We start from the raw sequence: 57,083 nt of genomic DNA on the forward strand, positions 1-57,083 counted from the left end.
TATTTCGTGGTGGCGCATTTCCATTACGTGTTGTTCGGGACGATCGTGTTCGCCACGTATGCGGGGATTTATTTCTGGTTCCCGAAGATGACGGGGCGCATGTTGGATGAGCGGTTGGGGAAGATTCATTTCTGGTTGACGTTCATCGGGTTCCATGTGACGTTCTTGGTGCAGCACTGGTTGGGTAACGAGGGGATGCCGCGCCGGTATGCCGATTATCTGCCGTCGGATGGGTTCACCACCCTCAACGAGGTGTCGACGGTGGGGGCGTTCATCCTGGGGATCTCGACGTTGCCGTTCTTGTGGAACGTGTTCCGTTCCTACCGGTACGGGGAGGTGGTGACCGTGGACGACCCGTGGGGGTTCTGCAACTCGTTGGAATGGGCGACCAGTTGCCCACCACCACGACACAACTTCACCGAGCTCCCCCGGATCCGGTCGGAACGCCCCGCGTTCGAACTGCACTACCCGCACATGATCGAACGCATCCACGCCGAAGCCCACGTCGGCGGCGGCACCAGCCACGGTGAGCGCACGGAGATGGAGTCGGAGAGCCACGGTGGCGGCGGTCCGCTCGGCGCGGGCGTGCCGGAGGAGTACAAGCGCTGACGCTCCGATGAGCGAACCCACGGCGGCGGCGCCGGACCTCAGGGTGTGAGGGCCAGCGTCGCCGTCTGGTGTAAGCGCTGGTCGTCCGGCTCGACGAGGTGCGCGTGCCAGACCTGTACCGACGCGTCGTCGCCGGAGATGGTCAAGACCATGACCCCGTTGTCGAACCACGGGCCGGCCGCAGCCTGCCATGTCATCGCGGTGTCCGGCACGTGGGCGCGGCGTGAGAGCCTACGCAGCGTGCCGCTGACCCGGCCGCGGACAGCGACCCGATTCACCAGCCGGATCGGCCGTTCCAACGGGTTGCGGAACGGCGACATCGTCAACTGATACAGCGACGTCGCCGGTGCCGGCCGGTCGTCGAGGGAGGCCTCGGCGACATACGAGCAGTGCACGTCCCCGGAGAGCCAGTAGATCCCGGCCGGAGGACGGGGCCTGTCGAGCAACTCGCGTACCAGGTCGACCATGTGCTCGAAGGACCGACCGAAGGCGGCCCAGTGCTCGAGGTCGAGTGCGAGCCGCAACTTCTCCCCGAGCTTGGCCATCAGTCCACCCCATGCCCCCTGTGCAACCGCCTCGTTCCACTGCTCGAGGTGGTGCAGCGCGGGCAGCATCAGGAACGGCAACGACGTCCCGAACACGACGTGCCGGATGTCGCCGTCCAGAGCCTGGTCGCGAACCCACTGCCACTCCCGCTCGTCGACCATCAGTCGATTGGCGGGGTCGAGCTGCCGCGAGCACCGTGAGTCGATCATGATGAGCCGGGTGTCGCCGAGGTCGCGGTGGAAGCTCCACCGCGCCGACGCCGGTTCGTCATCGGCGCGCAGCGCGAAGTCACGCAACAGCTCTTCGCGCTCCGAGCCGGATCCGGCGGTACGCACGGCGGCGTAGAGCGGTTCGGTGGCCAACTCGTCCGGCGAGAGGTTGCCGAGATGTTGATAGACCCAGTACGAGGAGAACGCGCCGATCACACGATCGCGCCACCACGAGGTCGCGGTCACCTCGCGGCGCCAATCGGCCGAGGAATTCCAGTCGTCGCGCAGATCGTGATCGTCGAGGATCATCGCCGACGGGATCGTCGCCATCAGCCAGCGCACCTGTGGTGACCCCCAGGACTCGTGGTAGAGCCAGGTGTACTCCTCGAAGCTGCAGATCTCGTCGAACACATCGTCCGAGTGGGCCTCGACGACGTGCTCTGCCGCGCGGGCTGCGTGCAACTTCTCCAGGACATGGGGTGACGGGTCGTCGGCGTAGACCTGATCGCCGAGCAACAACAGCAACTGCGGCCATTCGTACGAGCGTTGGCCGCGCACCCGGTGCGACAGCCCGACCAGTGCGTCGGCTCCGATCTCCTCCAGCGTCTCCGACTCGTAACCGTCACCGCGACGGCATGATCCGAACGCCATTCGCACCGGGGTCGAGGTGGACAGGGTCGCAATCACCGCGCTGTCGCCTGCCTCCGGCCATACCCGCTGGGTGATCTCGCCGCATCGGAGATCCACCGCGTACGACACCTCGGTGCCAGCGGGCAGGCCTTCGAGGATCAGCATCGCGTAATGGTGGCCGTGGACGTCCCATGTCTGTTCCTCAACGGCGGCGGCGGTGGCGGTGCTGACCACGACCGTCGCCGGCCGCGACGTCTCGAACCACATGGTCGCCCGGTGCTCGTCGACGTACCGCACGATCGGACCGAGGATGAGGGAGGGCGCGACGTCGCTGGGGTCGTTCATCACCAACACTGTTCCAGGCCCGGCTGAGGGTTCGCTGGGCTTCGGGGGTTCCGCAGGTCAGTTCGCGACGAACAAGAACCGACCGTCGCTCCCGGCGTCGTCGAGCACATCGAGGAGCGCACACGCCAGATCGGTGTGGGTGATCGTCGAACCGCTGGGCGCGGCGGTGATCCGATACTCGCCACGAGCTGGTCTGTCGACGAGACGCGGTGGGCGGAGGCAAGTCCATCGCAACGGGCTCGACGAGAGTGTGGCTTCCATCCGGCGCATATCGGTATAGGTCGCTCCGAAGAACAGGCCCAAGCCGCGACCGATCCATCGTTGACCGCGCGACAGCGCTTCCGGCGGTGCCGCCGGGACAGCGGAGATCACCGCGAGACGGAGCGCTGTGTCGGCCTGCATCGCCGACAGGACGTTCCGGATGCCGAGCGAATACACCTGGGTCGGTTGTCGGGCCGTGCCGATGCCGACCGTGACGACCACGGCATCGGCATCGCGGAGAACACCGTCGACCGACCGGGGATCACAGATGTCGAGCGCCTGCGCCTCGACTCCCTCCGGCCAGGGTCGACCGGGTGCGGAACGGGCGGCGGCGGTCACCCGATCACCGCGCCGCCGTGCTTCTGCGACCACTGCACGCCCGGTCGTGCCGGTGGCTCCGATGACGACAATTCTCATGATTGTCACTATAAGTGACAATCACTGATGTTGCTAGTGTCTCCGCCATGGCCACCCCGTATGCGGAGTCGTTGTCGTTTCTGTTGTCGCAGCTCGGCGCCCATGTCGCGCGACGGTTCGCCGACGAGCTGGCCGAGTCCGGTGTGACGGCACGCGGATTCGGGGTGTTGAGCAACGTCGTCGACCTCGGGCCGAGATCGCAACAACAACTCGCCGACGAACTCGGCATACATCGCAACAACATGGTCGGACTGATCGACGAGATGGAACACGACGGACTCGTCCAGCGGGTACGCAACGCGGCTGACCGACGGTCGTTCCTGATCGAGGCGACTCCGTCAGGACGACGGGCGGTGTCCGAGGTCAACACGATCGTGCCGCCGCTCGACGCCGAGATCGCCGACGGACTCGACGAGGACGCGACCGCGGTTCTCACGGCCACACTGCGGGATCTCGCGCGGGCGGCGGGTCTCACCCCCGGCGTTCATCCGCATCTCGGCGGACACCGGTGAGCTCCGTCCCCACCCCCGCGGTGATCGCCCTGTCACCCGGGGATCTGTGCGGGGTCCATCCACACCACCTCCCATGCGTGACCGTCCAGGTCACGGAAGCTGCGCCCGTACATGAACCCGAGGTCCTGCGGTTCACCCCACGGTGATGCGCCGGCCGCGAGGGCGGCGTCGACGAGGTCGTCGACGCCGTCGCGGGTGTCGGCGGACAGTGCGAACAGGGCTTCGCGGGCCACCGTGGTGTCCACGATGTCGCCTTCTGCGACGAACGAACGGAACCGCTCGGTCTGCAGCATCATCACGATCGCCTGGTCGCTGATCACCACCGATGCGGTGTTCTCGTCGGAGAAGGTGTCGTTGATCGCGAAGCCGAGAGTGGTGAAGAACTCGCGGGTTGCGGTGATGTCGGCGACGGGGAGGTTGACGAACAGCATGCGGGACATGGGGTGCTCCGTGGGTCGGTGAGGATGTGTCACGGGTACCGACCGGCGCCGCCCCGAGAACTCATCGCCGTCGTCGCCCGAGCGACGGTCAGCCCTCCACCAACGATCGCCCGATCACCAGCCGCTGGATCTGGTTGGTGCCTTCGAAGATCTGGGTGATCTTGGCCTCCCGCATATAGCGCTCCACCCGGAACTCGCGTGAGTACCCGTACCCCCCGAGCACCTGGACCGCGTCGGTGGTCACCTTCATCGCCGCGTCGGTGGCGATCAGCTTGGCCGTCGAGGCGGCGCGGGAGTAGTCGCGCCCCAGGTCGCGCCTGCGCGCGGCGTCGAGGTAGGTGGCGCGCGCGGAGGTGACCGCCGCGGCCATGTCGGCCAGCAGGAAGCTCAGACCCTGGTGGTCGATGATCTTGCGCCCGAATGCGGTTCGCTCGTTGGCGTAGGCGACGGCGTCGCGCAGCGCGCCCTGCGCCAACCCGACGGCGACCGCGGCTATACCGAGACGGCCGGAATCCAGTGCGCTGAAAGCGATCTTCAGGCCGTCGCCCTCGGCACCGATCAACCGGTCCTCGGGGATGAACGCGCCGTCGTAGTCCGCCGTGGTGGTGGGAATGGCGTGTAAACCCATCTTCTCCTCGGGCTTGCCGAAGGTCAGTCCCTCGGTGTCGCGGGACACCAGGAAGCAACTCACCCCGCGGTTGCCCTCGCCGGTGCGGGCGAACAGGTTGTACACGTCGGCCACCCCACCGTGGGTGATCCAGGCCTTGCTGCCGGTGATGCGATAACCACTCTCGACCTTCTCCGCGCGGCACCGCAACGCCGCAGCATCCGACCCGGCGTGTGGCTCGGACAGGCTGTAGGCGCCGATGAGCTCACCGGACAGCAGCTTCGGCAACCACTCCGCCTGCTGTTCGTCTGTGCCGTAGGTGGCCGTCGGGAAGCACGCCAGTCCGTGCACGCTCACCGCGACCGCGACGGCGGCCCACCGCGCGGCCAACTCCTCGAGTACCTGCAGGTACACCTCGTAGGGCTGACCGCCGCCGCCCTCGGATTCCGGATACGGCAGCCCGAGGAGGCCGGCCTCACCCAGTGTCGCGAAGATGCCCTCCGGGTACGTCTCGGCCTTCTCGTGCGCGTCGGCGATGGGCGCGAGCTTCTTGTCCGCGATGTCGCGGGTCAATGCGATCAGCGCTTCGGCCTCGTCGGTGGGCAACAGGCGGTCGACAGTCGTGGCATCTGCGGTCATCGTCATCCCTCGGGTCGGTGTGTCCGGCACTGTACCGATCACTCGGTCTGTGGTCCTGGCCCACTCCGCATGCGGGCGTTGGCGATGCCTGCACCGACTTCAGGGCTGGGCATGGCGTCATGCGCATGGGACCATCTGTGTCGTGACCACATCGGCGACCCGGGACCACCGGCTGCGTGACCTCGCGCGACTGCGTCGGGTCAGGGATCGGATGGACAGGGAGTTCGCGCACCCTCTCGACGTGGAGGCCCTCGCCCGCGGCGAGCACATGTCGGCAGGCCATCTGAGCAGGCAGTTCCGCGCCGCATACGGTGAGTCGCCCTACAGCTATCTGATGACGCGGCGCATCGAACGGGCGATGGCGCTGCTGCGTGTCGGCGAGCAGAGCGTCACAGAGGTCTGCTTCGCCGTGGGTTGTTCGTCGCTCGGGACGTTCAGCTCCCGGTTCACCGAGTTGGTCGGGATGTCACCGAGTGACTACCGCGCCGCCGAGCAGCGGTCGGACGTCGGGACCACGAGCGGCATCCCGGCATGCGTGGCCAAACAGGTCACCCGACCGGTCAGGAATCGAGAAGCGGCGACGGGTGCGACGGTTCTAGCGTGAGCGTCATGAACATCGACATCCATTCCAGTTTTCTCCCGCACACCGACCGCGACGCCTCGCTCGCGTTCTACCGCGACCTCCTCGGCTTCGAGGTGCGTCAGGAGGTCGGATACAACGGTCTCTTCTGGCTCACCATCGGCCCCGCCGACCAACCCGACACCGGTGTGGTCCTGTACCCGCCGGCCGCGGATCCGGGCATCACCGAGGCCGAACAGCAGACCATCGCCGAGATGATGGCGAAGGGCACCTTCGCGCGGATCCTGTTGGCGACGCCTGATCTCGACGGTGTCTTCGAGACGCTGCAGGCCGGCGCCGCCGAGATCGTGCAGGAACCGACCGAACAGCCCTATGGCGTCCGCGACTTCGCGGTCCGCGATCCCGCGGGCAACCTGATTCGGATCCAGGAACGGAGCTGACCAGATGGCCACAGTCGGGACCTCACGAGCAGGGGGGTCGAAACCACGGGCAGGGTCGAAACCGCGTGCCGGCCGGTCGAAGTCCACAGCTGCGGGCGCGACGACCGACCACGTCGCCGACAGCCACGACCTGATCCGGGTGCGTGGCGCTCGCGAGAACAACCTGCGCGACGTCGACGTGGTCATCCCCAAACGCCGACTGACCGTGTTCACCGGGGTCTCCGGGTCGGGTAAGAGCTCACTGGTCTTCAACACCATCGCCGCCGAATCGCAGCGGATGATCAACGAGACCTATAGTGCGTTCGTGCAGGGGTTCATGCCCACGCTCGCACGACCCGACGTCGACCTCCTCGACGGGCTCACCACGGCGATCATCGTCGACCAGCAACGGATGGGTGCCGATCCGCGTTCGACCGTGGGCACCGCCACCGACGCGAACGCCATGTTGCGCATCCTGTTCAGCAGGCTCGGCACCCCGCACATCGGTTCGCCGCAGGCGTTCTCGTTCAACGTCGCGTCCATCTCCGGTGCGGGCGCTGTGACCATGGACAAGGGCGGGCGGCAGACCAAGGAGAGGCGGACCTTCAGCATCGTGGGCGGCATGTGTCCGCGTTGCGAGGGTCGCGGGTCGGTCAGCGACATCGACCTGACCGCCGTCTACGACGAGACCAAGTCGCTCAACGATGGCGCGATCACCATCCCCGGTTACAGCATGGACGGGTGGTACGGCCGGATCTTCCGCGGTTGCGGTTATTTCGACCCCGACAAGCCGACCGGCACGTTCACCAAGCGCGAACGCAATGATCTGCTGTACCGGGAGCCGACCAAGATCAAGGTCGACGGGATCAACCTCACCTATGAGGGCCTCATCCCCAAGATGCAGAAGTCGTTCCTGGCCAAGGACGTCGACGCGCTGCAACCGCACATCCGGGCTTTCGTGGAGCGGGCGGTCACCTTCGCCACCTGTCCCGACTGTGCGGGTACCCGGCTCAGCGAGGGCGCCCGGTCGTCGACGATCGAGGGCATCAACATCGCCGACGCCTGTGCCATGCAGATCGATGAACTGGCCGACTGGGTACGGGGTCTCGACGAGCCGTCGGTGGCACCGCTGCTCGAGGCCCTCGGTGACAGCCTCGACTCCTTCGTCGAGATCGGTCTGGGCTACCTCAGCCTCGACCGACCGGCGGGCACCCTGTCCGGAGGCGAGGCCCAGCGCACCAAGATGATCCGGCATCTGGGTTCCTCGCTGACCGACGTCACCTACGTGTTCGACGAACCGACCACCGGACTGCACCCACACGACATCGAGAACATGAACGGTCTGCTGCTGCGGCTGCGCGACAAGGGCAACACCGTGCTGGTGGTGGAACACAAGCCGGAGACCATCGCCATTGCCGACCACGTGGTGGACCTCGGACCCGGTGCCGGAACGGACGGCGGCACCGTCTGTTTCGAGGGGACGGTGGACGGCCTGCGGGGTAGCGACACCGTCACCGGTCGACATCTCGACGACCGCGCCACCCTGAAAGACGAGGTGCGCAAGTCCACCGGGACCCTGGAGATCCGCGGGGCCGATGACCACAACCTGCGCGACGTGGACGTCGACCTGCCCCTCGGGGTGCTGCTCGTCGTCACGGGTGTCGCGGGCTCGGGGAAGAGTTCGTTGATCCACGGTTCGCTGGCCGGCGACGACGACGTGGTGATGGTCGACCAGAGCCCGATTCGCGGATCCCGGCGCAGCAACCCGGCCACCTACACCGGTCTCCTCGACCCCATCCGTAAGGCCTTCGCCAAGGAGAACGGCGTGAAACCGGCTTTGTTCAGTGCGAATTCGGAAGGTGCGTGCCCAGCCTGCAACGGCGCCGGCGTCATCTACAGCGACTTGGCGATGATGGCAGGGGTGGCCACCACCTGTGAGGAGTGCGAGGGCAAGCGGTTCCAGGCGTCGGTGCTGGAATGCCACCTGGGCGACAAGGACATCAGTGAGGTGCTGGGGATGTCGGTGGCGCAGGCCCGCGACTTCTTCGCCGACGGGCCTGCGGCGACGCCTGCCGCCGAGAAGATCCTGGACCGACTCGCCGACGTGGGGTTGGGATACCTGACCCTCGGTCAACCGCTGACCACGTTGTCGGGCGGGGAGCGGCAGCGGCTCAAGCTGGCCACCAACATGGCGGGCAAGGGCGGGGTGTACGTCCTCGACGAGCCGACCACCGGATTGCATCTGGCCGACGTGGACCAGCTGCTGGGGCTGCTCGACCGCCTCGTCGACGCGGGCAAGTCGGTGATCGTGATCGAACACCACCAGGCGGTCATGGCCCACGCCGACTGGATCGTCGACCTCGGGCCGGGCGCTGGTCACGACGGTGGGCAGGTGGTCTTCGAGGGGACTCCCGCCGATCTCGTCGCCGACCGGTCCACGCTGACCGGTGAGCATCTCGCCGCCTACGTGAGCTGACGCGGCCCCGCGACGTCGGGGTCAGTCGGCGGCAGAGACCTGGATCAGCGAGGCAGCCACGGCCGCCGCGGCGGCGATCGCGATGACCACCCCGGCCACCGCGAAGGCCACCACATACGACGAGCCGATCACCGGCGCCACGACCAGCGGGCCGAGCACCTGACCGACGCCGTACACCGCGGTGAGCCGGGACGCCGAGCGCCCGACGCCCAAGCCCGCGCCGGCGGCCAGTGTGAGCACGGTGATCCCGATGAAGGTACCGCCGAAGGTCACGGCCGCGACGATCGCACCCGCCGAGGACGAGGTGACCGCGGGTAGGACCGCCCCGATCGCCTGGACGACCAACGCCACCCACAGCGCCCGCCGAGTGCCCAGTCGGGCGCCGATTGCGTGCCACAGCACCGCGCCCGGTGCACACGAGACGCCGACGATGACCCAGACCACGGGACCCAGCGTGGAGTTCCCCTGGCCCGCCACGGCCACCACGAGGAACGTCCCGACGATGATGTAGCCGAGTCCCTCGCAGAAGTAGGAGACGAGAAGTAGTCGCCAGGCGCCGGTGGTGCCCGCGGCACGATGATGCGCCTGCACCCCGGTCGCCTCCGCGGGGATCCGTTGCCACAGCAACGGTCCGATCAAGACCGCGGTCAGCAACGCCGAACCGATCCACAGTTGCTGCCACGACAACAGATGACCGAGTGCCAGCACGTACAGTCCGGACACCGCGATGCCGGTGCCCACACCACTGAAGGCCAGGCCGGGTGAAGCACCGCGGGCCCGGTGTGCGGCCAGGACGCTGGCGCATCCGACGAACAGCACACCGCTGGCGAAGCCGGCGACGCCGCGCAGCAGCGACATCGACACCACGTCCAGTCCGTGGCCCGAACGCCCCGTCAACGCTATCGCCAGTTCGGAGACCACCAGCAGCACCGCCCACACCCGGAATCCGCGCGTCGAGTTCAACGAGGGACGCGCCGCGAGCAACAGCGCGCCGAGCAGGTATCCGACGTAGTTCGCGGTCGCGACCAGTGCGCCGTCCTGGGCGCCCAACGCCCCGTGCATGAGAGGAAGCAACGGTGTGAAGACGAACCGGCCGATGCCCATGGCCGCAGCCAGTCCACCGGCCACCGACCAGGTCATCACGGCCGGACGTTCCCGGGTGGGCGGTTGAGCGACGGTGTTCACGCCTCGACGCTAAACCCCGTCGGCCGCGGCGTTTCCGCCCGCCTCGCCGTTGTTCCGTGGGTCACAGTCGGCGCTGGTCGGTGTACGCGTCAGTGTTCGACGCGTGCCACGAACGCGGCGAGGTTGGTGCGCACCCGGTCGACCTTGGCATCGACGTCGAGGTCCTCGCGGTACTGTCTGCCCAGCGACGGCGACTTCTTGTTCCGCGCGTACAGCGAGCACGCGAGGTCGCTGCAGATGTACGTGCCCACCGAATTGCCTTGTCTCCCCGCGGCCCCGGCTTTGCGGGCGTTCATCAGCGACACCCCGCCGGACGGGTGGGTGGTCAGGCAGATCTTGCACATCTGTGCCTGTCGCGAGCCACCGGACGCGGGTCGTAGCGCCACGCCGACCAACCGGCCGTCGTGACGGGTGACCAGATAACAGCGACTCGGCGACGCCGGATCGCTCCAGCCGATGAAGTCGAGGTGCTCCCAGTCGGGGGTGTCGAGGTCAGGCAGGCCGATCCGTGTGGTCTCGCCCTTGGAGCAGTTGACGAAGCTGTCGCGGATCTCGGATGCGGTCAGGGGGTCCATGGTCATTCTCCGGTGGTGGGGGTCACGGCGGTGTCGTCGTGCCTCGGTTCGGTGGGGCTGGATTCGCGACGACCCCAGCCGTGGAAGGTCATGTGGAGGGCTTCGAGGATGCGATGCCAGCTCGTGTCGGTATCGGGCGACGAATGGTCGAAACCACCGGCGATCTCCAGTTCGACGAATCCGCGCACCGTGCTGCCGATCAGTCGGACCGCGTGGGTCTCGTCGGGTTCGTCGAGGAGGTAGCCACGCAGGATCGAGCGGATCGCCTCGGCGTTGCGTCGACCCGCCGCGAGGTGGTCGTCTGTCGGATCGAGCCGATAGCTCGCCGCGGTGAACCGACCAGGGTGCCTGAGCGCGTAGTCCCGGTAGGCGGACGCGAATGCGACCAACGCCTCGTGCCGCGAGCGGCCCGCGATCGCGGCCGTCGCACCGTCGGCCATCTCGCCGAGGGCGAGTACGGCGATCCGCGTCCGCAGATCGTGCGAGTTGGCGACATGCGAGTACAAGCTGGCCACGCTCACGTCGAAGTGGCGCGCCAGCACGCTGAGCGTCACCTGGCCGAACCCCAGCGTGTCGGCGAGTTCCGCACCCGTGAGCGCCAGACGCGCCGCGGTGAGACCTGCGCGAGGCATGACTGATCCTTCGTCCTCTAGGTTATTACCTAAAGGGTATAGGAAGTGTCAGCTGGGTGTCGACCCGTTCGCCGCGTCCTCGGTGAGGATGTTGGACATGAACGTGAACAGCTCGCGGTCGGTGATGGCCCGCCACTGCGGCGCCAACAGCTTCATGTACTTCTCCACATAGAGCAGTTGCTTGCCCACCAGCACAAGCTCGCGGGGGAGACGGGCGTCGTACGCCTTGGCCAGGGTCGCCAGCTGTCTGCCCAGCTGCGTGTAGGACATGCCGGCCAGATCTTTCCCCGCGAGCGGTGCCGTGAAACGGCGGATGTCCTTTGCGCCCTCTCGCGTGGTACCCGGCTTACGGACGGCACCCAGCGCGAACATCGCCCGGCTCGCCGACTCGTAGTCGTTGCGGACCAACAGATCGCCGACCAGCTGGCGCAGGATGCGGCGGGTGCGCGGATCGAACCGTCCGACGATCCCGAAGTCGAGGAGCACCAGGCGACCCTGGTCGTCCACCAGCACGTTGCCCGCGTGCAGGTCGCCGTGGAACAGCCCGCCGTGAAAAGCGGATTCCAGGAACGACAACAGCAGGGTTCGGACGATGGCCGTGCCGTCGTGGCCTGCGGTGCGGACCGCACGGGCGTCATCGATGCGCACCGCGTCGACGCGTTCCATCGTCAACACCTCGTCGGTGGTGAATTCGTGATGAACCGTCGGGACCCGGACCCGCTCGGCGAAGGGGGTGTCCGCGAGTCCGGCGACGAACTCCTCCATCGCCTGCGCCTCGTTCCGGAAGTCGAGCTCGGCGTTCAGTCCGGTGGCGAAGTCGTCGACGACGTCCTTTGCACTGAGCATGCGGCCGTACGGTGAGAGCTCGACCAGCTCGGCCAGGCGTTCCAGAATCTGTACGTCTGCGGACAGCCGTGCGGCGATACCCGGCCGTTGCACCTTCACCACCACGTGTTCACCGCTGTGCAGGGTCGCGGTGTGCACCTGGGCGATGGATGCCGATGCGATCGGCTGCGAGTCGAACTCGGCGAACACCGCAGCCGGGCGGGCGCCGAAGGCCTCGGTGAGCACGGCGTCGATGACCTCGGGTGGCGCCGGTGCGACCCGATCCAGCAGCGTCTCGAATTCCCGCGACAGCGCTGGGGTGAACACTCCCGGGCTGGACGCGATGAGTTGGCCGAGCTTGACGTAGGTGGGCCCGAGGCGCTCGAACACGTTGCGGATCTCGCGGGCGGCACGCTGTGAAATCGGCAGCGGGGAGCGGAACCCCAGGGCGAACTCGGCGCCACCGCGGGCCAACTGCAAGGCGGTGACCCCGACGCGATACGCCTCGGCGACGGGCGACACAGTCGGCAACCGGGCCCATCGCCCATGGCTGCCGTCGACGAATTCGGTGAGGTCGGCGTCCGTATCGCTCGCCGTGCTGATCGCCGTGGTCGGGGCCTGGTCTTCTGACGCACGCTGGTTCTCTGACAACTGCTGGTTCTCTGACACTGCTCGTCTCCGGTGTGGACTCGGCATCGCGGGCGACCCGTCGGTGAAGCCGTCGATGCCGGTGCCGTTCGGCCGGGCGAGCGCGATGGACCCGGCTGATGTGATGCGACACACACGATCTTGAATGGCGCCTTTGGCGATGCTGCCGACAAGACGCGGGGTCCGTCAACGTACGTCCGCATTGTGTGACGCAATCGTGTGCTGCGATGAGATCTCGCGTCAACCGAACGTGTGTCGTCCCCGCCAACCGTCCGACCGCAGGCTTACCCTGGACCAACGCCTTTCGGCGAGGGAATCAGGGAGCTTGCGGTGAACGGTGGATTCGGCACGCCCGGCGACGGCTGCTGGTCGACGCTCATCTGCGGCGACGCGGACCGCGAGGCCCTGCGGAGTGCGACAGGTGCCGGCTGGGTGCTGGGCTGCCGACTGCAGGGCGGTCACAGCGGGCGGCACCACAGTGACGCCGAGGCGATCGCGAGGTTCGATCGTCATCGTTGGCTGAGCTGGGACGACGCTGGCGCCGCGACCGCATTGGAGGCAAAGGACCCGTGTCCGGGTTCCGGTCCGGACGCTTCGCGATGTGCCCTCTTCGCGGGCCATCCCGGCGCCCACTTCCTGGTCGCGGTCACCGCGTCGACTGGTCTGCGGTCCGCCGATCGCACCAAGCCGTCGGCTCATGGGCCGGCCTCGTCGGAGTTCGCGGCGTTGCCGCGTACACCGCAGGTGCGTACTCCCGGCGGTCCCACCCCTGCACCTCCTGCACCGACCGGTGCCCCCGGCAACGGCACGGGCCCGTACCGGCTGTCGTCACCCCGCACGACCATTGCCGAGACCCTGCCCGACGGTCTCGGGGCGGTGGGGAACCGAACCAACGGGACCCGCTCTCACGGCATGGTCGAGACGGTTGCCGCCGACGGGCCGCATCGGCACGGTCGAGCGGAGGAGTCCGGCGACGAGGTCACCAGCGTCGCCGAGGTCGCCGCGGCGTTGGAGGCCGTGGCCGGAACCGTGAGCTCGTTGGCCGCGGCGCTGCGCCGACTCACCACCTGAGGCCGACTCACCACCTGAGGGCCGCACCCGGTCGACGTCGGGGTTCAGACGACCCGTGCGCCCTTGGCGTTCTTGCCCTTGGTACCGGGATCGTCGTAGTGCAGCAGGAACTGCGGACGCAACCGACTGCCGTCGAGCGCGCTGTGCAGGTGCTTCTCGGCCGTACGTACCCGTGCGATCAGGTCGTCGTAACCCGTGTCGGGGTGCGCGACCACGGTGATCCGCAACAGCTCGCGTTTGCGGTCGTCGAGTGCTTTGGCCTTCGCGGACACGATCTCGGGAGCGGCCTGCAGTTCGGCGGCCACCGCGTCGGCCAGCCGGGAGGGGTTCAGAGTCAGGCTGCCGCTGCTGTCACTTCCCGCCAACTCGATGTCACCGACCTTGCGGGGACGGATGTTCAGCGACAGCAACCACGCACCGAGCAGCAGGCTCACCACGAGGACCCCGACCAACGCCCAGCCCCACCAGTTCTGGTCGCCGGCACGAGCGAACCAGCCCTGGTCGATGCGTTCCAGGTGGTCGTGCACCCACGGGGTATGCGTGGTCCAGGTGATCGCGGCGCCGCCGACGACGATGCAGATCACGGCGACGAGCAACGCGAAGAATCGGTTGACCGTGGCGGGGAGCGCGTTCACGAGGCACCTCCAGGGTTCGGATCGGTGGTCGGCGTGTGGTTCGCGGGCGGTGTGCTGACCCGAGTTCTCACCACCACTCTCAGCGAGCGCCCGGTGTGGGCGAGTGCGTCGTCGACCGCGTCGCGCACCCGGGCCGGTAGACCCGGGTCGTCGTCGGTGGCACCGACGCTGACCTTCGCCTTGTTGCGTTTGACGAGGGTGGACGCCGTCTCGACACCGTCGACACCGCGCGCGGCGGCGCTGGCCCTGCGCGCCAGATCCACCCGTCGGGTCCAGATGGTGTTGGCGTAGACCTGCACGTGGGTGGTGCGACGCGGTTTGACCGCGACCCAGAGAACTCCGAGCCCGACGATCACCAGCGCGACCGCGGGCACCCACATCCAGCTCTGCCAGGTGAGCCGCGAGAACCAACCGAACGCGTTCGCCAGCCACCCCGAGCCGTCGACCCAGCCCGCCTTGACGATGAGGTCGCGCAGGGCGATGGCGGCCAGGGCGAGGAGTGCGACTCCGGACAGCAGTCCGAGGTACACCGAACCCGGATTGGCCGAGGGTGGCTTGATCTTCTTCAGGTGATCGGCGCTCGGGGTCGCGTCGGGGGTCCGCCGATCTACCGAAGTGGTCTCCTGCGCGGGCTCTGCACTCGCCGTCTGTTGTGTCACAACACCCTCCTCTCGGTCGGTCGATCGTCCTCGGTGATCACCGCGGACACGGTGACGTCGACCCGTTGGGCAACCATGCCGGTCAGTCGGTGCAACTCGGCGGCGACCGCGGTGCGGACGCCGTGGGCCACCCTGGTGATCGGCGACGGCCAGGTCACCGCGATCTGCACCCCGATCACCGGCAGCGGATCGGACAGGTCCACGTCGACCTTCGGGTAGTCACCCGCGCCGATGAAGCCGAGGGCGCCGTGATGGGCGACGACCCCGTCGACGGTCAGCGCCGCGCGGCGGGCGATCTGCTCGCCCACCCGGTTCTTGATGGTCAGTGAGCCGGGACCACCCGTCGACGGGTTGGTGTCGGTGGTGTCGCCCGCCGAGGCAGGTCCGGCGAGCGTGCTCGCGCTAGCCACGGTTCCGACTCTTCAGGAGGCCGGCGAGGTCGATGGCCCCGTCGCGTTGCAGGCCGAGGACGAGGCCGACGGCGCCGAGCACGATGGCCAGGATGAACCCGCCGAATCCACCGGTGGTGGCGGCGATGGCGAGCAGCAGCCCGACGAGCAGTCCGATGGTTGCGTTGTTGATGGTCATGGGTACCTCGATGAGAGATCGGATGGATGAGGGTGACGGCCGGTGAACCGGACGGCTCTACAGGTCGACGTAACGCTTCGCCCCGGGGCATCCGCGGGGCAGTTTCGCCCGCAAGGTGCGGACGCGGATCGCCGCCCGCCTGCGCAGCGCACGCGGCCGTGCACCGGGGACGGCTTGTCCGCCGACCGACGCGAGGCGATCGAGTTCGCGTCGCAACGTGGCGGGGTCACCGCCGACATCCGGGTGATTGGCCCGGATGACGGCGCGACGCGCGGCCCGTAGGTCGCGGTCGGCGGGATCGGATGTCGGGGACACGGGTGTCAACCGGCCGGTGCGTCGATGTCCTCGACCACGACGGTCACCGGCTTGCCGAGTGCCTGTTCGGCCGCGGTGCGCACTGCCTCCGCGGTGGTCAACACGCTGCGGTGCAGGTCCACCACGATGTGGACCTCGCCGCCGTCCTCGTCGAACCGGACACCCGCGACGCGGCGCCCGGTCAGGTAGGTCGCGACCTCGCCGAAGCGGCCTCCGGACAACCCGGTGACGCCCGGCACCGACGTGACCGCTGCGACGAGCGCGTCGGCGGTGGCCCCGCGCCCGTCCCCGTCGGGCCCGGACCTGACGTGCGACGTCGTGTCCGGAGGCGAGGCGACCGGGAGGTCCGCGGCGGCGTTCACTGGACGCGAGGCTCGGCCGGTGCGGAGTCGTCGTCGTCCTCGGCGAGGTGTACGTCGTGCACGGTCACGTTGACCTCGGTGACCTCGAGTCCGGTCATGTCGCCGATGGCGTTGATGACGTTCGACCGGATCGCCGCGGCGAGTTGGTGGATGGCGACGCCGTAGTCGGCGACGAGACCGATGTCGACCGCGGCCTGCTTCTCTCCGACCTCGACGGTGACGCCCTGGGTCACGTTGGTCCCGGTACCGGGGATGACGTCGCGGACCTTGCCGACCATCCGGGATGCGCTGCCCCCGAGGTCGTACACACCGTCGATCTCGCGGGTGGCGATGCCGGCGATCTTGGCCACGACGGTGTCGGCGATGGAGGTGCGACCGTGCTCGTTGACCAACTCCGAAGACGAGTCGGCGGTGGTGCTCTTGGTCAGATCCTTGGATGCGCCGGCGGTGGTGGTGCCGGTGCGGCTGGTGGTGGATGAGGTTGTCACTGTGCACTCCTTTGTGATCACTGTTGACGTCCCGGTCGGGCGTGTACCCGATTCCAGTGTTCCCGGGGCGGTGTACTGGTGTAGTCGGAACGGACGGCGGAGTTGCACGCCCGACATGTGGTGATCCGCACCACATCGGTGGCCGGGGAGGTCGAGCAGCGTGACGAACAGGGCGCATCGCGACGACGGGCGGGTGAGTGCGCGCACCGACGAGTCGTTGGCGCGGGCCGCGGCTCTCGGGGATCGTGTCGCCTTCGACGAATTGGTGCGCCGCACCATGCCGTCACTGCTGGGATACACCCGACGCATGGTCGCCGACCGTCAGGCGGCCGAGGACGCCGCGCAGGAAACCCTCATCGCCGCGTGGAAGGGTCTGCCGCGCTTCGGCTTCCGGAGTTCCTTCCGGACCTGGGTGTTCGGCATCGCGCATCGCAAGATCGTCGACCAGCGACGTCGGCACGTGGAGTACACCGGCCACGACGACGCCTTCGACATGCTGGAAGCGGAGGCCCCGGGCCCGGGGGAGGTGGCGGAGGGGGCGTCGATGCTGATGGCTCTGCGGTACGAGCTCGCGCAGCTGCCGCCGGTGACCCGTGCCGTCTGGTGGTTGCGGGAGATGGAAGATCTGTCGCATCCGGAGATAGCGCACATTCTCGACATCTCGCCGGGCTCGGTCCGCGGGCGGCTCCAGCGGGCCCGTCGCGAGCTCGCCGAACGGATGGAGCCATGGCGGCCCGTCGGTGGGTCGGACGGGCGGGGGGCCGGACGAACGGGGTCACACGAGCGGGGACGGGCGGGCGGGCCGGCGACGAGGGGTGGTCGGGCAGAGGCCGCGGACCGTCGGACAGGAGGGCAACCATGACGAGCGAGCGCCAAGGGGCCGATCAGGTCGCCGCCGACGACATCCCCGGCGAGGACTGGATCCGCGAGGCGTCGCGCGAACTGCGACCGTCGGCGCGTGACGCGGACAGAGTGTCGGACCGGGTGATCGCCGCCGCGCGGAGGTTGTCGCAGTCGCGCCGGTTGTTGATCACCGATCGGCCCGGTGTCGAGGTCTCGAGTGTGGTGCTGAACCAGTTGTTGTTCGCGGCGACGCGTGCGCACACCGACCGTGAGTTGGACGACGTTCAGATCGGTGTGGGCCCGCGGGGCGTCGAGTGGATCCGTCTCGGGGTCATCGGTCGGTACTCCGACGACCTCCAGGCGCTCGCCGACCAGATCCGTGCGCAGGTCGTCTCCGTGGTCGAGGCGGCCCTGGGACCCGACACGGCACGCGGACTCGCCGACGCCGTCGACGTCGACTGGACCGATCTCCAGACCTGAGCGCGGAGGACCTGGGACGTCGCGGACCGACACCGTCCTCATCCCACGGCCACCGATCGACTCGATTAGGCTGCAGACCGCGTCTCCGCCAGAGGGATAGTGCAGCCGAGTCGAGAGGTGTTCGATGTCGCGACGGTCACACCGTACGGACAGGTCCGCGCTGACCGTGATGATGCCGGCGCGCAACGCCGCCGCGACGGTGGCGCGAGCGGTCACGTCGACGCTGCGGGCCCTCCCCGACAACGGGACCCTGCTCGTGCTCGACGACGCCAGCACCGACGAGACCCCGGAGATCGTCCGCCGGATCGCCCGCCGCGACGGTCGGGTGGGCCTGCTCGGCGGTGGTGACACGGCGCTGGGGATCCCTGCCGCGTCGAATGCGTTGCTCGACGAGTCGAACACCCCGCTGGTCGCCCGGATGGATTCCGACGACATCACGCTGCCGGGGCGTTTCACCCGACAGCTCAGAGCGATCGAGCACGCCGACTTCACGTTCTGCCACACCATCTTCTACGGACCCGAGCGCTGGCGGTTGGAGCCGGTCCCGGTGTTCGCGGCCAACGCCGAATCGTCCCGTTACGAACTCCTGGTGCACGACCCCTTCTTCCACTCGGCGTTCCTGGGGCGTCGCGAGGTGGTCGACGAGATGGGTGGATACCGCGATGTCCCGTCAGAGGACTGGGACCTGTTCATGCGTCTCGCCGCCGCCGGCGGTTCACTGACCCGCTCGGCCATCCCGGGGATCGTCTACCGCAGACACGCCACGCAGATCACCAGGGTGCCGGAGTGGAAAGCCGCGGTGGTCAACAGCAAGCAGATGGCCGAGGCGCACGACACGCTCTGCCACACCGTGTTCGGCGAATCGACGGGGGCCTTCCGAGCCCTGGCCGGCCAGGGCGCGACGTTGGACGAGGTCCGCAGGGGTGAGGAGGTCATCGGCCGGGTGGAGGCGGAGGCGAGCAAGTTCCCGCTGCAGGAACGACTGTCGCTGCGGATCACCACACACGGGGTCCGGTTGCGACTGCACCGGCGCTACGAGGAACTGCTGGCCGAGGCCGCTTAGTCCGCGTCACCCGGTCCGATGTGCCTCAACGTACGTCGACGACCTTGTCTGAGCGGTCGCCGTCGCCGTACCACGCGATGAAGTCGCGCACCCCGTAGGCGTGCAGGCGCCGGAGCGATGTGTGCACCACCGCCTTGGTCTGCAGACCGATACCCGACGATCCCACGCGCTCGCGGACCCGCCGCTGCAGCACCGAGTCATCGTCCACGTCGTCCATCTTGGTTCGGGGAAAGCCGCCGCTCTCGAGGTACATGTCGGCGTCGATGGCCATGTTGTTGCCGACGACGGCGAAGCTGCGGCGTTCCTCGGGCGGGTTGTTGCGCGTCTTGTACCACTCAAGCGCGTGGCCCACATGCCAGAACAGGCCGATGCCGTTGAACGCAACGCTTGTCAGACCTTCGTCGTGACGGGCGCGGACACGGCCCCCGACGAGACGTTTGCCCTTGTACAGCCCGGACACCAGTTCATCGAGCCAGGTGTCGGTGGGGATGGAGTCGGCGTCCGTCCGGGCGATGATCTTGGCACCGGCATCGATCGCGAATCGGGCGCCGGTGTCGGCGGCGCAACCGCTGCCCTTCTCGGTCTCGGTGATCAGATCGACCGTCAGGTCGGGATGTTCGGCCATGTAGGAGCGGACGATGTCGGCGGTGCCGTCGGTGCTGTTGTTGTCGACCACCACCACCCGGTACCCGCCGAGGAGTTCGCGCTGCACCAGCGAGTCGAACTTCTGTGTGCGCAGGCCCTCGAGGGTGTCGGTGATGAACTTTTCCTCGTTGTAGACCGGGATGATGACAGCGATCGATGGTGTCCTCTGATCAGTCATGCCCCCAGTACAACACGGTGGCGCACACTCGGCGCGATGGCGGACGACGACGAATCGTCGTTCGGGCGACCCGCATTCGGTGATGTGATGTGCGTCAATCCCGGACGCGGAGCTCGTCCTCGTTGACCGGATCCGACGCCACCTGCCCGCGACGACCGAACAGCAGCGGATAGGCCACCCCCGCGATCGCCGCACCGACCAGCGGGGCCAGCCAGAACACCCACAGCTGGGCGGGGGCGCCGTTGCCGTTGAAGAACGCGACCCCGGTCGAGCGGGCCGGGTTCACCGAGGTGTTCGAGATCGGGATGGAGATCAGATGGATCAGCGTGAGACACAGGCCGATGGCCAGTCCGGCGAACCCGTGCGGCGCCCGTTCCTCGGTCGCGCCGAGGATCACGAACAGGAACACCGCGGTCAGCACGATCTCGGCGACGATGACGGCCCACAGACTGTAGCCGCCCGGCGAGTGCGCACCGTAACCGTTGGCAGCCATGTTCCCGGTGGCGTCGAAACCGCTCTTACCCTTGGCGACGATCCAGATGACGAGTCCGCCGATCAATCCGCCGATCACCTGAGCCACCCAGTACGGCAGCAGGTAGCGCCACTCGACGCGCTTCGCGAGCGCGGCTCCCAGGGTGACGGCTGGGTTGAAATGTCCCCCCGAGATGACACCGAAGGCGTACACGCCGGTCAGGACGGTGAGCCCGAAGGCCAGCGCGACGCCGAGGAAGCCGATGTTGACCGCGGGTTTGCCGGCGTCGGAGGCGAAGCCGGCCGCGAACACCGCGGCTCCACAACCTCCCAACACCAGCCAGAAAGTGCCGATGGTCTCGGCGGCGAGTCGATGGAGCATGGTCGGTGGCGTCATGGCTCACGTCCTGGGCAAGTGGTCCGGGATGGGACGAACGCGTATCAGCATTTCAGACGTCGGGGCGCGATGGTGGCGCGTTGCACAGACGTGGTCGCGTAGACATGGATCCGTGATCAGCAAGGTTGACCTGGACGATGACGACCTCCGTGCGCATCCCGACCGCTATCCCGGCACCCCGGTCCCCGCCGACGGCGTGCTCGACGGTGCCGCCTTCGTCCCGATGACCGCAGACGGCGTGTTCGCCGAGTTTCCCGGCCGACATGCCGTGCTCGCGGTCGGGTCCAATGCCTGTGCGGCGGTGATCCGACGCAAGTTGTCGGGCGTGGGCACCCCGGTCGGTTTCGTCCGGTGTGTGGTCGATGGGGTCGCGGCGGGTTTCAGCGCGCATCGCAGCGTTGCCGGATTCGTGCCGGCCGCGCCGTTCGCCGACCCGGCGGTTCGCGCCGAGGTGGTCGTCAACCTCGTCGACGACGAACAACTGGCCTGTCTCGATGCGACCGAGCCCAACTATGTGCGTGATTCGGTGGAGTTGAGTCTGGGGTCGCGGACCACGCGGGTCCACCGGTATCGCTCACGGTGGGGGGTCATCGCCGCACCGGGACAGCGACCGATTCCGCTGTGCGATCAGCCCGCACTGGAAGGACTGCTGAGAGGGCACGTGACGGGCGAGCCGCTGTCGGCGGCGCTGGCGACCGAGGGCTGGGCACGATCGGACGGATTGGGAGGGGCGGATCTCGAGGTCCGAGCACACCCGGCCGAATGACCCCGCCGCAGAAGTGTGACCCCGAAGCCCTGGGGCGTGGGCTCCGGGGTCACGCGAAGTCGTTCGGCGCCGATCAGCTGCCGGATGGGTTCACCGCGAGAAGTCCGGTCAGTTCGGTGGCATGAGGACGGTGTCCACCAGGTAGACCGTGGCGTTCTGCGTCCTGATCCCGCCGCACACGACCGTGGATGCGCCGTTGACCTGCAGATTCTCGCCGACCCTGGTGACCGTGAGGGTGCTGCCCTCGATCGTCGGGTGTGTCCTCGCGACGGCACCGGGCGCCACCTGTCCCTGCACCACGTGGTAGCCCAGCACCTTGTTCAACAGTGCGCTGTCCGACCGCAGCGCTGCCGCCTTCTCCGGTGACAACGCCGCGAAGGCTGCGTCGGTGGGAGCGAACACGGTGTGCTGTCCGATTCCGAGTAGCCCCACGAAGTCGACACCGGGGTTCATCGAACCGGTGATCACGGAGTTCAACGTGGTCAGCATCGGGTTGTGCGATACCGCGGTGGTCACCGGGTCCTCCGCCATCGACTCGAGCGAGGCGGGACCGCTCGGGTTCGCGACCGCATAGTCCGCGCACCCGGCGCCCACCAACGCCGACGACCTGGCCGACGGGCTCGGCGACGGGTAGGTCGTGATCTCCGGGGTTGGTGACCCGCCCGAACACCCGACCGTGATCGCACACGCCACCGGGAGTCCGAACACACCGGTCCACCACCGGCGGGACCGTCCGGAATGCCGACCGTCGATGTCCATGCTGGCGTGTCCTTCTCCTCGACTCCCCCGGCGTGCTCACCTGGGTTTCGTCGGCCGGGACCGACCGGATGGGTGATCGCGGTCGCACCCGCGTGGCCGGGGCATCCGAGTCGCGTTCGGCGTCGAATAGGTGATGCGTCGAGGCGACGGACGACCGGTGGACGGTCCGGCGACCCGACGACGAGAACCGGCACCCGAGCGCGAGTGGACCGGGGTGGATGACGTCGGGGCGAGCGGAGGTGTGCTGATGGCCGGATACGTGACCGTACGCCGGGTGGCCCGTGACGGCACGCCGCCCGGTTTCCACGTGCGGGTACACCGTCACCGAGGAGTGGTTCGGACGACGACGACGCTGGGATACTGTTTCGTCTGTGACGGACCAATCCACGATGGGTGGACTGGAGTTGGCGGACCTGGTCGCGCGCGTGGCGAGGCAGGACCGCGCTGCGTTCGCGGCCCTGTACGACGCCACCAGCGGTCGGGTCTACGGACTGATTTTGCGAGTCCTCCGGGATCCCGGATATGCCGAGGAGACCTTGCAGGAGGTCTACCTGCAGGTATGGCAGAACGCAGTGAATTATCGGCGCGAATCCGGGTCGGTGATCTCGTGGATGATGACGATCGGCCATCGTCGGGCGGTCGACCGGGTGCGTGCCGAGGAGGCAGCCAGTCGCCGGGGCACCGAGTACACGGTGGGCAACGCGATGACGGTCAGCGACGAGGTGGTCGACTCCGTCGTGACCCGCGAGGATCGTCGGGAGGTGATCGAGTGCTTGGGCACTCTCACCGACACGCAGCGCGAGAGCATCGAGATGTCCTATTACCAGGGGCTGACGTATCGCGAGGTCGCCGAACGACTCGAAGCCGCGTTGCCGACGGTCAAGTCCCGGATACGCGACGGTTTGCGTCGACTGCGGAACTGCCTGGAGTCCGCTCATGAACTCTGACGGCGGCTTCCGCCGGGACGCACACCCGGACGAGGCCCACCTGGCCGATCAGGTGGAGCTCTACGCCATCGATGCCCTGGACGCGGGGGAGGCGGCGACCTTCGAGGCCGCGTTGCGCCGGCTGCCCGCGGAACGACGCGCGTACTTCGTCGCCGAGATCGCCGAGACCCGCGAGGTGGTCGCCCGGATGGCCGCCGGTGAGTCGGTGGCGCCCGGTGAACTGACCAGGCGTCGGGTGTTCGCTGTCATCGACGCCTACGAGCAGGAAGCAGTGCCTGCCGCCGACCCGGATGTGTCCCCTTCCGGTGCCGTCCGATCGGTCGCGACATCCGCAGGCGCCCCGACGTCGCTCGACGCGCGGCGCAGGCGCAGCCGGCGGCTGTTGGCCGTCGCGGGTTCGATCGCCGCGGCCGTGGCCCTGGTGTTCGGCGGCGTGGTCATCGGTCGCAGCACGACGGACCAGGGCACGACCCAGGTCGCGCAGAGCGCATCCGAACAGCGGATGCAGCAGATCCTCGCCGAACCCGACGGCACCGTGACGCGGTCGGCCATCACCGGTGCGCAGGGCACGGTGATGGTGGCGTCGTCGCGCAAGCTGAATGCGGCGGCGATCATGCTCGCCTCCGCAGCACCGCCGACCGACCACACCTATCAGCTGTGGTTGCTGCCCGCTCAGGGCAGCCCACGGTCGGCGGGCATGGTCACCGGCGCGGCAGGCGGATCGGCGATGATGGTCGACGATCTCGGTGACGCCCGGCAGGTCGGGATGACCGTGGAACCGCGAGGTGGATCACGTTTGCCGACGACTGAGGTCATCGCCTCCGTGGATCTGTGACCCTGCGGCGCGTGTTATCTTCACTGCCAGTTCGTGACGGTGCCCGAGATTGTTCGCTCACAGGCGATCAGGCCACCTCCTCCCTGCCCACAGGCAGGTGCGCATTCGGCGGGATGTAGCCGTCGGCATCGAGGCCGATGGCGGTTCAGCGCGTACCGCGCGATGACGGATGTCGTCGCGGCGGACACGAGAACAGGTGAGAGATGAGCGTCGGAGTTGTCCGTGAGACGGCTGCCGGGGAACGTCGCGTGGCGTTGGTCCCGAAGGTCGTCGCACAGTTGGTGTCCAAGGGCGTCGAGGTGGTGGTGGAGTCGGGTGCGGGTCTGGCCGCGCTGATTCCCGACGATCTCTACGCCGAGGCGGGCGCGACCATCGGCGATCCGTTGTCCGCCGACGTGGTGGTCCAGGTCAACCCGCCCACGGACGACGAGATCGCGAAGCTGAGGTCCGGGCAGACGCTCATCGGCTTCCTCGCCCCGCGCAACGCCGACAACCAGATCGGCGCGCTGAAATCCGCCGGGGTCCAGGCGTTCGCCGTCGAGGCCATCCCGCGGATCTCCCGCGCACAGGCCATGGACGCACTCAGCTCGCAGGCGAACGTCGCCGGGTACAAGGCCGTCGTCGTCGCCGCCGACCGGGCGACCCGGTTCTTCCCGATGCTGACCACGGCCGCCGGGACGGTGAAGCCCGCGACCGTGTTGGTCCTCGGGGTGGGAGTGGCCGGCCTACAGGCGCTGGCCACCGCCAAACGCCTCGGCGCACGCACCACCGGGTACGACGTGCGGCCGGAGGTCGCCGAGCAGGTCCGCTCGGTCGGTGGTCAGTGGCTCGACCTCGGCATCGACGCGGCGGGCGAGGGCGGTTACGCCCGCGAGCTCACCGACGACGAGCGGGCGCAACAGCAACAGGCGCTGGAGAACGCGATCAAGGGATTCGACGTGGTCATCACCACCGCGCTGGTCCCGGGCCGTCCGGCGCCGCGGTTGGTGACCGCGGCCGCGGTGGAGGGGATGAAACCCGGATCGGTGGTCGTCGACCTGGCCGGTGAGACGGGGGGCAACTGCGAGCTGACCGAACCCGGTCAGGACGTGGTGAAACACGACGTGATGATCTGCAGCCCGCTGAACCTCCCCGCGACGATGCCCGAACACGCGTCGGAGCTGTACTCCAAGAATCTGTATGCCCTGATCGATCTGATGCTCACGGAAGGCGGCCGGATCGAGCCAGACTTCGCCGACGAGGTGCTCGCGGCGGCCTGTGTGACGCGTGAGCACGAGAAAGCCGAGGCCTGATGTACACCGGTCTGCTGGCGAACATCGCCATCCTGATCCTCGCCGGATTCGTGGGGTTCGCGGTCATCTCCAAGGTGCCCAACACCCTGCACACCCCGCTGATGTCGGGCACCAACGCCATCCACGGAATCGTGGTGCTCGGTGCGCTGACCGTGCTCGGCACCCTGCCCGACGACGCCTCCTGGGGTGTTCGGATCATCGCCTTCGTGGCGCTGATCTTCGGCACCCTGAACGTCGTCGGCGGCTTCCTGGTCACCGACCGCATGCTGGGCATGTTCAAGGGCAAGAAGCCCGACGCCAAGGCAACTGACGCGAGCGGAGTCGACAAGTGACCTACCTCGTCGACATCCTCTACATCGCGGCATTCGCACTCTTCATCTACGGACTGTCCGGGCTGACCGGCCCGAAGACCGCGGTCCGCGGCAACTGGATCGCCGCCGTCGGCATGCTCATCGCCGTCATCGCCACCCTGATCCGCGTCCGCGACACCGGCTACGTGAACTGGATCCTGATCGGTGCCGGCCTGCTCATCGGTGTGGTGCTCGGCGTGCCACCGGCCAAACGCACCAAGATGACCGCGATGCCGCAGCTGGTCGCCTTGTTCAACGGGGTCGGCGGTGGCACCGTCGCACTGATCGCCTGGGCAGAGTTCATCGAGACCGACGGGTTCTCCCACTTCACCCACGGTGAGGAGCCGACCATCCCGGTGGTCATCGGGTCGCTGTTCGCGGCGGTCATCGGTTCGGTGTCGTTCTGGGGATCGTTGGTGGCGTTCCTCAAGCTGCAGGAGCTGCTGAACAAGAACGTCGAGAAGGTGTTCGTCAAGAACGCCCGGATCTTCCAGTTGTCGAACGTGGTGCTGCTGGTGCTGGCCGTCGCGTTCGCCGTGTACATCGGCATCCGCGCCACGCCCGGTGAGGGTTCGTCGGTGTGGTGGATCGTCGGGGTGCTCGTCGCGGCCGGCGTGATGGGTCTCTTCGTGGTGTTCCCCATCGGCGGTGCGGACATGCCCGTGGTCATCTCACTGCTGAACGCGCTCACCGGACTGTCGGCCGCGGCCGCCGGTCTGGCGTTGGACAACACCGCGATGATCGTCGCGGGCATGATCGTCGGTGCGTCGGGTTCGATCCTGACCAACCTGATGGCCGTCGCCATGAACCGGTCCATCCCGGCGATCGTGTTCGGCTCCTTCGGCGGTGGTGGCGCCGCCGCGGGTGGCCCGGAGTCCAGCGGTGGCACGGTGAAGGCCACGTCCGCCGCCGATGCCGCGATCCAGATGGCATACGCGAACCGGGTGATCGTGGTCCCCGGTTACGGGCTGGCCGTCGCCCAGGCGCAGCACGCGGTGAAGGACATGGCATCCATCCTGGAGAGCAAGGGTGTCGAGGTGGCCTACGCGATCCACCCGGTGGCCGGCCGGATGCCCGGACACATGAACGTGTTGCTGGCCGAGGCGGACGTCCCGTACGACGCGATGAAGGAGATGGACGACGTCAACGGCGAATTCGCGCGCACCGACGTGACGCTGGTGATCGGCGCGAACGACGTCACCAACCCGGCCGCGCGCAACGACCCGAGTTCACCGATCCACGGCATGCCCATCCTCAACGTGGACCAGTCCAAGTCGACGATCGTGCTCAAGCGGTCCATGTCGTCGGGTTACGCAGGCATCGACAACCCGCTGTTCACCGCAGACACCACCTCGATGTTGTTCGGTGACGCCAAGAAGTCCGTCGGTGAGGTCATCGAGGAGCTCAAGGCGCTGTAGCGACTCCGCTCACGGTGGTCCGACGATGAAACGGAAACCGGTGACGGTGTTGTTTTGCGGCTTCGCGTCGCGTTGCGCGGTCCGGGCGGTCACCGTCACCTGACCGATCAGGATGCGACCGATGATGCTCCGGGTGGCGACGGTCTGCGAGCTGCCTGCGCGCAGTTCCGGGATGATGAAGAAGTCCGACGCGGTCGGCGGTATCGACGTCACGGTGACCGCGGTGTCGGTAGCGGTCGCCGCACCCCGGTTGCTGACGGTGATCGCGAAAGGCAGCGAGGTCGGATAATTCCGAGGGCCCAGTACCGGAAGGGTCACCGACACGTCGGGCAGCGCGGGCGCGGCGTGCGCCGCAGCGGTCGCTGCCGTGCACACCGCTGAGGTCACCAGCGCCGTGACCACAGCCCGGGCCGTCATCGTCATTCGCATGGAGAAGATGTAGCAGGTCCGCGCACCGTCCGCCTCGTCTACGGTCACACCGTCACCCGTCCGTCACCGGCTACCCTGCCCGCATGCCGTTCCACCACCTGCTCGAACGACACGACCACGACGAGGCCGTCGATCTCGGCAAGTCGCTGCGCACGACGCTGAAGCGGTCGCGGTTGGCGGAGCCGTCGACAGTCGACCGGGATGTCGTCGCCCTGATCCGTGCCCAACACGTCGACCGGATACCGGAACTGGTGCCACTGCGCCTCGAGCGGATGGGATCATCCCCGTTCGCGTTCTTCCGCGCGACGGCGGACATCATGACCACCGACCTCGCCTCGACACCGGTGACCGGCGTGGACGTGGTGATCAGCGGTGACGCACACATCGGCAACTTTGGCTTCTACGCGAGTCCTGAGCGGCGGATCCTTTTCGATCTGAACGACTTCGACGAGTCCGGGGTGGGCCCATGGGAATGGGACCTCAAACGGCTCGTGGTCAGCGCCGTGGTCTGCGCTCGGGGTGCCGGCGCCGATCACGACGAGCAGCGGGCGCTCGCCGAGCAGGTCGCCGCGGGGTACCGCACGGCGATCCGCCACGCCGCCGGCGAATCCGTACTGGATCGCTACTACCGCTCGGTGGACGCCGAAGAACTCGCCGACACCGTGCCGGGTTCGGTGGCCGACGTCATTGACAAGGCGTTGACCAAGGCGCGCAAGCGTACGGCCGACCAGATCGTCGAGAAGATCACCGAGGTGGACAACACCGGACGTCGGCGGATCACCCCCGATCCACCGATCGTGGTGCCGCTGACCGACACCGCGGGTCGGGACGCATCCGAGCAGCCAGTGGCGGAGATCTTCGAGCGATATCTGTCATCCGTCCGCACCGACGTCGCCCTGTTGTTGTCGCAGTTCGAGGTGACCGACGTCGCGCGGCGGGTGGTCGGCGTCGGATCGGTGGGCAACGTCGCCTTGATCGTGCTCCTGCAGGGACCATCGGATGAACCGATGGTGCTGCAGCTCAAAGAGGCCGCACCGTCGGTGCTCGAGACCAACGGAGGACTCACCGCGGTGATCCCGGAAACCGAGCAGTTTCCCGCAGACGCCCGAGACGCGGTGCGGGTGGTCGCCGCGGCGCATGTGCTGCAGGCGAACTCGGATCCGTTCCTGGGATGGACCGCGAACGAGAACGGTGCCTTCTACTGGCGGCAGTTCCGCGACATGAAGGGCTCCATCGATGCCGACCATCTGAGTCCGGGTGAGCTGCGACGCTATTCGGTGCTGTGCGCACAACTCCTGGCCCGGGCGCACAGCCAGAGCCCGGCTTTCGGTCAGATCGCCGGTTATCTGGGTCGTAAGCCGAATGCCGACAAGGCCATCGGACGGTGGTCGGTCGATTACGCGGACGTCGTCGACGACGACTTCCGGGTCTTCCAGAGTGCCCGGGCGGATGGGGCGTTCGACGTCGAGTGATCCGTCGGCATCCGGTGCAGCTCAGGGCAGCAGCGGTCCCACGGGGACGTCACCGGCCAGAGTGATGCGGTGCATCTTGCGGTGCGCGTCTCCGTAGTCGCGGTTGGCGTAGTGGACGGTGCTGCGGTTGTCCCACAACACCAGGTCGCCCAGACGCCAGCGGTGCCGGACGATGTGCTCGGGTTTGGTCAGGTGGGCGTAGAGGAGGTCCAGTATGCCGCGGCTCTCGGCTTCCGACACCCCCGCGATGTGCGAGGTGAACCCGGGGTTCACGAACAGCCCCTTGCGTCCCGAGTCCGGGTGCACGCGCACCACGGGATGCTCCACCGGCGGCAGCGAGGTGACCACCTCGCCATCCCACACATTGCCATTGCCCCGGCGCTTCTGGGCGAGGTAGTAGCCAAATTCGCGGTTGCCGTCGTGGACAGCGGTGAGGCCGTCGATCATCCGCTGGACCGCGGGGCTCAGCGACTCGTAGGCGAGCTGGGTGTCGGCCCAGTTGGTGTCACCGCCGTGGGGCGGCAGCACCACCGGACGCAGGATCGATCCCAGCGGGGGGCGCTTCATGAACGTGACGTCCGTGTGCCAGACGTCGGCGAACCCGTTGTCCTGGCTGTCGAGCGCGTAGACCTCGGCAGCCACGTCGCCGCTGTCGTGCACGGGATGCCCGACGGTGAGGTTGCCCAGCCGGCGACCGAACTCGATGTGCGCGGCGTCGTCGAGCCGCTGGTCACGCAGGACGAGCACCTTGTGCTCCACCAGGGCGTCGCGGACCGCGGTGATCTGCTCGTCGTCGGCGGTGGTGATGTCCAGGCCGAGGATCTCGGCACCGAAACTGGGGCCGAACTTGTCCAGCGTCAGTTCCGGGGTGATGGCGATGGTCACGGGGGGACTCCTCGAGATGATGCGCGCAGACGGGCGCGAGAAAGTGGCGTCGACACTTCGCGAACAGTTCACGCGCGTACGTCCGTGGAAAACGCGTGATCAGGGAATTCGGCGTGCCGAGGGCAGGAAAGCGACGGGTTCGACGATCAGCGACACGACATCGCGCACCAGCGACCGAAGTCGAGGGCGAGTCGTCGCACGAGCGGAACGGTCGGTTGCACGTGTCCAGATTTACCCGTCGCGGGTGAAAGTCGGCCACCGTCAGCGGGGGTACCGCTCACCGTGATTTGAATTGCCTGCCCGCGGGAGGTGCCGGGAACATCGACCTACCTCCAGGCGTGGTCACGCCGCCGGCGCGGCCACCTCTGGAGTTTCGGCGTGGCCGGGTGCTCCGATTGCGCTGCGCACATTCACCAGGACCGCCGCGGCGATTCCGGCGCCGAACAGGACGAGGGCGGCGACCAGGAATCCCAGGCTCTGGCCGTGCACCATCGCTCGTGTGACCAGTCGGGTGACGTCGTGCCGAGACGTGACGTCGGATCGATGGGCGGTGAGAAAATGGGCGGTGGCGTTGGCGGCGATGGTGTTCAGCAGGGCGGTACCGATCGCGCCGCCGACCTGCTGGGAGGTGTTGACCATCGCGGAGGCGATACCGGCGTCGCGGGGCTCGACGCCGTGGGTGGCGAGATTGACCGAAGCCATGAACATCGTGCCCATACCCAGCCCGAGTAACAGCAGCGCCGGGAAGACCACCGACCAGTAACGGGTGGTATCGGCCGAGATCTGAGTGAGCAACAACATGCCGCAGCCTCCGACGACGGCACCGGGGACCATGAGGAAACGCGGTGGGACGCGGGTGATCAATCGGACCGCGATCTGCGTCGACCCGATCAACATCCCGCCGACCATCGGCAGGAAGGCGACCCCGGCGCTGATCGGGGAGTAGTGGTGAGCCTGCTGCAGGTAGAGGGTGAGGAAGAGGAACGAGCCGAACATCGCGATGACCGACAATCCGACGGTCAGGTATGCCCCACCGCGGGCGCGATCGGCGACCACACGCAGCGGCAGCAGCGGGTTGGCCGTACGGCTCTGACGGAGGACGAATGCACCGAGGAGAACCACGGCGGCAACCAAGGACACGACGGTCCAGGTGTTGGACCAGCTGGTCTCCGAGGCGTGGCTGAATCCGTAGACGACGAGGGCCAAGCCCACGCTGGCCAGCACCGCGCCACCGACATCCATTCTCGTGGTGTGGAGCTCTGTGCGTGGGGGCTCCTTGATCTCGACGATGGCACCGAACAGGGCGATCGCGGCGAATACCACGTTGATGTACATGGTCCAGCGCCAATCCAGGGTCTGGGTCAGCAACCCGCCCAGCAGCAGGCCCACCGCAGCCCCGCCGCCCGCAATCGCCCCGAAGATACCGAAGGCCCGAGCCCGTTCCTTCGGGGCGGTGAACATGACGGTCAGCAACGACAGCGCCGACGGGGCGAGCAACGCGGCGAACACGCCCTGCAGCGCACGAGACCCGAACAGCATGGCCTCGTTGGCAGCGGCACCCCCCAGCGCGGACGCGGCGGCGAAACCGATCAGCCCCGTGATGAATGCTCTGCGACGGCCCCAGGCGTCGGCGACGCGTCCCCCGAGCAACAGCAATCCGCCGAAGGCCAGAGAGTAGGCGGTGATGACCCACTGCTGAGACGAGGTGCTGATCCCCAACTCTGCCTTGGCGTCAGGTAAAGCGATGTTGACCACGGTGGCGTCCAGTACCACCATCAACTGCGCAATGCAGATGAACGTCAGCGCTTTCCACCGCCGGGGGTCGACGCCGACGTCGTGCGAGGTCTCACTGTTCGTCACGGTTCCACCGTAGCCGGTGTCGCGCCGACCTCATGGTGACGAGACGGGGCGCCATCGACGATTGATCGGGTCACCGCGACGTGCATGTTGACGCGGCACCAATCGCTTTCTAATGTAACTGAGACACCGTGTCCAGCACAGTCGGGAGGATTCGTCAGAGTGGACCGCACCAACCGGGTTTTTCGACGTCGTCGTCACACTGCCCGAGTCGATCTCTCCTCGTCGCTGGTGGCCATCACGGGCGCCGCACAAGGCATCGGTCGGGCAACCGCGGAGGAGTTCTTCCGTCACGGGGCCCAAGTCCTGATCGGTGACATCGACGACGCGTTGGCGACGCGGACGGCCAAGGAGATCGATCCGACGGGATCGGATGTCACGGCGATGCGTCTGGACGTCACCCGGGCCGACTCGCTGCGAGAATTCATCGACGCGGCGGAGGCGATGGGTGGTTTCGACGTACTCGTCAACAACGCGGGGATCATGCCCACCGGGATGTTCCGCAACGAGTCACCGACGATGACCGAACGGATGCTTGCCATCAACCTCGATGCGGTCATCCGCGGCAGCAGGCAGTCGGTGGATCTGTTCCTGCAGCGCGGAGCCGGGCATGTGGTCAACGTGGCCTCGCTGGCGGGTACGTTCGCGATCCCCGCGTTGGCGACGTATGGAGCGACCAAGTCCGCGGTCATCAGCTTCACCGATGCGCTCTCGTTGGAGCTCGCGGGAACCGGTGTGGAAGCGACGGCCATTCTGCCGGGCATGATAAACACGGAGCTGTCGGCAGGCGCGAATTACAAGCGGTGGTTGGCGCCCGCGATCGTCGCGGAACCCGAGGATGTGGCTGTGGCCATCGTCAGGGTCGTCACCACCGCGCACGGGGGACTGGTGTCGGTACCGCGACAGGCGGGGGCGACGATCAAAGTGTTGCAGAACATCCCGCGGCGTCCGCGTATCGCCATCGAACGGTTCGCGGGGCTCGACACCGCGTTCGCACACGCTGACCATTCCGCGCGAGAGCGATACCACCGCCGGATCTCCGACCACGGATGAGCGCGACGCGACAACCGCGCACGGGTGAGGCCGCTGTCTCGGCCGTCGGCCGTGGTGGCCGATCGGACGCGACCAGAACGCCGGTGATCACGCAGTCGAAGGTGACGTTGGCATCAGTGGTCTCACGCGTACTCGCGGTCGGCAATCCGACGGGAGACCGCCCCACCGTCCTTCTCGTGCACGGCTTCACCGATTCCGCCGACACCTGGCGAGAGGTGCTGCGCCGACTCGGATCTCACGGTATCTACGCGGTCGCGCTCGACATGCCGCAGTTCGGACACGTCATCCGAACCCCGCCGGGACAGCTGTCGAAGCTCCACGACGCGTTCTTGTCTGCCGCGATCTCGCACTATGACACCGGTTGCGGCGCGGTGCTGGTCGGCAACTCACTGGGTGGGTGGGCGTCGATCCGGGCCGCGGCAGACCCCGAACTACCGGTGTGCGCGGTTGTCGCCGTGAGTCCGGCGGGGCTGCGCACGCGTGGACTGGTCGGGGGGCTGGCCCACAGGGCGATACCGACCCATCTCGTGTCCCGACTACCGTGGCTGATCCCGTCTTCGTCGCTGTCGCAGTGGTTGTGGGCACACATCGTGGGTGCGCTCTACAACGTCGCCGTGCGACCGGGACCATTGCCTCCCGGCACCTTGCGCCGGTACCGCGAACACGTCCAGCGCGGGGATCCTCGGTTGTGGCTGACCATCGGTGTCGAACTCATCGATGAGGTGACCGCACCCAGCGCTTTACCCATCGCAGAACTGCGCAGACCACTACATCTGATCTGGGGCACCCGCGATCGTCTCGTCACCGCCTCCGGTGCGGTGACGGCGGCGCGTAGCAACCCGACGATGGTGACGACGGAGCTGCTGCGTGGGATCGGGCACTGCGCTCAACTCCAACGCCCCGACGTCGTCGTCGCTGCGATCCGCAACCAGCTGACCGTTCTCGCCGACCGCCACGTCACGTGAGTGCGGCGGCCAACCCAACCAGGGCGATGAGCACGAAGCCGAGGACACATGCACCCAGCAGGCTGAAACGTTCCCAGCCGCTGGGACCGAACTGATTGCCGTTGGTCAGAGCGGGAACATACGAGTCCGCGATGGGTTGCCACGCAAGGCCGTACGGCGTCGGCGTCCCGATCGAATACTGCTGACCCCAGGCGACCGTGAAGACGAACATCAGATGGAAATACCGGTAGTTGCACAGCAGCAGGCGACCATCGCCGAACGCGATCTGCTTGTTGCGTCTGCCCCAGCCCCAGATCAGCATGGTGATGAATCCTTCTGACTCGCCCTCGAACGGCCGCGGCTACGACCACCACAGATGGTGCAGTCCGCGCAGTCCGCGATCAATGGGTAGAAGTACCCGTTTCCCTCGACGAGGGGTTGAGCCCACGTACTCAGCGCTTGCGGCGTCCGCGTACCTCGACCGCGCGGAAGTGCGTGATCACCCGCCAACGGTGGTCGATGACGTGCAGGGCGAGCCCGGCCGGCTGGGACTCGTTGATGATGCCGTCGTTCTCGAAGGGAAGGTTGAGCGTCGACGCGACACCCGGTGCGATGCAGACCCGCCTGCGGTAGTACCGGGTCACTGCGCCGGTGTGGGCGTGGCCGCACAGAAACGTGATGATGTTGGAGTGCTTGACGATGAGCGCGCCGAGCCGCTCCACGCCCTGCATCCGGATGCTGTCCATGAACGGCATGTCGAGGGTGACCGGTGGGTGGTGGACCGCAACGATCACCGGGACGTCCCCGGCGGCGGTGATCTCGGCGTCCATCCACTCGATGGTCTCGTCGGCGAGGTAGCCCTCGGGGCGACCGGGGATGGAACTGTCGCAGCTGAGGATGAGCGCTCCGCCCACCGTCTGGGCGAAGTTGATGGGTCCGGCAGTGGGGTGCACGCCCAGTAGATCGCGGGAGAAGTTCTCTCGATTGTCGTGGTTGCCGGGGGCGATCAGCATGGGGATCGGCGTCTGGAGAACCGCAGCGGCCTCCATGTACTGACTCGGCGTGCCGGCGTCGGCGATGTCACCGGTCACCACCAGTGCATCTATCCCGTCGGCCCGATCGTTGAGGTAGTCCATCACGGCCTGTGCGCGGGCGCGGTGGTCCTTGCTGCCGTCGAAATGCAGGTCGCTGATATGGGCGACGACGAGCACGGGCTGCTCCTGTGTGGTGCGGCGGTGGGGCTGGTCGCGGTACCAGTCGTGCGAGGTGGGGTGGCTACCGCGCGGTGTCGTGTTCCGAATCTAGTCGGACATGGCCCGATGCGTGTGCGCGGAGGGTCTCGTCACAGGTCGCCGGGCAGTTTGTCGCGACGGATCCCGCGCCACACGGGATGGCGCAGGTGTCCCGATCCCGTCCAGTCCATGTAGCGCACGTCGCCCACCAGCTTGGGCAGCACCCAGACCGCGTCCTGTTCGATGGGCCGGTCGAGCTTGTCCACGAAGGGTGACGATCGGCGCCGGAGCGGTTCGAGTTCGTCGGCCAGTGCCCGCAACTGTCGTTCGGTGAACCCGGTACCGACCCGGCCCACGTACCGCAATCCGGTCGATTCCGGCAACCCGACGAGAAGTGACCCGATACCGTTGGTGCGGTTGCCCTTTCCGGGCCGCCAACCGCCGACTATCACCTCGATGTCGCGCCAATTCTTGTGTTTGAGCCACGACGCCGACCGACGGCCCTGCTGGTAGACGGAGTCGCGGCGTTTGGCGACCGCACCCTCGTAACCCTTCTCCCGACTGACTTCCGCTGCTCTGCCACCGGGGCCGGGGAGCAGCGGAGGGACCTGCACCGCGTTGTCACCGGTGAACAGCGGTGCGAGTTCGTCCAGCACCTGGCGGCGGCCCGACCACGGGGTGCGCAACAGCGATCTGCCGTTGAGAAAGAGCACGTCGAACAGCATGAGTTTGATCGTGCACTGTTCGCCGGTGGCGTTGCGGGCCGCGAGCAGCGAGAAGTTGGTGTGGCCCGAGGAATCCAGAGCCACGACCTCACCGTCGAGCACCACGTCGAGCAATCCGAGGTCGTCGACGATGCCGCCGAGTTCGGGGAACTCCGTGGTCATGTCGATGCCGGAGCGGGTGATCAACCGCAGCTTCCCATCGAGATATTCGACGATGAGCCGGTAGCCGTCCCACTTGCCCTCGAAGGCCCAGGCCTCGTCCGAGAGGTTCTCGATCGACTCCTCGGTGGCCAGCATGGGGCGTGGGTCGCGTAGCGAGTCGGGGGTGATGGGCCGCGGCTCGTCCGACATCAGATGGGCGAGCCAGTTCTTGTCCCCGGTCCTGATCAGCGCGTATCGACCCTGGATCCGGTCACCGCGTAGCCGCACGATGACCTCGTCCGGGCGCCATTTCTCCGTCTCGTAGGTGCCGCGGTCCCAGATCTCGACGTGACCGCCACCGTATTCACCCGCGGGGATGTCCCCGGCGAAGTCGGCGTAATCCATCGGGTGGTCCTCGGTCTGCACCGCCAACCGGTTCTGGCCGCTGTCGGCGGGAAGGTTCTTCGGCACCGCCCAGGAGACGAGCACGCCGTCGCGTTCGAGGCGGAAGTCGTAGTGCAGTCGGCGAGCGTGGTGTTCCTGGATGACGAAGATCGGCCCGCGCTCGCGATCCGCACCCGCCGACTCGTTGTCGCCGAACGGCTCGGGTGTGCGGGCCTCGTCGCGTTTGCGCCGGTATTCGCTGAGATCGACCACCGGGCGGTCCGATTCGGTGACCGGCTCGTCGTCCGTCTCCGACCGGCCGGAACGGACGGGCGCCCGGTCGAGATCCGCGAGGAGATCGCCGTCGACCTCGACACGTTCCAACACCTCCGTGAACAGCAGCTGGCGGATATCGCTGCGCGCGAGCTCTTCCCAGGACCGCGGCGCGGCGGCCCACGGCTGCTCGCGACCGCGCAACGAGTAGGGGGCCAGCGTGGTCTTGGACGCGCTGTTCTGGCTCCAGTCGATGAAGACCTTGCCGGTACGCACCGCCCGGTTCATCACCGCGGTCACCGTCTCGGGATGTCGCGCGGCGAGCGACATGGCGATCTGTTTCGCCACCGATCGCGCGCCGTCGGCGGAGACCGGCCGATCGAGGCCGGCGTATACGTGAATACCTTTGCTGCCGCTGGTCACCGGATAGGACCGCAGACCCACCCCGTCGAGTAGATCGCGCACCATCACCGCGATCTCCGCACACCGGGACAGGTCAACTCCCGGCCCGGGGTCGAGGTCGAGGACGATGCGGTCGGCGAGGCGGGGGACATCGGGACCGTCGACGTCGGCGGGGACGGCCCACTGGGGCACGTGCAGTTCGAGCGCACCCTGCTGGCCGAACCAGATCAGGTCGGCACGCTCACCGGCCAGAGGGTACGAGACGTTCCCGTCACGACCGGTGCTGCGGTGCGCTATCTCCACCCGATCTATCCACTCCGGCGTCCCTGCGGGCAGATTCTTCTCGAAGAACGGCTCGGAGTCGACACCGTCGGGCCAGCGCTTGCGGGTGACCGGCCGCCGGTGCACGTGCGGCAACAGCACCTCGGCGATCCGGTTGTAATAGTCGATGACCTCGGCTTTCCGGGTCCCGGTCGCGGGGTAGAGCACCTTGTCGAGGTTGGTGACCGCGATGCGATGACCGTCGACGTCAAGGGTGTTCCTGGTGGCACACACGCACCTGCTCCTCCCGCTCTGATCATGCCGCTCTGATCATGCTCGGACACCCCGGCCGCGGCCGACGCCGACGCACCCCACCGACTGTGTTTGTCGCAGGGGGCTGCGTCAAGCGCCTGTTACCTGCAAAATGAGGTGATGCGGTCGATCTGGAAAGGTGATCTGAGCTTTGGCCTGGTCAACGTACCGGTCAAGGTCTACTCGGCGACGGAGAGTCACGACCGCCGGTCGCATCAGGTCGACTCCAAGGACGGCACCCGGATCCGGTACCGCAAGGTTCGGGAGGGCACCGACGAGGAGGTCGAGTTCGCCGACATCGCCAACGCCTACGAGTCGGAGACCGGGCAGACCGTGGTGTTGTCCAAGGATGACCTCGCCGGGCTGCCGGTGCAGCGCAGCCCCGAGATCTCCATCACCGAGTTCGTGCCCGTCGACGAGGTCGACCCCATCTTCTTCGACAAGCCCTATTACCTGGAACCGGCGTCCAAGTCGCCCAAGGCCTATGTGCTGTTGCGTCAGGCACTGCAGGACACCGACCGACTGGCCATCGCGACCTTCACCTTGCGTAACCGGACCAGACTCGCCGCACTGCGGGTGGTGGGAAACGTGATGACGTTGCAGACGCTGCTGTGGCCGGACGAGGTACGCAAGCCCGATTTCGGATTCCTGGACGACGACATCCCCATCCGGCCGCAGGAACTGAAGATGGCGTCGTCGCTCATCGATTCCATGGCAGCGGATTTCGATCCGGGGCAGTACGAGGACACCTATCAGGAGGAGTTGGCCAAACTGATCGAGGCCAAGGCCGACGGTTCGGAGGCGTTCCCGACCGACGAGACCGACAGCGGTGACAGCGACGACGATTCCGACGTCGCCGATCTGCTGGCCGCATTGCGCGCTTCGGTGAAGGACCGCGGGGGTGACGCCGAGGACTCCGACGACGGGGACTCCAACGGGGGGGAGTCCTCGTCCACGACCGAGAAGCCACCCGCCAAGAAGACCGCGACGAAAAAGGCGGCCGCGAAGAAGGCGCCGACCAAGAAGGCCGCCGCGAAGTCGTCGACGACGAAGACAGCGGCCAAGAAGACAGCGGCGAAGAAGACGCCGGCCAAGAAGGCCGCCGACCGCAAAGCGGGCTGACGCTCAGCTACGCCTGTCCACTCCGTCCTTCATCCCGCTCCGTCCTTCATCCCGCTCCGTCCTTCATCCCGGTCCATCACTGACCGCCGCCAACAGCGGGGTCACCACATCACTGATGGGCGTGGGTATTCCGTGCTCCCGGCCGCGGCGCGCGATGACGTCGTTGCGGATCCGCCACTCGAGGGGGCGCCCGGCCTCGCGGTCGGCGAGGATCGACGTCCCCATGTCGGTCGGATAGGCGCGAAAGCTGTCGACGATCTCCTGCGGCACCGTGTCACCCAGCGTCGCCCCCTCCGCGCGAGCCACTGCCAAACACTCGTGCAGGTAGGACAGGGACAGCGCAGCGATGTCGTCGCGGCGGAACACACCCGCGCGGCGCCCACTGAGCGCCATCAGCCCGGCGACCGCGTTCTGCAGCAGTTTCCGCCACGCCACCGATGTGAAGTCGGCGTCGAGTTCGACGGCGCACCGCGATCCGCGCAGCGCCTCCGCGACGATCTGCGACGCCGACGAGTCGGGCAGCGTCAACCGAGCGGCGCCGCGCAGCCACACCGATCCGTCCGGTTGTGTCTGCGCCGGAAACCAGACCACCGACGGCACCACCGGGCAACCGGCCACCAAGGGCGTCACCATCGCCACCTGCTCCACACCGTTCTGCAGAACGCAGACGACGGTCTCCGGGTGACACAGGGTCGACAGCCACCCCGCCGCCGCATCGATCTGGGTCGATTTCACCGCGAGGAAGACGATGTCGGCGGGGTGGGTCACCGCCGCGGGATCGGTGTCCACCGGACCGGGAACGATCACGTGCTCGCCATCGGCGCGCAGTTCCAGCCGAGCCCGCGCGGTACGCCCGTACAGGCGTGGAGCGGCGCCGGATTCGTACAACGCGGCCGCGACCGTGGTGCCGATCGCGCCGGGCCCGACCACTGCAACAGAATTCACGTCCACTGATGTTGCCACGGTGGGACCGGTCACGTAGGCGAGCCCGGACATGACCGGCCCCGCCGTATCCCTGCGATGTCCGGTGCCATGGCTCGACCGCGGATACGATCCGCATCAGTGGATCGGTCGATCAACTTCGACGGAGAGGCGCGCCCCGTGGTGAGACTGAGTGTGCAGGAGCGTCGTCACGCGGCCGTGGTCAGTGCGTTGCGGGTGATCGCCGCCGACGGGGTCGAGGCGGCGACCACCCGTCGTATAGCCGACGAGGCAGGTGTGGCGCAGTCCAGTCTCTTCTACGCGTTCGACTCGCGTGACGACCTGCTCGAGGCCGTCGTCGAATACGGGATCGCCCAGGAGTTGGCCGCGATGGGCCGATGGCTCCACGACCTCGCCGAGATAGACAAGACGACCGACGTCGACGCGTCGGTTCTCATCCGAACGGCTCTGGGCGCCTACGTCGAGAGCCTCGTCGCCGACCCCGACCGTGAGCACGCATTGGTCGCCCTCGCGCTCTACGCGCGTCGCACACCCGGACTGGAGCTCCTGTCGGCACGGCTGTACGCCGGTTACGACGACGTGGTGATCCGCCTGCTCGACGAGTTGACCCGGATCACCGGTCGGAGGTGGTCGGTGCCCGGTGAGCGGTTGGCACCGATCACGGTCGCCCTCACCGACGGCATCACGCTGGCGCATCTGAACACCCGCGACAGCGCCCGTGTCGAGGCGATCCTGGACGGTGCCGTGGACCTGCTGACCGGTTATCTGGCAGGCACCGATGAACAGCACTGACCACGTGGGAATGTCGCGACGTCGGTGGATCTCGATCTACACACTGATCTGGACCGTCGTCTGGGCCACCCAGCTGATCCCAGTTCAGTTGCTCGTGCCGTTGCAACTGAACACCTCCGACGCCGCCGACCGGTGGGTCGCGGGTGTGGTGCACACCGGGCTGGTTCTCCTGGTCGGCGGCATCAGCACCCTGCTCGTGGGGCCGGCAGCGGGGTGGATCTCCGATCGACTGCCGGGTGGGCATCGGCGCCGCCCGGTCGCGTTCGCCGGAACGTTGTTCACGGCGGTCGGGCTGCTGGGGCTGGCCTTCGTGAGCTCACCGATCCCGGTCGCTATCGCCTGGGTGGTCGCCTCCGCCGGATTCGGCACCCTCAGCGGTGCTCTCCTCGCGCTGATCGCCGACCAGCTGACACGCGGCGAACGCGGAGCCGCATCCGCCGCGGTCTCGGTGGCGCAGGCGGTGGGGCTCATCGTCGGTATGGGCGTGATCGTGACCCTCGATCTCGGGGTGCGCGGGGGGTACCTGGTGCTCGCAGTCGCCTCCGTCGTCGTCGTGGGGACCTGTGCGGCAGTACTTCCCGATCCCGCACCACCCGTCGTCGCAGGGTCCGGCACAGGCGTGCGCGGGGACATGTCGTCGCTGCGCGACGCGCCGTTCCTGTGGTTCCTCGGCAGCAGACTCACCATCAACCTGGGCAATGCGCTGGCCGTCTCCCTGCTGCTGTTCTTCCTGATGCATGGTCTACGGGTCGCGGATGCAGAGCGCACGCTGCTGCTGTTGACCGTGGTCTACGTGGTGGCCGCGATCGTCACGTCGGCGGTCACCGGGATCGCGACCGATCGCGGCAGCAGGCGCGTCCCCTACGTCGTCACCTCGGCAGTCGTACAGGCACTGGCGGCGGTGCTGATCGTCACAGGCCCCACGGTTCCGGTCACCGTCGTGGGTGGGGTGCTCGCGGGCGTCGGTTACGGCATGTACTCCACGGCGGGTCTCGCGCTGGGCACCGATCTGCTGCCCTTTCCCGATGCGCACGGGCGTGACCTGGCGATCGTCAACGCGGTACAGACCGCACCGCAGTTGGGTGGCCCGATGGTCGGCGCGCTGTTGGTCAGTGCGACCGGCGATTTCACCGCACTGTTCGTGGCGTCCGCGGCGCTCTCGACACTGGGGGCGGCCCTCACGCTGCCGCTACGCCGGGGCGAAACCCGTCGCCGACACGGTCAGTCGCCCAGCACCCTCCGCAGATAGCGGTTGCTGAACACGCGATGCGGATCCATCCGGTCGCGGACGGCGAGGAACTCGTCGAAGCGGGGGTAGACGCGTCGCAGGTACGCGGCGTCACGGGTGTGCATCTTGCCCCAGTGCGGTCGCCCGCCGTGGCCGACCATGATCGCCTCGACATCGGCGAAGTACGCCGCGGCCGCCCTGGTGTCATCCCGGTGATACCGGTGCACGGCAACGTAACCACTGACGCGGCCGGCGGCGGTGGACACCATCAGGTCATCGGCGGCGGCCGCGCGTACCTCGACCGGAAAGCTCACCCGATGACGACGTGCGTCGATCATGCGACGCACTTCGCTCATCGCGGCGGGGATCTCGTCGAGCGGGATCGCGTACTCCATCTCTCGGAACCGGACCCGTCGCGGCGACGTGAACACCTCCGCCGACGACGCGGTGACCGTGCGATCGGACAAGGCAGCTCCCGCCAGCTTGCCGATGCCGGGAACGAGTCCCGGTGCCCGGGCACCGAGTTCGCACAGCGCGCCGAACAACCCGTTGCTCAACACCTCGTCGTCGAAGACGCGGCGAATCCGACCGGGCCCGGAGAACGGGGTGTCGGCGGGGACACGGACATTGGTCTTGGTCAACGCGGTACCGGTGTGCGGGAACCAGTAGAACTCGTGATGGTCGGTGCTGGTGACACGCTCGGAAAACGCCTCGACGGCGTCATCGATACCGACGGATCTCTGCTCGGCGCGCAGACCGAATGCGGGGACACATTCGATGGTGAGGTCGACGACGATCCCCAGTGCGCCGAGGCCGATCGCGATGGCATTCATGTCGGGGTCACCGCGTCGTACCGTGTGCACGAGGCCGGTGCCGTCGACGAGTGTGGCGCCGACGATCTGTGTCGCGATCCCGCCGAATCGGAGCCCGGTGCCATGGGTGCCGGTGCCGGTGGCGCCGGCGATGGTCTGTCGGTCGATGTCGCCGAGATTGGTCATGGCCAGACCGTGTGGGGCGAGTAGACCGGGGATCTCGTGCAGCCGGGTACCACCACGCAGGGTCACCAGGTGCCCGTCGACACCGACCAGACCTCGCAGATCAGACAGCTCCACCTGCACGTCCTCCGGCGTCGCGATACCCGAGAAGCTGTGGCCCGACCCCACGGGCCGCAGGCGGCGGCCAGTCGTTGCAGCCTCGCCGACGAGCTCGACGACCTCCTCCGTGCTACCAGGACGGGACACCGACGACGGCGTGGCGGCCTCGGTGCGACCCCAGTTGCGCCATGTCCGACGGTCGTTCACAGGAAACACCGTCCCTCGCCGCGGTACGTGGGCACGGTGTCGCCGACCCGACCGTCTCCGTCCGCGTCGCGCTCGATCACGGCCACAGTGTCCGCACGTTCGCACACCTCTCCGGATTTGGTGTGCCGGAACCAGACCCGGTCACCGATGCGCAGCGACGACGTCGCGCTGCCTCGTAACGGGGTCTGTACCTCGCCCGCGGCCTCGGTGTCGACGTAGTCCAGACCGGCCGGCCACACCGGCTGTGGCAGGCGATCGCGTGCGGGCGGACCCGACGCGATCCAGCCGCCGCCGGCGCAGGTCACCAACCCCGGGCCGGGAATGCGGGTGACGTCGAGTCCGAACGACAACGCCGGCGCCGGACGGAAACGGGCGTAACCGTCGAACAGGTGACCCCCGAACAGGCCACTGCCGACGGCGATGTCGGTGACCGCCCGGTCCCGCGACGTCGCCTCCACCGACCCTGTGCCACCAGCGTTGACGATCTGCAGTTCGGCGAGTTCACCGAGCGCGGCGACGACGGCGCCGCGCCGGCGGCGCAGTTCGATCATCGACGCGGCTTGCATCGAGCGCACCGCGGCGTTCATCATCCGGCGGCCGGGAACGGCGTTTGTCACCCCGGCCACCTGCGCCTCGTACGACATCACACCCACGAGGTCGAAACCCGGTCGGGCGACGATCTGCCTGGCGAGTGCGACGGCGTCCACGCGCCGGTGGACCGGCGACCGCCGCACCCCGAGGTGCACGCGACCGAACAACCGCAGGGACGCGTCGAGGTCGACGGCCACGCGCACCACCGGTCGACGGCCGGGTGGCGCCACCGCGTCGATCACATCGAGATGGTCCACGGAATCGACCAGCAGGGTGACCCGTTGGGTGGCGACCTCGTCGGCGAGCAGGCGGGCGATGGCTGATCGCCGCACGCTGGGATAACCCATGAGCACGTCGCGAACGCCGGACGCGGTCGCCAACCACTGCGCCTCGGCCAGGTCGTAGGCGAGGACACCGCCGAACCCGTCCAGACCCAGGACACGGTCGATGACCGACCGCACCCGGACCGACTTCGACGCGATGCGCAACGGGACCCCGCTGGAGCGGCGGCGTAGGTCGGCGATGTTGTGGTCGAGTGCCGCGAGATCGAGGGCCAGGACGGGGGCGTCGAGCCCGCTGCGGGTGACCGCCCGGTCGAGGCCTGTCCAGTACCGGTCCGGATCGTCACGCCAGAGATCCGGAGCCGAGGTCCGGTCCGTCATCGGCACCCCCTGCGCGGTTGCTGTCGCTTGAGTTGATCGAACGATCAAGTTCAGGCTATCCGAGACCCATGATCGGCGGGTGGGAACCGCACGACCCCCGGTGGGAACGGACAGACCTGGCACTCTGGAGACAATGCACTCCCAGCCGACCCGACCCGACAGTCGTGAGCGGGGCGCTCCGCCGCCTGCCGCGGGCACCGCCACGCCTCGACCACGAGGTCGGGTGGGCGCACTGGAGATCGCGGAGGCCGCGGCGCTGGCCGACGTCGCCGCAGCCATCTGCGTGCTGAGCAGGGTGCTGCCCATCGCCGGTGCCGCGATCCTGGTCTCGACCATGCCGTTCGCGCTGCTCGCGCACCGTCGGCGGTTCCGGGTCAGCCTCACGGGTGCGGTCACCGGCGTGGTGGTGGCCTTCCTCTTCGGGGGTTACACGCCGGCCAACATGGTGGCCGGAGCCTCGGTGATGGGCATCGTCACCGGTGTCGCGCTGCGCAGGCACTGGTCGCCGATCACCTTGTTCGGTGTCTCGCTGGTGGGGGTGGGAGTTCCCGCCGCGGCCGGGTTCGTCGGTGTCGCGGCGGTGTTCTCCGACTACCGCGAATTCCTCTTCGAGCAGTTCCGCAACGGCTGGGGCGGGGCGTCGCGCATCCTGCGCAACGGCGGATTCGGCGAGGTGTCGCGGACCGGTGACGACCTCCTGCGTACCGCACTGGATCGCTGGTGGATCACCATCACGGTCCTGATGCTGGTCGGCGCGGTCCTCGGCTGTCTCCTCGTGTACTACGCCGTCCGCCGACCGGTGATGTCGCTGGCCCGACGACTCGGTGACCCGTCACAGGCGGCAGCGCTCCCCGACGACGGACGGGCCGTCGACCCGGTGCCGGTGCGGTTGCGTGACGTCGCGGTCCGCTACCCGGGTGCCACTGTCCCGGCGCTGACGGCGCTCGACCTCGACGTGGGTGATCGGCCGGAACTGCTCGCGGTGGCGGGTGAGAACGGTGCGGGCAAGTCGACGTTGGCGTCGGTCATCGCGGGTTATCCACCCACCGCGGGTACCGTCGTGCGCCCCGGTGCGGTCGGTCTGGGTCGCCCGCACGGCACCGCGCTGATCGGCCAGCGACCGGAGACCGGGGTACTGGGCATGCGGCCGGGCGACGATCTGGCCTGGGGTGACGCGACCGTCGACGACGCGCGGATCGAGCAGCTGCTCGCCACGGTCGGTCTGGTCGGCCTGGCCGACGCGGAGACCGCTCGGCTGTCCGGGGGGCAGCTGCAACGACTCGCGGTCGCCGCCGCGTTGGTTCGTGACCCGCGGCTGATCATCAGTGACGAGAGCACCGCGATGCTCGACGGCGCCGGCCGTGAGGACGTCCTTGCCCTCTACCGTCGGCTCATCGGCGACTCCACGCACCCGCGGACCGTCGTCCATGTCACCCACCACCCCGAGGAGATCGCGCACGCGGACCGGGTGGTGACCCTGACCGCACCCACCCTGGGTTTCCGTGACGACGACGCGCCCGCCCGGATCAGCGCCCCACCGATCCCGCGGTTCACCGGTGGTCGCGTCGAGGTCGACGACATCTCCTTCGCCCACGACGCCGGGACACCCTGGCACAGGCCGGTGTTCTCCGGCTTCTCGATGCGTATCGCGCCGGGGGAGACCGTGCTGGTCGTCGGGCCCAACGGAGCGGGCAAGTCCACGTTGGCGCGCATTCTGGCGGGAGTGGAGAGCCCGACGTCGGGCCGTGTGACCCTCGACGGTGCGCCGGTCCGCAACTACACCCGTGGCGCGCTGCTCGGTCACCAGTACGCCCGGTTGTCGCTCGTCCGGGCGCGGGTCCGCGACGACATCGCCGACGCCTCCGGTTCGCTGCGGCCCACCGCTGCCGACGACGCCATGCGTGCGGTAGGTCTCGACCCGGTGGTGTTCGGCGAACGCCGTGTCGGGGAGTTGAGTGTGGGGCAGCAGCGTCGCGTCGCGCTGGCAGGCCTGCTCGCGGCGCGACCGCCCCTCATCGTCCTCGACGAGCCGATGTCGGGACTCGACGCCACCTCGCGGCAGGCGATGGCGACCGCGTTGGCGCGGCTCAGGGCGGCGGGTACCACCATCGTGGTGGTCACCCACGACCTGGCCGGGTTGGAGAGCATCGCCGACCGGGTGGTCGAACTGCAGCCGCTGCAGCCAGGGACCGGACCGCTTCGCCGCGACGTCAGGACGCGTTCGCAGTTGCCGAACCTCGTCGGGCGCACCCTGCCGGGCACCTCCTTCGCGCGGCGCCTGTGGGTGGGCACCAAGGTCGGCATCATCGTCGCGATGGCACTACTGATCGGTATCGAACCCACCTGGGCCAACGTCGGACTCATGGCCGGTGTGGCGGCCGCATGGACCGTGGCAGGACGGGTCCCGCGGTCTGCTCTGCCGCGGCTGCCGTGGTGGTTGTTGCTGGTGGCGGTGGCCGGCGGGGTGTTCACCGCCCTCGGGGGTGGTTCGCCCTACCTGACCGTCGCGGGGGTCCGGCTGGGCATGGGCGGGGTGTTCACCTGGCTCCTCTTGTTGTGCATCACGGTGTTGTCGTTGTACCTGTCGCTGCTGTTCTGCTGGACCACCCCGATGGTCGAGATCCCGGCCTTCCTGCAGCGTCTGGTGAACATCGGGGCGCGGGTGCGGATCCGTGCGCAGGCTCCGGCGACCGCGATCGCCGTCGCGCTGCGTCTGATCCTGTTCATGATCAGCGACTTCCGGGTGCTCCTGCAGACCGTCGCGCAGCGTCGTGGCAAGCTGGCCCAGCCGTTGGCCACACGGGTGGCGGCGTGGGCCTCGTGTCTGCCCATCGCGTGCTCGTTGGCGGTCCGCAACGCCGCCGAGCTGGCCCGGTCGATGGAGAGTCGTGGCGGGGTGGGTGCGGTGTCCCGACGCGACCGCAATCCACGGTGGACCGACGCGCTGGTCTGGATGATCGTGGTCGCGGTACTGGTGGTCGGGATCGCGATCATCTGAGACAGCGGCATTCCCCGCGATATCATCTCCGGGGGCGGAGGATCGTCCCGCCGCACGACCAGCGAAAGGCGGCACCGAGATGGCCGACCACGACAGTGCCGATCACGAGAAAGTCGACCGCCGCGCTAATTCCGAGGACGACGACCACCCGGGTCCCGCCGACCACGGTGGCGTCGGCGGCATGGCCACCCGGGAGGTGGCGCCGGAGATCGCACACCCCGACCGCGCCGAGCACCCCGACCGGTGACACTGGTCGCGCGGCTCGACACCGCGCAGCGACGGCATCCGGTACTGGGATTCCCCTTGGCCGTCGCCTACAAGTTCGTCGACGACCAGGGTGGCCTGCTCGCGGCGCTGCTGACGTACTACGCCTTCGTCTCGCTCTTCCCGGCGCTGTTGCTGCTGACCACGATCTCCGGCATCGTTCTGGCCGGCGACCCCGGACTGCAGCAGAAACTGGTCGATTCCACGCTGTCGGAGTTCCCGGTCATCGGACAACAACTCACGCGTCCGGGGCAACTGAGCGGCGGCACCGCCGGTGTGGTGATCGGAATCCTCGGCGCTCTCTACGGTGGACTCGGGGTGGGGCAGGCCGTCCAGAACGCCTGCAACACCGCATGGGCGATACCGCGTAACAGTCGTCCGGACCCCATCCGGTCGCGGGTGAAGAGCTTCGTCCTGTTACTGATCGTCGGGACCGCGCTGCTGTCGGCGACCATCCTCGGCTCGTGGGTGTCGTCGAGCGGTGTCGTCGGCAGCGTGGGCGGCGCGTTCACGATGCTCGGCGCGCTGGTCATCAACATCATCGGTTTCGACGCGGCCTTCCGGCTGTCCACCGCTCGCAAGCTGCGCATCATCGACACCCTGCTCGGTTCGGTGTTGGCGGCTGTCATCTGGCAACTGCTGCAGCGCTTCGGCACCGTGTACGTCGAGCGGGTCATCAAACACGCCTCCGAGATCAACAGCGTGTTCGCGGTGGTGCTCGGGTTGCTCGCCTTCCTCTACCTCGGATTCGTGGCTTTCGTGATCTGCTTGGAGATCAACGTGGTCCGTGTCGATCACCTCTATCCGCGGGCCCTGCTGACCCCGTTCACCGACAACGTCCGGCTCACCGCTGGTGACGAGCGTGTGTACACCACCCAGGCGCAGGCACAGCGCGCCAAGGGCTTCGAGGAGGTCACCGTCGAATTCGACGCACCCGCAGCCGTTGACGAGAAGCGCTCACCGACCGAAAACGCCGACGGTTGACACCGGTCACGCCGGCGTAGGGACGTCCGCGGGGGCAACGGTCTCGTCGTCGTCGGTGAACGGAACACCCTGGCGCGGCGCGTTGTACAGCGACAAATCCAGGATGCGTTCGCGTCGGGCCACGATCGTCGGCACCAACGCCTGACCCGTCACATTGACGGCGGTACGGCCCATGTCGATGATCGGCTCGACGGCCAGCAACAGTCCCACCCCGGACAGAGGCAATCCGAGGGTGGACAGGGTCAATGTCAGCATGACGGTCGCACCGGTGGTCCCCGCCGTCGCGGCCGAGCCGATCACCGAAACTACGATAATCAACAGGTAATCGGTGAAACCCAGTGGAATCCCGTAGAACTGCGAGACGAAGATGGCCGCCACGGCCGGGTACACGGCCGCGCAGCCGTCCATCTTGGTGGTCGCGCCGAGTGGCACGGCAAACGAGGCGTATTCGCGCGGGACGCCGAGGTTGCGTTCGGTCACCCTCTCGGTCAGCGGCAGCGCCCCGATCGATGAACGCGACACAAAGCCCAACTGGGTGGCGGGCCAGACACCCGAATAGAACTGCCGTACACCGAGACCGTGGACGCGGACAATCGTCGGGTAGATGACGAGGAACACCACCGCCAGACCGATGTACACCGATCCGGTGAACACCCCCAGGGCGCCGATGGCGGTCCAGCCGTAGGCGGCGACGGCATGGGCGATCAGTGCGGAGGTACCGATGGGTGCGATACGGATGATCCACCAGAGGACCTTCTGCACGATGGCCAGCAGTGATGCGTTGAAACGTAGGAACGGCTCCGCTTTCGCGCCGACCTTGAGCGCGGCGATGCCGATGGCCGCCGAGATGACGAGCAGCTGCAACACGTTGAACGTCAGGCTGGTCTCGGCGGAACCGCCGTCGATGTCGGTGTTGGCGTGCAGGGCGAAGAAGTTGTCCGGGACCAACCCGGTGATGAATGCCCACCAGTCACCCTGATGACTCGGATCCTTCGCGGCGCCGGCCGCGACTGTGGTGTGGCGCCCGGGCTGGGCGATCAAGCCGACCACGATCCCGATGATCACCGCGATCAGGGCGGTGATGGCAAACCACAGCAGGGTCTGCAGGGCGAGGCGGGCCGCGTTGGCGACCTGACGCAGGTTCGCGATCGAACTCACGATCGCAGTGAACACCAGCGGGATCACCGCCACGGTGAGAAGTTTGACGTAACTCGATCCGATGGTGTCGGTGGTCGCCACCAGCCAGTTGGGGTCACCACCCCGTCCATCGGGTAATGCTCGCGCGATCAACCCGACGATAACTCCGACCACCAATCCGGCGGCGATCTGTAGCCCGAAGGAACCAGCTCGGCTTCGGACCCGCGCCATCTCACCCGTATTGGTCACAATTGTTCACCCTAGACTCGAGGACGTGTGAGAGAAGCTTGCGCCCAACCAGATTCGATCTACGGCCGACACCGTCATCGACGCAGGGTACGGCGGGCCAGGGCATTGCCGATGAATTGACCCACCTGCACGATGACCACGAGCATCGCGATCACCACCACGGTGAGCTTCCAATTGAACTGCTGGTACCCGTACTGCTGGGCGAAGTCGCCGAGCCCACCGCCACCGACGTAACCCGCCATCGCCGACATGTCCACAACGGCGACGAAGATGAAGGTGTACCCGAGTATCAGCGGTGCCAACCCCTCTGGGATGACGACGGTGATCAGAGTCCGCAATCGCCCCGCCCCCATCGCGCGCGCAGCCTCGACGACGCCGGGATCGACCGCCACCAAGTTCTGTTCCACCACACGGCCGATCACGAAGAGCGCCATGACCGTCATCGGGAAAATTGCTGCCTGGGTGCCGATGCGGGTGCCCACCACCTCGCGGGTCGCGGGAGCCATCGCCGTGATGAAGATGATGAACGGGATGGGCCGCACGATGTTCACCAACACGTTCAGCACCGTGTAGATGACGGGGTTGGCCAACAGGTTGGCCGGGCGGGTGGCATACAGAAGTGCACCAAGTGCCAATCCGAGGAACCCGCCGATGACCAGGGTCACGCCGACCATCTGGAAGGTCTGCAGCACGGCGTCCCACAACAGCGGTCGTAGTTCGGGCGTGATGATGTCGCCGATGGACACGGGTCACACACCTGCCTCGTCGTGCTCGATCACCTCGGTGATGGTCCGGAGTCCCGACACCGCCTCAGCGATCCGATCGTCATCGCCCCTCATCGCGAAGGTGATGGCTCCGAACGGTCGCCGCGCGAGCTCGACGATGCCGCCGTAAACGATGGCCACGTCGACCCCGGCGCGGGTGAAGTGTTCGAGGGCGTCGTCGCCACCCGTCACAGCCTGGCCGGCCGGATTCTCGCCGTTACCGGTATCCCTGATCGCCACGGTGACGAACTTCCCGGGGTGACGCGTACGCAACCGGGCCAGGGTCTCGTCTGACGGGATGTCGCCGACCGCTCCGCGGACCAGTCTTCGCGTGATCGGCGATGTCGGGCGCGCGAACACGTCGTACACGTCACCGTGTTCGATGAGGCGTCCGTGATCGAGAACGGCGACATGGTCGCAGATGTCGCGGATGACATCCATCTCGTGGGTGATCACCACGATCGTCGTTCCCAACTCGCGGTTGACTCGTCGCAACAAGGTCAGGATTTCCGAGGTGGTGTCCGGATCCAACGCACTGGTGGCCTCGTCGGCGAGCAGGATCTTCGGTGATGTCGCCAGGGCTCGAGCGATACCGACACGTTGCTTCTGTCCTCCGGACAGGCGACGAGGATAATGCTTCGCCTTGTCGCCGATCCCGACGAAGTCCAGTAGTTCCTTCACCCGCGCAGCCCGTTGTCGCTTCGGCACGCCTGCAACGCGCAGAGGGAACTCGACGTTGCCGGCAACGGTGCGTGACGAGAAGAGGCTGAACTGTTGGAACACCATCCCGATGTCACCCCGGATCCGACGCAGCTGTCGCTCGCCGACGTTGCTGATGTCGGTGCCATCGACGATGACATGACCGTCGTCGGGTCGTTCCAGTCCATTGATCAACCGAACCAGGGTGCTCTTACCTGCTCCGGAGTAGCCGATGATCCCGGTGATCCTGCCCGCTGCGATCTCGAGATCCACGCCATCGACCGCAGCGGTGGGTGCGAACGGCCCGGCTCGTAACCTGCGCCGTCCGCCGAACCGCCTGGTGGCGTTGCGGAACGAGATCGCGGCGGCGGAGCTGCCGCGATCAGCCACCGTGCGCGGCGACCTGCTTCTGCAGATCGGTGGTCAGCTGCTGGAGCTCCGCGGGATCATTGTTCTTCAGGATCCCGTTGCTGCCCAATGACTTTTTCACGGCGGTTTCGACCTCAGGATCGTGGTAGATCGACACGAGTTTGCGGTAGGTGGAGTTGTCCTTGTCCGCTGCTCGGGCGACGAACACGTTGATGTAAGGCTTCGCTGCGTCACTGTTGGGATCGTCTTTGGCGATGATCTTGTCGTCGCCGAGTTTGGCGGCGGTCGCGTAGTTGTTGTTGACGATGGCGCCGTCAGCCGAGTCGAGACTCTGTGCGGTCTGAGCGGCGTCGACCGCTGTCACCGACACCTTGGAAGCCCCCTTGTCGATGTCGGCGATCGTCGCGAAGGCATTGCCGCCGCCACGGAGGGTGATGAGCCCGGCCTGCCTCAACACGAGCAACCCACGTGCCTGGTTGGTGGGGTCATTGGGTATGACCACCTTGCCCCCGCGGGGGATCTGGTCGACGGCCGAATGCTTGGTCGAGTACAGAGGTAGGGGGTACACCGCGGTGGCGCCGATCGGGACCAACGACTGCTTGTTCTTTTGGTTGTAGGTGGCGAGATAGAGCAGATGCTGGAACTCGTTGAGCTGTAGTTCGCCCTCGGCGAGTGCAGGGTTGGGCTGGTTGTAATCGGTGAAATTGACCAGGTCGACTGTGATGCCCGCGCTGGCGGCCTTCTTGGTGAAGACCTGCCAGTACGATTCGCTGGCATCGGCCACACCGATCTTGACGGTCTTCGAGTCTGCGCCGGAGTCGCTGCCGCACGCGGCGACACTGCTCACCACGGCCAGCGCCGCCATCGCACCGACAGCCAACCTCTTCCAACCCATTGCGACACCCCTTCGCCCGCCCGGGATCACCGGACTTCTGATTGCCGACGATGTACGGCAGAACGGAAGACTAGACGGCAGAATCGGCGTGACGGTGCCGCTGTCCGGTTCAGACGCGTGAGCACCCGCTCGACGTGCGGGTATGGCGAGGGAAAGACTTGTGATCACCTTGGGCGCAAGCCCACCGGGTCCACACCGGGCAGCCCCCGCGCTATGCTGGCAGCGCAGTCGGTCCGTCCGCCATGGTGGTGAGGAGCCCCGAACACCGTGACGGACGCCGAAGCACCTCGGGTCACCCCGAGGTGCGAGAGGGAACCCGGTGGGAATCCGGGACTGTCCCGCAGCGGTGAGTGGGAACGACCGCCGTCACATGCACTGGGCAACACGCCTGGGAAGCGACGGCCAGTAGGTCTGATGCAGGTCATCGGGGTGCCCGCGAGTCCGAAGACCTGCCGTCTGTGTCGTGCACGCCGTGCTCGTCGATCCACCGCCTCGGGGAATGGGCGTGTAGATCTTCTCGCCCGCGCGGTCAACCGTCGGGCCGACGAGATGTACCCGTTTGCCGGTGGTGGATCACCTGCGAACCCGTGGAGAAACACTCGTGACCAACACATTCACCGCGACGGTTCTCGGCTCTCCGAGGATCGGTCCGAATCGCGAACTCAAGAAGGCCGTCGAGGGCTACTGGGCCGGCCGGGTCGACGCCGACTCGTTGGCCGACACCGCCAGACGATTGCGCGAGGACACCTGGACCGGACAGTCGGCGGCCGGACTGGACTCGATCCCGGTCAACACCTTCTCGTATTACGACCAGATGCTCGACACCGCTGTGCTGCTGGGCGCTCTGCCCGAGCGGGTGACCGACATCGAGGACTCCCTGGACCGCTACTTCGCCGCCGCGCGCGGCAGTGAGACCGTGGCACCGCTGGAGATGACCAAGTGGTTCGACACGAACTACCACTATCTGGTCCCCGAGATCACCCCGCAGACCAGCTTCTCCCTCGACGCGACCAAACCCCTCACCGAGGTTGCGGAGGCGTTGGCCCTCGGGGTCCCGGCGCGGCCGGTGGTCATCGGGCCGATCACCTTCCTGGTGCTCTCCAAGTCCGTCGAACCGGGCGCGCGCCTTCTCGATCGTGTCGACGAACTCGTCCCGCTGTACGCAGAGCTGCTGCGTCTGCTCCGTGCGGCAGGAGCCGAGTGGGTGCAGCTCGACGAACCCGCGCTGGTCGCCGATCGCACGCCCGACGAGATCGCCATCGCGGCAAGGGTCTACCAGCAGCTCGCAGGTGAGAGTGACCGCCCGTCGATCCTCGTCGCGTCGTACTTCGGCAGCCTCGGCGACGCACTGCCCGCGCTGGCGGGCACCGACGTCGAGGGCATCGCCGTCGATCTGGTCGCCGGATCCGACACCCTGGCAACGGTGTCGGCACTGCGCGACAAGGTGGTCGTCGCGGGAGTGGTGGACGGGCGCAACATCTGGCGCACCGACCTCGACGGGGCGCTGGCCACCCTGGGCACGCTGCTCGGAACAGCGGGGTCGGTCGCCGTGTCGACATCATGCTCTCTGCTGCACGTGCCCTACACCCTCGACGCCGAGACGGGCATCGACGCCGTGCTGCGTTCCTGGCTGGCGTTCGGCAGCGAGAAGGTGCAGGAGATACGAACACTGGCCACCGCCTTGACCGACGGTAGGGACAGCGTCGCGGGCGAGTTCACCGCCGCCCGCGCCGCCCGGGACACCCGCGCGGGAGACCCCCGGCTGCACGACGGAACCGTGCGAGCGCGGCTGGACCAGGTGCGCCGAGCCGGTGTCCACCGGGCAACTCCAGAGGATCGCCGGGTGGCACAGCGCGACCTGGATCTGCCGGTGTTACCCACCACCACCATCGGTTCGTACCCGCAGACCTCGCGTATCCGGGTGGCCCGCGCCGCGCTGCGCCGCGGTGAGATCGATGCCGCCGAGTACGACCGTCGGATGCGTGACGAGATCTCGGAAGTAGTTGCGTTGCAAGAAAAACTGGACATCGATGTGCTGGTGCACGGTGAGCCTGAGCGCAACGACATGGTGCAGTACTTCGCCGAGCAGCTCGACGGATTCGTCGCCACCGACAACGGCTGGGTGCAGTCCTACGGCAGCCGGTGCGTGCGCCCGCCCATCCTCTTCGGCGATGTTCAGCGCACCCGACCCATGACGGTCGACTGGATCACCTACGCCCAGTCGCTGACCCGGCGGCCGGTCAAGGGCATGCTCACCGGCCCGGTGACCATCCTGGCGTGGTCCTTCGTCCGCGACGACCAGCCGTTGGTCGACTCGGCCGACCAGGTGGCTCTGGCCATCCGCGACGAGACGGTGGACCTGCAGGGGGCCGGGATCCGGATCATCCAGGTCGACGAGCCCGCGTTGCGTGAGCTGCTGCCGCTGCGCGCGGCCGAACAGCCCGCATATCTCGACTGGGCGGTCGGGGCGTTTCGCCTGGCCACCTCGGGTGTCGCCGACTCCACGCAGATCCACACACATCTCTGCTACTCGGAATTCGGCGAGGTGATCGGCGCCATCGCCGGTCTGGACGCCGACGTCACCTCGATCGAGGCGGCCCGCTCGCATATGGAGGTCCTCGACGACCTGAACTCGATCGGTTTCGATCTCGGCGTGGGACCGGGTGTCTACGACATCCACTCCCCGCGCGTGCCCAGCGTCGACGAGATCGCGACCTCGCTGCGGGAGGCGCTCGACGCGGTGCCGGTGCAGCGTCTCTGGGTGAACCCGGACTGCGGGCTCAAGACCCGGGGGACCGCCGAGGTGGAGCAATCGCTGAACAACCTGGTGGCCGCGGCGAAGCGGGTGCGCGCCGAACTGTAGTCCGCGCACTGTGGGAGCGCTGCCGTGATTCGCACCAGTTTCGCCGATATACATCCGCTGTGGGCGTGGCGAACGGTGGAAACTGGTGCGAATCACGCCACCCCGCGCCACTCGGCGGCTCCATTCCCCTGCAGTCACCATGGGTCAAACCCTTCTCCGGACGGATTGTCCGTGTCTGAATGGACGGCGTGTGTGCTGACCGGGAGACCTCCGCTGTGACCCGCCCCGTTACGCCGTCCACCCGACCATCGCTGCGAGCCACGGTGGTCTCGGTGAGCGTCCTGTGCGTCGCGCTGGTGGCGTCGGCGTGTGGGGGTGGCGGCGCCGGAGGTGGTGACAACAGCGGTCCACCGCAGACCGGTGGTACGTTGCGCTACGGACTGTCGCAGGCGCCCACCTGCGCCGATCCGGCGCAGGCCGGGACCAACCAGACCATCTACCTCACGCGGCAGGTGGTCGATTCGCTGACGGACCAGGACCCCAAGACCGGTGCGATCGTGCCGTGGCTGGCGCAGCGGTGGGAGGTCAGCCCCGACGCCACGCAGTTCACTTTCCACCTGCGGCCAGGGGTCACGTTCAGCGACGGAACGCCGGTCGACGCCGCCGCGGTGCGCTCGACCTTCGATGCGATCACCAAGACCCTGGGTCTGGTCAAGGCGCCGCTCGGCGCGAGCTATCTGTCCGGTTACACCGGCACCACCGTCGTCGATCCGCTGACCGCACGGGTCAGCTTCTCCGGCCCCAACGCCCAGTTCCTCCAGGCCTCCTCGACCCCCCAGTTGGGGATCCTGGCCGCCAAAACCAACGCCGAGACGGTCGAACAACGCTGCCAGGGCCCGGTCATCGGATCCGGCCCGTTCGTCTACACCGACTATCAGCAGGATCGCTCGGCGAAACTGAAGAAGCGCACTGGTTACACATGGAGTTCACCGGCGTTCGCGCACAGCGGCGAGGCCTACCTCGACGGCATCGACTTCACCGTGGTCCCGGAGTCGGGGGTACGGACAGGGAGCATCGCCTCCGATCAACTCGATACGATCAGCGACGCGCTGCCCCAGGACGCGGCCCAGATCACCGGTGCGGGTGGGTCGGTGCTCACCACGCCCAACCCCGGGGTTCCGTTCGGCCTCCAGTTGAATGTGACCCGCGGACCCCTGGTCGATCCCGCCGTTCGTAAGGCTCTGGTCCCGGCAATCAATCGCCAGGAACTCGTCGACACGGTGCTGGGTCCGGACTTCAAACCGGCTACCGGCGTGCTGGCGAGCAAGACCCCTGGATACACCAAGCTGTCCGGGGTGCGCTTCGACGCGAGCGCGGCCGCGGCGCAGTTGCAGGCCGCCGGATGGGTGCCGGGCGCCGACGGTATCCGGGTCAAGAACGGCGCCCGGCTGAAATTCGCGGTCCTGTACAGCGCGGTGTTCGCGGGCAATCAGGCCGTCCTCGAGCTGGTCCAGCAACAGCTGAAGAAGGTGGGGGTCGACCTGGCCCTGGACCTGACCTCGAATGCGGAGTTCACCGCGCGGCAGAACAGTGGGGACTACGACTCGATCTACGGGAACGTGACTCGCGCCGATGGTGACATCCTGCGCTCGCTGTTCTCGGTCACCCAGCGGAACCTGAGCCATTCGGCCGCGATTCCGGCGCTGGAGCAGGCTTTCGCGGGTGAGCTGGCCACCGTCGACACCACCAAGCGCAACGCACTGCTGGCCACCGCACAGCAACAGCTCCTGGACAAC

57 protein-coding genes and 1 riboswitch (1 of these 58 running past the window's edge) are annotated in these 57,083 nt (G+C 67.5%); of the genes, 26 read left to right on the forward strand and 31 right to left on the reverse strand.

Annotated features, from left to right (window positions below; translation table 11 throughout):
• Window positions 1-609: cytochrome c oxidase subunit I (locus BW971_RS19400; protein ID WP_200799482.1), on the forward strand; the 609-nt coding region annotated here is incomplete at its 5' end.
• 38 nt (window positions 610-647) lie between these two features.
• Here BW971_RS19400 and BW971_RS19405 read toward each other — a convergent pair.
• Together BW971_RS19405 and BW971_RS19410 are read right to left on the reverse strand one after the other, a co-directional pair.
• Complete coding sequence (locus tag BW971_RS19405) at window positions 648-2,339, reverse strand: DUF7800 domain-containing protein (RefSeq protein WP_076482801.1); 1,692 nt, start codon at window positions 2,337-2,339, stop codon at window positions 648-650.
• Window positions 2,340-2,396: 57 nt separating this feature from the next.
• Window positions 2,397-3,017, reverse strand: coding sequence for an NAD(P)-dependent oxidoreductase (locus BW971_RS19410; RefSeq protein ID WP_076482737.1), 621 nt, complete (start codon window positions 3,015-3,017; stop codon window positions 2,397-2,399).
• Window positions 3,018-3,064: 47 nt separating this feature from the next.
• Between BW971_RS19410 and BW971_RS19415 the strand changes: the two genes are divergently transcribed.
• A complete protein-coding gene (locus tag BW971_RS19415) occupies window positions 3,065-3,529 on the forward strand; it encodes a MarR family winged helix-turn-helix transcriptional regulator (protein WP_076482738.1) in 465 nt (154 codons plus the stop codon).
• A gap of 32 nt (window positions 3,530-3,561) precedes the next feature.
• On the opposite strand, the gene BW971_RS19420 is transcribed toward BW971_RS19415, so the two are convergent.
• Both BW971_RS19420 and BW971_RS19425 read right to left on the reverse strand, forming a co-directional pair.
• Entirely contained in the window at window positions 3,562-3,969 is a 408-nt protein-coding gene (locus tag BW971_RS19420; RefSeq protein ID WP_076482739.1) for a VOC family protein, read from the reverse strand.
• Between the two features lie 88 nt (window positions 3,970-4,057).
• The gene (locus tag BW971_RS19425) at window positions 4,058-5,215 is read right to left on the reverse strand and encodes an acyl-CoA dehydrogenase family protein (RefSeq protein ID WP_076482802.1); all 1,158 of its coding nucleotides are present in this window, start codon (window positions 5,213-5,215) and stop codon (window positions 4,058-4,060) included.
• Window positions 5,216-5,357: 142 nt separating this feature from the next.
• Between BW971_RS19425 and BW971_RS19430 the strand changes: the two genes are divergently transcribed.
• The 3 genes from BW971_RS19430 to BW971_RS19440 are packed head-to-tail and all read left to right on the forward strand — an operon-like array spanning window position 5,358 to window position 8,690.
• Complete coding sequence (locus BW971_RS19430; RefSeq protein WP_076482740.1) at window positions 5,358-5,819, forward strand: helix-turn-helix transcriptional regulator; 462 nt, start codon at window positions 5,358-5,360, stop codon at window positions 5,817-5,819.
• Between the two features lie 5 nt (window positions 5,820-5,824).
• Entirely contained in the window at window positions 5,825-6,235 is a 411-nt protein-coding gene (locus tag BW971_RS19435) for a VOC family protein (protein WP_200799483.1), read from the forward strand.
• 4 nt (window positions 6,236-6,239) lie between these two features.
• Window positions 6,240-8,690: an ATP-binding cassette domain-containing protein gene (locus tag BW971_RS19440; RefSeq protein WP_083710438.1), complete on the forward strand. Its 2,451-nt coding sequence runs from the start codon at window positions 6,240-6,242 to the stop codon at window positions 8,688-8,690.
• A 21-nt stretch (window positions 8,691-8,711) separates the two neighbouring features.
• Here BW971_RS19440 and BW971_RS19445 read toward each other — a convergent pair whose 3' ends face one another.
• The 4 genes from BW971_RS19445 to BW971_RS19460 all read right to left on the reverse strand — a co-directional run bounded on the left by BW971_RS19445 (window position 8,712) and on the right by BW971_RS19460 (window position 12,438).
• Window positions 8,712-9,875 (reverse strand): YbfB/YjiJ family MFS transporter, encoded by a 1,164-nt coding sequence (locus tag BW971_RS19445; protein WP_234974507.1) that lies wholly within the window; start codon window positions 9,873-9,875, stop codon window positions 8,712-8,714.
• A gap of 89 nt (window positions 9,876-9,964) precedes the next feature.
• Window positions 9,965-10,450 (reverse strand): FBP domain-containing protein, encoded by a 486-nt coding sequence (locus BW971_RS19450; RefSeq protein ID WP_076482742.1) that lies wholly within the window; start codon window positions 10,448-10,450, stop codon window positions 9,965-9,967.
• A 2-nt stretch (window positions 10,451-10,452) separates the two neighbouring features.
• Window positions 10,453-11,082: a TetR-like C-terminal domain-containing protein gene (locus BW971_RS19455; RefSeq protein ID WP_076482743.1), complete on the reverse strand. Its 630-nt coding sequence runs from the start codon at window positions 11,080-11,082 to the stop codon at window positions 10,453-10,455.
• 48 nt (window positions 11,083-11,130) lie between these two features.
• A complete protein-coding gene (locus BW971_RS19460; RefSeq protein ID WP_234974515.1) occupies window positions 11,131-12,438 on the reverse strand; it encodes an ABC1 kinase family protein in 1,308 nt (435 codons plus the stop codon).
• A gap of 447 nt (window positions 12,439-12,885) precedes the next feature.
• Between BW971_RS19460 and BW971_RS19465 the strand changes: the two genes are divergently transcribed.
• Window positions 12,886-13,626 carry a hypothetical protein gene (locus BW971_RS19465; RefSeq protein WP_076482744.1) on the forward strand — a complete coding sequence of 247 codons (741 nt, stop codon included), beginning with the start codon at window positions 12,886-12,888 and terminating at the stop codon, window positions 13,624-13,626.
• 44 nt (window positions 13,627-13,670) lie between these two features.
• Here BW971_RS19465 and BW971_RS19470 read toward each other — a convergent pair whose 3' ends face one another.
• The 7 genes from BW971_RS19470 to BW971_RS19500 are packed head-to-tail and all read right to left on the reverse strand — an operon-like array spanning window position 13,671 to window position 16,673.
• Window positions 13,671-14,261 carry a hypothetical protein gene (locus BW971_RS19470; RefSeq protein WP_076482745.1) on the reverse strand — a complete coding sequence of 197 codons (591 nt, stop codon included), beginning with the start codon at window positions 14,259-14,261 and terminating at the stop codon, window positions 13,671-13,673.
• The gene (locus BW971_RS19475; protein WP_083710441.1) at window positions 14,258-14,920 is read right to left on the reverse strand and encodes a DUF6286 domain-containing protein; all 663 of its coding nucleotides are present in this window, start codon (window positions 14,918-14,920) and stop codon (window positions 14,258-14,260) included. The genes BW971_RS19470 and BW971_RS19475 overlap by 4 nt, the downstream gene beginning before the upstream one ends.
• Complete coding sequence (locus tag BW971_RS19480) at window positions 14,917-15,330, reverse strand: Asp23/Gls24 family envelope stress response protein (RefSeq protein ID WP_076482746.1); 414 nt, start codon at window positions 15,328-15,330, stop codon at window positions 14,917-14,919. Before BW971_RS19480 ends, BW971_RS19475 begins: the two co-directional genes overlap by 4 nt.
• Window positions 15,323-15,508, reverse strand: a complete 186-nt coding sequence (locus BW971_RS19485; RefSeq protein ID WP_076482747.1) for a DUF2273 domain-containing protein — start codon at window positions 15,506-15,508, stop codon at window positions 15,323-15,325. Before BW971_RS19485 ends, BW971_RS19480 begins: the two co-directional genes overlap by 8 nt.
• Before the next feature lie 57 nt (window positions 15,509-15,565).
• The gene (locus BW971_RS19490; protein WP_076482748.1) at window positions 15,566-15,823 is read right to left on the reverse strand and encodes a hypothetical protein; all 258 of its coding nucleotides are present in this window, start codon (window positions 15,821-15,823) and stop codon (window positions 15,566-15,568) included.
• A 5-nt stretch (window positions 15,824-15,828) separates the two neighbouring features.
• A complete protein-coding gene (locus BW971_RS19495) occupies window positions 15,829-16,185 on the reverse strand; it encodes a hypothetical protein (protein WP_234974508.1) in 357 nt (118 codons plus the stop codon).
• Entirely contained in the window at window positions 16,182-16,673 is a 492-nt protein-coding gene (locus tag BW971_RS19500; RefSeq protein ID WP_076482807.1) for an Asp23/Gls24 family envelope stress response protein, read from the reverse strand. The genes BW971_RS19495 and BW971_RS19500 overlap by 4 nt, the downstream gene beginning before the upstream one ends.
• Window positions 16,674-16,833: 160 nt before the next feature.
• Here BW971_RS19500 and BW971_RS19505 point away from each other — a divergent pair, with 160 nt between their 5' ends.
• The 3 genes from BW971_RS19505 to BW971_RS19515 all read left to right on the forward strand — a co-directional run bounded on the left by BW971_RS19505 (window position 16,834) and on the right by BW971_RS19515 (window position 19,059).
• On the forward strand, window positions 16,834-17,535 hold the full coding sequence (locus tag BW971_RS19505) for an RNA polymerase sigma factor (RefSeq protein WP_234974509.1): 702 nt from the start codon (window positions 16,834-16,836) through the stop codon (window positions 17,533-17,535).
• On the forward strand, window positions 17,532-17,996 hold the full coding sequence (locus tag BW971_RS19510; RefSeq protein WP_076482750.1) for a hypothetical protein: 465 nt from the start codon (window positions 17,532-17,534) through the stop codon (window positions 17,994-17,996). Before BW971_RS19505 ends, BW971_RS19510 begins: the two co-directional genes overlap by 4 nt.
• Before the next feature lie 124 nt (window positions 17,997-18,120).
• Window positions 18,121-19,059, forward strand: a complete 939-nt coding sequence (locus BW971_RS19515) for a glycosyltransferase family 2 protein (protein ID WP_083710444.1) — start codon at window positions 18,121-18,123, stop codon at window positions 19,057-19,059.
• Window positions 19,060-19,084: 25 nt separating this feature from the next.
• On the opposite strand, the gene BW971_RS19520 is transcribed toward BW971_RS19515, so the two are convergent.
• Complete coding sequence (locus tag BW971_RS19520) at window positions 19,085-19,882, reverse strand: glycosyltransferase family 2 protein (RefSeq protein ID WP_076482752.1); 798 nt, start codon at window positions 19,880-19,882, stop codon at window positions 19,085-19,087.
• A gap of 94 nt (window positions 19,883-19,976) precedes the next feature.
• On the reverse strand, window positions 19,977-20,750 hold the full coding sequence (aqpZ, locus tag BW971_RS19525; RefSeq protein ID WP_076482753.1) for an aquaporin Z: 774 nt from the start codon (window positions 20,748-20,750) through the stop codon (window positions 19,977-19,979).
• A gap of 112 nt (window positions 20,751-20,862) precedes the next feature.
• Between aqpZ and BW971_RS19530 the strand changes: the two genes are divergently transcribed.
• Window positions 20,863-21,516, forward strand: coding sequence for a hypothetical protein (locus tag BW971_RS19530; protein WP_143690485.1), 654 nt, complete (start codon window positions 20,863-20,865; stop codon window positions 21,514-21,516).
• Between the two features lie 108 nt (window positions 21,517-21,624).
• Here BW971_RS19530 and BW971_RS19535 read toward each other — a convergent pair whose 3' ends face one another.
• Entirely contained in the window at window positions 21,625-22,275 is a 651-nt protein-coding gene (locus BW971_RS19535; RefSeq protein ID WP_076482754.1) for a fasciclin domain-containing protein, read from the reverse strand.
• A gap of 389 nt (window positions 22,276-22,664) precedes the next feature.
• On the opposite strand from BW971_RS19535, the gene sigK reads away from it, so the two are divergent.
• The 5 genes from sigK (at window position 22,665) to BW971_RS19560 (ending at window position 27,117) form a co-directional block, all read left to right on the forward strand.
• Window positions 22,665-23,222, forward strand: coding sequence for an ECF RNA polymerase sigma factor SigK (gene sigK, locus BW971_RS19540; protein WP_076482809.1), 558 nt, complete (start codon window positions 22,665-22,667; stop codon window positions 23,220-23,222).
• Window positions 23,212-24,057: an anti-sigma factor gene (locus BW971_RS19545; protein ID WP_076482755.1), complete on the forward strand. Its 846-nt coding sequence runs from the start codon at window positions 23,212-23,214 to the stop codon at window positions 24,055-24,057. The genes sigK and BW971_RS19545 overlap by 11 nt, the downstream gene beginning before the upstream one ends.
• 203 nt (window positions 24,058-24,260) lie before the next feature.
• Window positions 24,261-25,349 (forward strand): Re/Si-specific NAD(P)(+) transhydrogenase subunit alpha, encoded by a 1,089-nt coding sequence (locus BW971_RS19550; RefSeq protein ID WP_076482756.1) that lies wholly within the window; start codon window positions 24,261-24,263, stop codon window positions 25,347-25,349.
• Window positions 25,349-25,681: an NAD(P) transhydrogenase subunit alpha part 2 gene (locus BW971_RS19555; protein ID WP_076482757.1), complete on the forward strand. Its 333-nt coding sequence runs from the start codon at window positions 25,349-25,351 to the stop codon at window positions 25,679-25,681. Before BW971_RS19550 ends, BW971_RS19555 begins: the two co-directional genes overlap by 1 nt.
• Window positions 25,678-27,117, forward strand: a complete 1,440-nt coding sequence (locus BW971_RS19560) for an NAD(P)(+) transhydrogenase (Re/Si-specific) subunit beta (protein ID WP_076482758.1) — start codon at window positions 25,678-25,680, stop codon at window positions 27,115-27,117. The genes BW971_RS19555 and BW971_RS19560 overlap by 4 nt, the downstream gene beginning before the upstream one ends.
• A gap of 9 nt (window positions 27,118-27,126) precedes the next feature.
• On the opposite strand, the gene BW971_RS19565 is transcribed toward BW971_RS19560, so the two are convergent.
• On the reverse strand, window positions 27,127-27,594 hold the full coding sequence (locus tag BW971_RS19565) for a CARDB domain-containing protein (RefSeq protein WP_076482759.1): 468 nt from the start codon (window positions 27,592-27,594) through the stop codon (window positions 27,127-27,129).
• Between the two features lie 35 nt (window positions 27,595-27,629).
• Here BW971_RS19565 and BW971_RS19570 point away from each other — a divergent pair, with 35 nt between their 5' ends.
• Window positions 27,630-29,018 carry a DUF2252 domain-containing protein gene (locus BW971_RS19570; protein WP_076482760.1) on the forward strand — a complete coding sequence of 463 codons (1,389 nt, stop codon included), beginning with the start codon at window positions 27,630-27,632 and terminating at the stop codon, window positions 29,016-29,018.
• Window positions 29,019-29,039: 21 nt separating this feature from the next.
• Here BW971_RS19570 and BW971_RS19575 read toward each other — a convergent pair whose 3' ends face one another.
• Window positions 29,040-29,921, reverse strand: a complete 882-nt coding sequence (locus tag BW971_RS19575; RefSeq protein WP_083710460.1) for a TauD/TfdA dioxygenase family protein — start codon at window positions 29,919-29,921, stop codon at window positions 29,040-29,042.
• A gap of 324 nt (window positions 29,922-30,245) precedes the next feature.
• A complete protein-coding gene (locus BW971_RS19580) occupies window positions 30,246-31,763 on the reverse strand; it encodes an MFS transporter (RefSeq protein ID WP_076482762.1) in 1,518 nt (505 codons plus the stop codon).
• Window positions 31,764-31,922: 159 nt separating this feature from the next.
• Here BW971_RS19580 and BW971_RS19585 point away from each other — a divergent pair, with 159 nt between their 5' ends.
• Both BW971_RS19585 and BW971_RS19590 read left to right on the forward strand, forming a co-directional pair.
• On the forward strand, window positions 31,923-32,813 hold the full coding sequence (locus BW971_RS19585) for an SDR family NAD(P)-dependent oxidoreductase (RefSeq protein WP_076482763.1): 891 nt from the start codon (window positions 31,923-31,925) through the stop codon (window positions 32,811-32,813).
• Between the two features lie 101 nt (window positions 32,814-32,914).
• Window positions 32,915-33,778 carry an alpha/beta fold hydrolase gene (locus tag BW971_RS19590; protein ID WP_159441893.1) on the forward strand — a complete coding sequence of 288 codons (864 nt, stop codon included), beginning with the start codon at window positions 32,915-32,917 and terminating at the stop codon, window positions 33,776-33,778.
• On the opposite strand, the gene BW971_RS19595 is transcribed toward BW971_RS19590, so the two are convergent.
• The 3 genes from BW971_RS19595 to BW971_RS19605 form a co-directional block, all read right to left on the reverse strand.
• Window positions 33,771-34,079: a hypothetical protein gene (locus BW971_RS19595; protein WP_076482765.1), complete on the reverse strand. Its 309-nt coding sequence runs from the start codon at window positions 34,077-34,079 to the stop codon at window positions 33,771-33,773. The two genes, BW971_RS19590 and BW971_RS19595, sit on opposite strands and share 8 nt — an antisense overlap.
• A gap of 130 nt (window positions 34,080-34,209) precedes the next feature.
• Window positions 34,210-34,968 (reverse strand): metallophosphoesterase, encoded by a 759-nt coding sequence (locus tag BW971_RS19600; protein WP_076482766.1) that lies wholly within the window; start codon window positions 34,966-34,968, stop codon window positions 34,210-34,212.
• Between the two features lie 131 nt (window positions 34,969-35,099).
• Window positions 35,100-37,469 (reverse strand): ATP-dependent DNA ligase, encoded by a 2,370-nt coding sequence (locus BW971_RS19605; RefSeq protein WP_076482767.1) that lies wholly within the window; start codon window positions 37,467-37,469, stop codon window positions 35,100-35,102.
• 138 nt (window positions 37,470-37,607) lie between these two features.
• Between BW971_RS19605 and ku the strand changes: the two genes are divergently transcribed.
• Window positions 37,608-38,609: a non-homologous end joining protein Ku gene (ku, locus tag BW971_RS19610; protein ID WP_076482768.1), complete on the forward strand. Its 1,002-nt coding sequence runs from the start codon at window positions 37,608-37,610 to the stop codon at window positions 38,607-38,609.
• A gap of 63 nt (window positions 38,610-38,672) precedes the next feature.
• Here the strand turns inward: ku and BW971_RS19615 are convergent, their stop codons facing one another.
• Window positions 38,673-39,605, reverse strand: coding sequence for an oxidoreductase (locus BW971_RS19615; RefSeq protein ID WP_076482769.1), 933 nt, complete (start codon window positions 39,603-39,605; stop codon window positions 38,673-38,675).
• A 105-nt stretch (window positions 39,606-39,710) separates the two neighbouring features.
• Here BW971_RS19615 and BW971_RS19620 point away from each other — a divergent pair, with 105 nt between their 5' ends.
• Window positions 39,711-40,343: a TetR/AcrR family transcriptional regulator gene (locus BW971_RS19620; protein ID WP_083710466.1), complete on the forward strand. Its 633-nt coding sequence runs from the start codon at window positions 39,711-39,713 to the stop codon at window positions 40,341-40,343.
• Window positions 40,330-41,592 (forward strand): MFS transporter, encoded by a 1,263-nt coding sequence (locus tag BW971_RS19625; protein WP_076482770.1) that lies wholly within the window; start codon window positions 40,330-40,332, stop codon window positions 41,590-41,592. Before BW971_RS19620 ends, BW971_RS19625 begins: the two co-directional genes overlap by 14 nt.
• On the opposite strand, the gene BW971_RS19630 is transcribed toward BW971_RS19625, so the two are convergent.
• Window positions 41,565-42,881 carry a D-arabinono-1,4-lactone oxidase gene (locus tag BW971_RS19630; RefSeq protein ID WP_407701240.1) on the reverse strand — a complete coding sequence of 439 codons (1,317 nt, stop codon included), beginning with the start codon at window positions 42,879-42,881 and terminating at the stop codon, window positions 41,565-41,567. The two genes, BW971_RS19625 and BW971_RS19630, sit on opposite strands and share 28 nt — an antisense overlap.
• A complete protein-coding gene (locus BW971_RS19635; protein WP_076482772.1) occupies window positions 42,869-44,125 on the reverse strand; it encodes an alanine racemase in 1,257 nt (418 codons plus the stop codon). The genes BW971_RS19630 and BW971_RS19635 overlap by 13 nt, the downstream gene beginning before the upstream one ends.
• Before the next feature lie 133 nt (window positions 44,126-44,258).
• On the opposite strand from BW971_RS19635, the gene BW971_RS19640 reads away from it, so the two are divergent.
• From BW971_RS19640 to BW971_RS19645, 3 genes are all read left to right on the forward strand, one after another.
• Entirely contained in the window at window positions 44,259-47,123 is a 2,865-nt protein-coding gene (locus BW971_RS19640) for a DUF2232 domain-containing protein (protein WP_083710448.1), read from the forward strand.
• 79 nt (window positions 47,124-47,202) lie between these two features.
• Window positions 47,203-47,370, forward strand: a complete 168-nt coding sequence (locus BW971_RS21765; protein ID WP_200799484.1) for a hypothetical protein — start codon at window positions 47,203-47,205, stop codon at window positions 47,368-47,370.
• On the forward strand, window positions 47,367-48,371 hold the full coding sequence (locus BW971_RS19645; protein WP_327202029.1) for a YihY/virulence factor BrkB family protein: 1,005 nt from the start codon (window positions 47,367-47,369) through the stop codon (window positions 48,369-48,371). The genes BW971_RS21765 and BW971_RS19645 overlap by 4 nt, the downstream gene beginning before the upstream one ends.
• Window positions 48,372-48,377: 6 nt before the next feature.
• Here the strand turns inward: BW971_RS19645 and BW971_RS19650 are convergent, their stop codons facing one another.
• The 4 genes from BW971_RS19650 to BW971_RS19665 form a co-directional block, all read right to left on the reverse strand.
• Window positions 48,378-49,739, reverse strand: a complete 1,362-nt coding sequence (locus tag BW971_RS19650) for a dicarboxylate/amino acid:cation symporter (RefSeq protein WP_076482774.1) — start codon at window positions 49,737-49,739, stop codon at window positions 48,378-48,380.
• 92 nt (window positions 49,740-49,831) lie between these two features.
• Window positions 49,832-50,503, reverse strand: a complete 672-nt coding sequence (locus BW971_RS19655) for a methionine ABC transporter permease (RefSeq protein WP_234974512.1) — start codon at window positions 50,501-50,503, stop codon at window positions 49,832-49,834.
• 3 nt (window positions 50,504-50,506) lie between these two features.
• Window positions 50,507-51,610, reverse strand: a complete 1,104-nt coding sequence (locus tag BW971_RS19660; RefSeq protein ID WP_407701241.1) for a methionine ABC transporter ATP-binding protein — start codon at window positions 51,608-51,610, stop codon at window positions 50,507-50,509.
• Window positions 51,603-52,484 carry a MetQ/NlpA family ABC transporter substrate-binding protein gene (locus BW971_RS19665; protein WP_076482775.1) on the reverse strand — a complete coding sequence of 294 codons (882 nt, stop codon included), beginning with the start codon at window positions 52,482-52,484 and terminating at the stop codon, window positions 51,603-51,605. The genes BW971_RS19660 and BW971_RS19665 overlap by 8 nt, the downstream gene beginning before the upstream one ends.
• A gap of 264 nt (window positions 52,485-52,748) precedes the next feature.
• Window positions 52,749-52,955, forward strand: a riboswitch (cobalamin riboswitch).
• Between the two features lie 130 nt (window positions 52,956-53,085).
• Between BW971_RS19665 and metE the strand changes: the two genes are divergently transcribed.
• Together metE and BW971_RS19675 are read left to right on the forward strand one after the other, a co-directional pair.
• Window positions 53,086-55,347, forward strand: a complete 2,262-nt coding sequence (gene metE / locus BW971_RS19670) for a 5-methyltetrahydropteroyltriglutamate--homocysteine S-methyltransferase (protein WP_076482814.1) — start codon at window positions 53,086-53,088, stop codon at window positions 55,345-55,347.
• A 179-nt stretch (window positions 55,348-55,526) separates the two neighbouring features.
• A protein-coding gene (locus tag BW971_RS19675; protein ID WP_083710452.1) for an ABC transporter substrate-binding protein crosses the window boundary here: on the forward strand, window positions 55,527-57,083 show its 5' portion. 123 nt of this gene lie beyond the right edge of the window; the window shows 1,557 of its 1,680 coding nt (coding positions 1-1,557); its start codon is at window positions 55,527-55,529; its stop codon lies off the right edge, out of view.

This window comes from Williamsia sterculiae (assembly GCF_900156495.1).
GTDB lineage: Bacteria > Actinomycetota > Actinomycetes > Mycobacteriales > Mycobacteriaceae > Williamsia_B > Williamsia_B sterculiae.

Coding starts and splice junctions, on each gene's coding strand:
- BW971_RS19405 (WP_076482801.1), bottom strand. CDS start 2,339: ATGAACGACCCCAGCGACGTCGCGCCCTCCCTCATCCTCGGTCCGATC.
- BW971_RS19410 (WP_076482737.1), bottom strand. CDS start 3,017: ATGAGAATTGTCGTCATCGGAGCCACCGGCACGACCGGGCGTGCAGTG.
- BW971_RS19415 (WP_076482738.1), top strand. CDS start 3,065: ATGGCCACCCCGTATGCGGAGTCGTTGTCGTTTCTGTTGTCGCAGCTC.
- BW971_RS19420 (WP_076482739.1), bottom strand. CDS start 3,969: ATGTCCCGCATGCTGTTCGTCAACCTCCCCGTCGCCGACATCACCGCA.
- BW971_RS19425 (WP_076482802.1), bottom strand. CDS start 5,215: ATGACCGCAGATGCCACGACTGTCGACCGCCTGTTGCCCACCGACGAG.
- BW971_RS19435 (WP_200799483.1), top strand. CDS start 5,825: ATGAACATCGACATCCATTCCAGTTTTCTCCCGCACACCGACCGCGAC.
- BW971_RS19440 (WP_083710438.1), top strand. CDS start 6,240: ATGGCCACAGTCGGGACCTCACGAGCAGGGGGGTCGAAACCACGGGCA.
- BW971_RS19450 (WP_076482742.1), bottom strand. CDS start 10,450: ATGGACCCCCTGACCGCATCCGAGATCCGCGACAGCTTCGTCAACTGC.
- BW971_RS19455 (WP_076482743.1), bottom strand. CDS start 11,082: ATGCCTCGCGCAGGTCTCACCGCGGCGCGTCTGGCGCTCACGGGTGCG.
- BW971_RS19485 (WP_076482747.1), bottom strand. CDS start 15,508: ATGACCATCAACAACGCAACCATCGGACTGCTCGTCGGGCTGCTGCTC.
- BW971_RS19510 (WP_076482750.1), top strand. CDS start 17,532: ATGACGAGCGAGCGCCAAGGGGCCGATCAGGTCGCCGCCGACGACATC.
- BW971_RS19515 (WP_083710444.1), top strand. CDS start 18,121: ATGTCGCGACGGTCACACCGTACGGACAGGTCCGCGCTGACCGTGATG.
- BW971_RS19520 (WP_076482752.1), bottom strand. CDS start 19,882: ATGACTGATCAGAGGACACCATCGATCGCTGTCATCATCCCGGTCTAC.
- aqpZ (WP_076482753.1), bottom strand. CDS start 20,750: ATGACGCCACCGACCATGCTCCATCGACTCGCCGCCGAGACCATCGGC.
- BW971_RS19535 (WP_076482754.1), bottom strand. CDS start 22,275: ATGGACATCGACGGTCGGCATTCCGGACGGTCCCGCCGGTGGTGGACC.
- sigK (WP_076482809.1), top strand. CDS start 22,665: ATGGGTGGACTGGAGTTGGCGGACCTGGTCGCGCGCGTGGCGAGGCAG.
- BW971_RS19545 (WP_076482755.1), top strand. CDS start 23,212: ATGAACTCTGACGGCGGCTTCCGCCGGGACGCACACCCGGACGAGGCC.
- BW971_RS19550 (WP_076482756.1), top strand. CDS start 24,261: ATGAGCGTCGGAGTTGTCCGTGAGACGGCTGCCGGGGAACGTCGCGTG.
- BW971_RS19555 (WP_076482757.1), top strand. CDS start 25,349: ATGTACACCGGTCTGCTGGCGAACATCGCCATCCTGATCCTCGCCGGA.
- BW971_RS19570 (WP_076482760.1), top strand. CDS start 27,630: ATGCCGTTCCACCACCTGCTCGAACGACACGACCACGACGAGGCCGTC.
- BW971_RS19595 (WP_076482765.1), bottom strand. CDS start 34,079: ATGCTGATCTGGGGCTGGGGCAGACGCAACAAGCAGATCGCGTTCGGC.
- ku (WP_076482768.1), top strand. CDS start 37,608: ATGCGGTCGATCTGGAAAGGTGATCTGAGCTTTGGCCTGGTCAACGTA.
- BW971_RS19615 (WP_076482769.1), bottom strand. CDS start 39,605: ATGTCCGGGCTCGCCTACGTGACCGGTCCCACCGTGGCAACATCAGTG.
- BW971_RS19625 (WP_076482770.1), top strand. CDS start 40,330: ATGAACAGCACTGACCACGTGGGAATGTCGCGACGTCGGTGGATCTCG.
- BW971_RS19635 (WP_076482772.1), bottom strand. CDS start 44,125: ATGACGGACCGGACCTCGGCTCCGGATCTCTGGCGTGACGATCCGGAC.
- BW971_RS19640 (WP_083710448.1), top strand. CDS start 44,259: ATGCACTCCCAGCCGACCCGACCCGACAGTCGTGAGCGGGGCGCTCCG.
- BW971_RS21765 (WP_200799484.1), top strand. CDS start 47,203: ATGGCCGACCACGACAGTGCCGATCACGAGAAAGTCGACCGCCGCGCT.
- BW971_RS19650 (WP_076482774.1), bottom strand. CDS start 49,739: ATGGCGCGGGTCCGAAGCCGAGCTGGTTCCTTCGGGCTACAGATCGCC.
- BW971_RS19665 (WP_076482775.1), bottom strand. CDS start 52,484: ATGGGTTGGAAGAGGTTGGCTGTCGGTGCGATGGCGGCGCTGGCCGTG.